This is a genomic window from Bradyrhizobium sp. AZCC 1693, assembly GCF_036924745.1.
In the GTDB taxonomy this organism is placed as follows: Bacteria; Pseudomonadota; Alphaproteobacteria; order Rhizobiales; family Xanthobacteraceae; genus Bradyrhizobium.
The window spans coordinates 7,554,201-7,609,345 of record NZ_JAZHSD010000001.1; the positions used below are offsets into that span (position 1 = coordinate 7,554,201).

At 63.2% G+C, this 55,145-nt stretch carries 48 protein-coding genes (1 of these 48 only partly in view); 26 read left to right on the forward strand and 22 right to left on the reverse strand.

Going from position 1 to position 55,145, the window contains the following annotated elements; all coding sequences use genetic code 11:
* Positions 1-354 carry the 5' portion of a PaaI family thioesterase gene (locus tag V1293_RS35830; RefSeq protein WP_334516494.1) on the reverse strand. It extends 135 nt beyond the left edge of the window, so only the first 354 of its 489 coding nucleotides appear in the window; its start codon is at positions 352-354; its stop codon lies off the left edge, out of view.
* 162 nt (positions 355-516) lie between these two features.
* On the opposite strand from V1293_RS35830, the gene purL reads away from it, so the two are divergent.
* The gene (gene purL / locus V1293_RS35835) at positions 517-2,724 is read left to right on the forward strand and encodes a phosphoribosylformylglycinamidine synthase subunit PurL (RefSeq protein ID WP_334516496.1); all 2,208 of its coding nucleotides are present in this window, start codon (positions 517-519) and stop codon (positions 2,722-2,724) included.
* 136 nt (positions 2,725-2,860) lie between these two features.
* Here purL and V1293_RS35840 read toward each other — a convergent pair whose 3' ends face one another.
* Positions 2,861-4,045: an acyltransferase family protein gene (locus tag V1293_RS35840; protein WP_334516497.1), complete on the reverse strand. Its 1,185-nt coding sequence runs from the start codon at positions 4,043-4,045 to the stop codon at positions 2,861-2,863.
* A 190-nt stretch (positions 4,046-4,235) separates the two neighbouring features.
* Here V1293_RS35840 and V1293_RS35845 point away from each other — a divergent pair, with 190 nt between their 5' ends.
* Positions 4,236-4,409 carry a DUF1328 domain-containing protein gene (locus tag V1293_RS35845; protein ID WP_025590829.1) on the forward strand — a complete coding sequence of 58 codons (174 nt, stop codon included), beginning with the start codon at positions 4,236-4,238 and terminating at the stop codon, positions 4,407-4,409.
* A gap of 57 nt (positions 4,410-4,466) precedes the next feature.
* Here the strand turns inward: V1293_RS35845 and V1293_RS35850 are convergent, their stop codons facing one another.
* Positions 4,467-4,826 carry a DUF427 domain-containing protein gene (locus tag V1293_RS35850; RefSeq protein ID WP_334516498.1) on the reverse strand — a complete coding sequence of 120 codons (360 nt, stop codon included), beginning with the start codon at positions 4,824-4,826 and terminating at the stop codon, positions 4,467-4,469.
* A 186-nt stretch (positions 4,827-5,012) separates the two neighbouring features.
* Here V1293_RS35850 and V1293_RS35855 point away from each other — a divergent pair, with 186 nt between their 5' ends.
* The 3 genes from V1293_RS35855 to V1293_RS35865 all read left to right on the forward strand — a co-directional run bounded on the left by V1293_RS35855 (position 5,013) and on the right by V1293_RS35865 (position 7,291).
* The gene (locus tag V1293_RS35855) at positions 5,013-5,267 is read left to right on the forward strand and encodes a BolA family protein (RefSeq protein WP_334516500.1); all 255 of its coding nucleotides are present in this window, start codon (positions 5,013-5,015) and stop codon (positions 5,265-5,267) included.
* 27 nt (positions 5,268-5,294) lie between these two features.
* Positions 5,295-6,473, forward strand: a complete 1,179-nt coding sequence (locus V1293_RS35860) for a low temperature requirement protein A (protein ID WP_334516502.1) — start codon at positions 5,295-5,297, stop codon at positions 6,471-6,473.
* 518 nt (positions 6,474-6,991) lie between these two features.
* Positions 6,992-7,291, forward strand: a complete 300-nt coding sequence (locus V1293_RS35865; protein WP_334516504.1) for a hypothetical protein — start codon at positions 6,992-6,994, stop codon at positions 7,289-7,291.
* Between the two features lie 48 nt (positions 7,292-7,339).
* On the opposite strand, the gene egtD is transcribed toward V1293_RS35865, so the two are convergent.
* A complete protein-coding gene (gene egtD / locus V1293_RS35870; protein WP_334516505.1) occupies positions 7,340-8,311 on the reverse strand; it encodes an L-histidine N(alpha)-methyltransferase in 972 nt (323 codons plus the stop codon).
* 48 nt (positions 8,312-8,359) lie between these two features.
* The gene (gene egtB / locus V1293_RS35875) at positions 8,360-9,610 is read right to left on the reverse strand and encodes an ergothioneine biosynthesis protein EgtB (protein ID WP_334516507.1); all 1,251 of its coding nucleotides are present in this window, start codon (positions 9,608-9,610) and stop codon (positions 8,360-8,362) included.
* Positions 9,611-9,901: 291 nt separating this feature from the next.
* Between egtB and grxD the strand changes: the two genes are divergently transcribed.
* Both grxD and V1293_RS35885 read left to right on the forward strand, forming a co-directional pair.
* Positions 9,902-10,240: a Grx4 family monothiol glutaredoxin gene (gene grxD, locus V1293_RS35880; RefSeq protein WP_108516906.1), complete on the forward strand. Its 339-nt coding sequence runs from the start codon at positions 9,902-9,904 to the stop codon at positions 10,238-10,240.
* Complete coding sequence (locus V1293_RS35885; RefSeq protein ID WP_334517063.1) at positions 10,237-10,794, forward strand: O-acetyl-ADP-ribose deacetylase; 558 nt, start codon at positions 10,237-10,239, stop codon at positions 10,792-10,794. The genes grxD and V1293_RS35885 overlap by 4 nt, the downstream gene beginning before the upstream one ends.
* Before the next feature lie 90 nt (positions 10,795-10,884).
* On the opposite strand, the gene V1293_RS35890 is transcribed toward V1293_RS35885, so the two are convergent.
* Positions 10,885-12,201, reverse strand: coding sequence for an ISNCY family transposase (locus V1293_RS35890; protein ID WP_334506553.1), 1,317 nt, complete (start codon positions 12,199-12,201; stop codon positions 10,885-10,887).
* A gap of 197 nt (positions 12,202-12,398) precedes the next feature.
* Here V1293_RS35890 and V1293_RS35895 point away from each other — a divergent pair, with 197 nt between their 5' ends.
* Together V1293_RS35895 and V1293_RS35900 are read left to right on the forward strand one after the other, a co-directional pair.
* Positions 12,399-13,682: a serine hydrolase domain-containing protein gene (locus V1293_RS35895; protein WP_334516509.1), complete on the forward strand. Its 1,284-nt coding sequence runs from the start codon at positions 12,399-12,401 to the stop codon at positions 13,680-13,682.
* A complete protein-coding gene (locus V1293_RS35900) occupies positions 13,663-14,967 on the forward strand; it encodes a serine hydrolase domain-containing protein (protein ID WP_334516510.1) in 1,305 nt (434 codons plus the stop codon). The genes V1293_RS35895 and V1293_RS35900 overlap by 20 nt, the downstream gene beginning before the upstream one ends.
* A gap of 23 nt (positions 14,968-14,990) precedes the next feature.
* Here V1293_RS35900 and V1293_RS35905 read toward each other — a convergent pair whose 3' ends face one another.
* Positions 14,991-16,409, reverse strand: a complete 1,419-nt coding sequence (locus V1293_RS35905) for a GH1 family beta-glucosidase (protein ID WP_442894324.1) — start codon at positions 16,407-16,409, stop codon at positions 14,991-14,993.
* Between the two features lie 227 nt (positions 16,410-16,636).
* Here V1293_RS35905 and V1293_RS35910 point away from each other — a divergent pair, with 227 nt between their 5' ends.
* The gene (locus V1293_RS35910; RefSeq protein WP_442894391.1) at positions 16,637-18,280 is read left to right on the forward strand and encodes a glycoside hydrolase family 17 protein; all 1,644 of its coding nucleotides are present in this window, start codon (positions 16,637-16,639) and stop codon (positions 18,278-18,280) included.
* Between the two features lie 6 nt (positions 18,281-18,286).
* On the opposite strand, the gene V1293_RS35915 is transcribed toward V1293_RS35910, so the two are convergent.
* Positions 18,287-19,354, reverse strand: coding sequence for a threonine aldolase family protein (locus V1293_RS35915; protein ID WP_334516514.1), 1,068 nt, complete (start codon positions 19,352-19,354; stop codon positions 18,287-18,289).
* Between the two features lie 128 nt (positions 19,355-19,482).
* On the opposite strand from V1293_RS35915, the gene V1293_RS35920 reads away from it, so the two are divergent.
* Positions 19,483-19,671 (forward strand): type II toxin-antitoxin system HicA family toxin, encoded by a 189-nt coding sequence (locus V1293_RS35920; RefSeq protein WP_334516515.1) that lies wholly within the window; start codon positions 19,483-19,485, stop codon positions 19,669-19,671.
* Positions 19,672-19,728: 57 nt separating this feature from the next.
* Complete coding sequence (locus V1293_RS35925) at positions 19,729-20,121, forward strand: type II toxin-antitoxin system HicB family antitoxin (protein ID WP_334516517.1); 393 nt, start codon at positions 19,729-19,731, stop codon at positions 20,119-20,121.
* 79 nt (positions 20,122-20,200) lie between these two features.
* Here V1293_RS35925 and rpsD read toward each other — a convergent pair whose 3' ends face one another.
* The 4 genes from rpsD to V1293_RS35945 form a co-directional block, all read right to left on the reverse strand.
* Positions 20,201-20,818 (reverse strand): 30S ribosomal protein S4, encoded by a 618-nt coding sequence (gene rpsD, locus V1293_RS35930; protein ID WP_247779621.1) that lies wholly within the window; start codon positions 20,816-20,818, stop codon positions 20,201-20,203.
* Positions 20,819-21,124: 306 nt separating this feature from the next.
* Positions 21,125-21,904 (reverse strand): acyltransferase, encoded by a 780-nt coding sequence (locus tag V1293_RS35935; RefSeq protein ID WP_334516520.1) that lies wholly within the window; start codon positions 21,902-21,904, stop codon positions 21,125-21,127.
* Between the two features lie 110 nt (positions 21,905-22,014).
* Positions 22,015-22,401, reverse strand: a complete 387-nt coding sequence (locus V1293_RS35940; RefSeq protein ID WP_334516521.1) for a cupin domain-containing protein — start codon at positions 22,399-22,401, stop codon at positions 22,015-22,017.
* Between the two features lie 72 nt (positions 22,402-22,473).
* Complete coding sequence (locus V1293_RS35945) at positions 22,474-23,253, reverse strand: HpcH/HpaI aldolase family protein (protein WP_334516522.1); 780 nt, start codon at positions 23,251-23,253, stop codon at positions 22,474-22,476.
* Between the two features lie 173 nt (positions 23,254-23,426).
* On the opposite strand from V1293_RS35945, the gene V1293_RS35950 reads away from it, so the two are divergent.
* Positions 23,427-23,720, forward strand: a complete 294-nt coding sequence (locus V1293_RS35950) for a serine hydrolase (protein ID WP_334516523.1) — start codon at positions 23,427-23,429, stop codon at positions 23,718-23,720.
* A gap of 205 nt (positions 23,721-23,925) precedes the next feature.
* Positions 23,926-25,173 (forward strand): serine hydrolase domain-containing protein, encoded by a 1,248-nt coding sequence (locus V1293_RS35955; RefSeq protein WP_334516525.1) that lies wholly within the window; start codon positions 23,926-23,928, stop codon positions 25,171-25,173.
* Between the two features lie 45 nt (positions 25,174-25,218).
* On the opposite strand, the gene murI is transcribed toward V1293_RS35955, so the two are convergent.
* Positions 25,219-26,007 (reverse strand): glutamate racemase, encoded by a 789-nt coding sequence (gene murI / locus V1293_RS35960; RefSeq protein ID WP_334516526.1) that lies wholly within the window; start codon positions 26,005-26,007, stop codon positions 25,219-25,221.
* A 336-nt stretch (positions 26,008-26,343) separates the two neighbouring features.
* Between murI and V1293_RS35965 the strand changes: the two genes are divergently transcribed.
* Both V1293_RS35965 and V1293_RS35970 read left to right on the forward strand, forming a co-directional pair.
* The gene (locus V1293_RS35965) at positions 26,344-26,700 is read left to right on the forward strand and encodes a cupredoxin domain-containing protein (RefSeq protein WP_334516528.1); all 357 of its coding nucleotides are present in this window, start codon (positions 26,344-26,346) and stop codon (positions 26,698-26,700) included.
* 9 nt (positions 26,701-26,709) lie between these two features.
* Positions 26,710-27,543: an FTR1 family iron permease gene (locus V1293_RS35970; RefSeq protein ID WP_334516530.1), complete on the forward strand. Its 834-nt coding sequence runs from the start codon at positions 26,710-26,712 to the stop codon at positions 27,541-27,543.
* Here V1293_RS35970 and purB read toward each other — a convergent pair whose 3' ends face one another.
* From purB to V1293_RS35985, 3 genes are all read right to left on the reverse strand, one after another.
* Positions 27,544-28,851: an adenylosuccinate lyase gene (gene purB / locus V1293_RS35975; RefSeq protein WP_334516531.1), complete on the reverse strand. Its 1,308-nt coding sequence runs from the start codon at positions 28,849-28,851 to the stop codon at positions 27,544-27,546.
* Positions 28,852-29,021: 170 nt separating this feature from the next.
* Complete coding sequence (locus V1293_RS35980; protein ID WP_334516532.1) at positions 29,022-29,675, reverse strand: response regulator transcription factor; 654 nt, start codon at positions 29,673-29,675, stop codon at positions 29,022-29,024.
* The gene (locus tag V1293_RS35985; RefSeq protein WP_334516534.1) at positions 29,675-31,051 is read right to left on the reverse strand and encodes a sensor histidine kinase; all 1,377 of its coding nucleotides are present in this window, start codon (positions 31,049-31,051) and stop codon (positions 29,675-29,677) included. Before V1293_RS35985 ends, V1293_RS35980 begins: the two co-directional genes overlap by 1 nt.
* Before the next feature lie 214 nt (positions 31,052-31,265).
* Here V1293_RS35985 and V1293_RS35990 point away from each other — a divergent pair, with 214 nt between their 5' ends.
* The 8 genes from V1293_RS35990 (at position 31,266) to V1293_RS36025 (ending at position 40,139) form a co-directional block, all read left to right on the forward strand.
* On the forward strand, positions 31,266-32,030 hold the full coding sequence (locus tag V1293_RS35990; RefSeq protein WP_334516536.1) for a MotA/TolQ/ExbB proton channel family protein: 765 nt from the start codon (positions 31,266-31,268) through the stop codon (positions 32,028-32,030).
* The gene (locus V1293_RS35995) at positions 32,027-32,701 is read left to right on the forward strand and encodes a hypothetical protein (RefSeq protein WP_334516538.1); all 675 of its coding nucleotides are present in this window, start codon (positions 32,027-32,029) and stop codon (positions 32,699-32,701) included. Before V1293_RS35990 ends, V1293_RS35995 begins: the two co-directional genes overlap by 4 nt.
* Positions 32,694-33,302 carry a hypothetical protein gene (locus V1293_RS36000; protein ID WP_334516540.1) on the forward strand — a complete coding sequence of 203 codons (609 nt, stop codon included), beginning with the start codon at positions 32,694-32,696 and terminating at the stop codon, positions 33,300-33,302. Before V1293_RS35995 ends, V1293_RS36000 begins: the two co-directional genes overlap by 8 nt.
* Positions 33,303-33,658: 356 nt before the next feature.
* On the forward strand, positions 33,659-34,255 hold the full coding sequence (locus V1293_RS36005) for a TetR family transcriptional regulator (RefSeq protein WP_334516542.1): 597 nt from the start codon (positions 33,659-33,661) through the stop codon (positions 34,253-34,255).
* Positions 34,256-34,555: 300 nt separating this feature from the next.
* A complete protein-coding gene (locus V1293_RS36010; protein WP_334516544.1) occupies positions 34,556-36,124 on the forward strand; it encodes a serine hydrolase domain-containing protein in 1,569 nt (522 codons plus the stop codon).
* Positions 36,125-36,487: 363 nt separating this feature from the next.
* A complete protein-coding gene (locus V1293_RS36015; RefSeq protein ID WP_334516546.1) occupies positions 36,488-37,537 on the forward strand; it encodes an acyltransferase family protein in 1,050 nt (349 codons plus the stop codon).
* Between the two features lie 433 nt (positions 37,538-37,970).
* Positions 37,971-38,711, forward strand: coding sequence for a metallophosphoesterase family protein (locus V1293_RS36020; protein ID WP_334516548.1), 741 nt, complete (start codon positions 37,971-37,973; stop codon positions 38,709-38,711).
* A 3-nt stretch (positions 38,712-38,714) separates the two neighbouring features.
* Positions 38,715-40,139 (forward strand): bifunctional serine/threonine-protein kinase/universal stress protein, encoded by a 1,425-nt coding sequence (locus tag V1293_RS36025; RefSeq protein WP_334516550.1) that lies wholly within the window; start codon positions 38,715-38,717, stop codon positions 40,137-40,139.
* Between the two features lie 23 nt (positions 40,140-40,162).
* On the opposite strand, the gene V1293_RS36030 is transcribed toward V1293_RS36025, so the two are convergent.
* Positions 40,163-40,651, reverse strand: a complete 489-nt coding sequence (locus V1293_RS36030; protein WP_442894325.1) for a hypothetical protein — start codon at positions 40,649-40,651, stop codon at positions 40,163-40,165.
* Positions 40,652-40,841: 190 nt separating this feature from the next.
* The gene (gene rpe, locus V1293_RS36035; RefSeq protein ID WP_334516552.1) at positions 40,842-41,543 is read right to left on the reverse strand and encodes a ribulose-phosphate 3-epimerase; all 702 of its coding nucleotides are present in this window, start codon (positions 41,541-41,543) and stop codon (positions 40,842-40,844) included.
* Positions 41,544-41,804: 261 nt separating this feature from the next.
* Here rpe and V1293_RS36040 point away from each other — a divergent pair, with 261 nt between their 5' ends.
* Complete coding sequence (locus V1293_RS36040) at positions 41,805-42,563, forward strand: EF-hand domain-containing protein (RefSeq protein ID WP_334516554.1); 759 nt, start codon at positions 41,805-41,807, stop codon at positions 42,561-42,563.
* A gap of 35 nt (positions 42,564-42,598) precedes the next feature.
* On the opposite strand, the gene V1293_RS36045 is transcribed toward V1293_RS36040, so the two are convergent.
* The gene (locus V1293_RS36045) at positions 42,599-43,594 is read right to left on the reverse strand and encodes a P1 family peptidase (protein WP_334516556.1); all 996 of its coding nucleotides are present in this window, start codon (positions 43,592-43,594) and stop codon (positions 42,599-42,601) included.
* 67 nt (positions 43,595-43,661) lie between these two features.
* Positions 43,662-46,436, reverse strand: coding sequence for a PAS domain S-box protein (locus V1293_RS36050; protein WP_334516557.1), 2,775 nt, complete (start codon positions 46,434-46,436; stop codon positions 43,662-43,664).
* Positions 46,437-46,751: 315 nt separating this feature from the next.
* On the opposite strand from V1293_RS36050, the gene V1293_RS36055 reads away from it, so the two are divergent.
* Positions 46,752-47,138: a response regulator gene (locus tag V1293_RS36055; protein ID WP_334516558.1), complete on the forward strand. Its 387-nt coding sequence runs from the start codon at positions 46,752-46,754 to the stop codon at positions 47,136-47,138.
* A gap of 54 nt (positions 47,139-47,192) precedes the next feature.
* On the opposite strand, the gene V1293_RS36060 is transcribed toward V1293_RS36055, so the two are convergent.
* Together V1293_RS36060 and V1293_RS36065 are read right to left on the reverse strand one after the other, a co-directional pair.
* On the reverse strand, positions 47,193-48,683 hold the full coding sequence (locus V1293_RS36060; RefSeq protein ID WP_334517067.1) for an HWE histidine kinase domain-containing protein: 1,491 nt from the start codon (positions 48,681-48,683) through the stop codon (positions 47,193-47,195).
* A 16-nt stretch (positions 48,684-48,699) separates the two neighbouring features.
* A complete protein-coding gene (locus tag V1293_RS36065; RefSeq protein ID WP_334516560.1) occupies positions 48,700-54,990 on the reverse strand; it encodes a HAMP domain-containing protein in 6,291 nt (2,096 codons plus the stop codon).
* Positions 54,991-55,145: the final 155 nt, after the last annotated feature.

The following is a 55,145-nucleotide window of genomic DNA, read 5'->3' on the forward strand; positions in this document are numbered from 1 at the left end:
GATTTCGCCCTCGCATTCGACCAGTTCGCCCTCGCGCGCGGCATCGAGAAACTCGCAGGAAAACGAGACCGTCACGCCTGGCCCCTCCAGCACGGAGGAGGCGATCGCAAACAGGCAATAGTCGGCGAACGACATGAAGCAGCCGCCATGGACGTTGAGCTGGCCGTTGAGGTGCTTCTTCTCGACCCGGAACGCGCATTGCACGCGGCCGTTTTCGTCCATCCGGTGCCAGAACGGGCCGTTATGGGTCTCAAAACTGTCGCGGGTCCAGGTCCGCCAGCCCGCAAATTCGCCCTCGGTTTCGACATGCAGGTCGGGGCGCTGGTCGAATGCATTTTTGGGGAGTTCGTTCACTAAAAATGGCCCTTCAATTGGGTGTTTCCGCCCTTAAATCCGTTTCCGGAACGATGTGCAAACGCCGATCCCGCAAAGCTCCCCCCGTAAAGCTCTGGACAGGGCGGAAATGCGCCATAAAAGGCCTTTTCGCACCCCCTCGATCTTCCTATTAAGGCACCCATGAACGAGCCCCAGATCACCCCCGAACTCGTCGCCAGCCATGGCCTGAAGCCCGACGAGTATGAGCGCATCCTCAAGCTGATCGGGCGGGTGCCGAGTTTCACCGAACTGGGGATTTTCTCGGCGATGTGGAACGAGCACTGCTCGTACAAATCCTCCCGCATCCATCTGCGGGGCCTGCCGACCAAGGCGCCGTGGGTGATCCAGGGCCCGGGGGAGAACGCCGGCGTCATCGACATCGGCGACGGCCAGGCGGTCGTGTTCAAGATGGAGAGCCACAACCACCCGAGCTATATCGAGCCCTATCAGGGAGCGACCACCGGCGTCGGCGGCATTTTGCGCGACGTGTTCACGATGGGCGCGCGGCCGATCGCCTGCCTCAATGCGCTCTCGTTCGGTGCGCCGGAGCACCCCAAGACGCGGCATCTGGTGTCCGGCGTGGTCGCCGGCGTCGGCGGCTACGGCAATTCCTTCGGCGTGCCGACAGTGGGCGGGCAGGTGCGTTTCCACACCCGCTACGACGGCAACATCCTGGTCAACGCGATGGCGGTTGGGCTGGCCGAGACCGACAAGATTTTCTATGCGGCGGCCTCCGGCGTGAACATGCCGATCGTCTATCTCGGCTCCAAGACCGGCCGCGACGGCATTCACGGCGCCTCGATGGCCTCGGCCGAGTTCGACGACGATTCGGCCGAGAAGCGGCCGACGGTGCAGGTTGGCGATCCCTTTGCGGAAAAGCTGCTGCTGGAAGCCTGCCTCGAAATCATGGAAAAGGGTTGCGTGATCGCGATCCAGGACATGGGCGCGGCGGGGTTGACGTGCTCGGCGGTCGAGATGGGCGCCAAGGGCGACCTCGGCGTCGATCTCAATCTCGATGCGGTGCCGACGCGCGAAACCGGCATGAGCGCCTATGAGATGATGCTCTCGGAAAGCCAGGAGCGCATGCTCATGGTGCTGAAGCCTGAGAAGGAAGAAGAGGCTGAAGCGATCTTCAAAAAGTGGGGGCTCGATTTCGCCGTCGTCGGCTACACCACGCCGAGCAAGCGTTTTGTGGTCAAGCATGGCGGCGACGTCATGGCCGATCTGCCGATCAAGGAATTGGGCGACGAGGCGCCGGTCTATGACCGCCCGCATATTGCATCCGCGGCGCTGCCGGTGGTGCACGCGCGCGAGGTGGATCCACCGCTCGGCGTTTCGACGGCGCTGGAGAAGCTGATCGCGACGCCCGAACTGTGCTCGAAGCGCTGGGTGTGGGAGCAATATGACCACGTCATTCTCGGCAATACCGTGCAGCGTCCGGGTGGCGATGCTGCGGTGGTCCGCGTGCAGGATGGGCCGAAGGGGCTCGCACTCACCGTCGACGTGACGCCGCGCTACTGCGAGGCGGATCCGTTCGAAGGCGGCAAGCAGGCGGTGGCAGAAGCCTGGCGCAACATCACCGCGGTCGGCGGCCGTCCGCTCGCGATCACGGATAACCTCAATTTCGGCAATCCGGAGCGGCCCGAGATCATGGGCCAGTTCGTAGGCTGCCTGAAGGGTATTTCGGAAGCCTGCAGTGCGCTGGACTTCCCGGTGGTGTCGGGCAACGTCTCGCTCTACAATGAAACCAATGGCCGCGGCATTTTGCCGACGCCCTCGATCGGCGGCGTCGGCCTGCTCGACGATTTCACGAAATCCGCCACGCTGGCCTTCAAGGCCGCCGGTGAAGCGATCCTCTTGATTGGCGACACCCAGGGCTGGCTCGGACAGTCCGTTTACCTGCGCGATATCTGCGGCCGCGAAGAGGGCGCGCCGCCGCCGGTCGATCTCGCGGCCGAAAAGCGCAATGGCGACGTGGTGCGCGGCATGATCCACGCCGGCACCGCGACCGCGGTGCACGACATCTCCGACGGCGGCTTGCTGATCGCGCTCGCCGAGATGGCGATCGCCAGCGGCATCGGCGCGCAGCTATTGGCGGCGCCAGCCTCGATCGTGCCGCACGCCTACTGGTTCGGCGAGGATCAGGCGCGCTACATCGTGACGGTATCAGCGGCGGATGCCGGTCTGGTGCTGGCCAAGATGAAGGGCGCGGGCGTGCCGTGTGCGCGGATCGGCACCACGGGCGGCGATGCGATTGCGGTTGCGGGCGAGGGGCAAGTCGTGGTGAGTACGCTCAAATCGGCATTCGAGCGCTGGCTGCCCGCCTACATGAGCGGCAAGGCGTCGTAGGCTTGTCGTCATTCCGGGATGGTCCGAAGGACCAGACCTCAGGTGCGCAATTGCGCACCAGGGAATCTCGAGATTCTCCGATGCGCAATTGCGCATCGTAGTTCGATGCTTCGCATCGCCCCGGAATGACGGTTGTCTACAGCACCCTCGTCGCGCCCGGGATCTGCCGCAACGCTCGCGTCAAAGCCCAACTGAACGCGACGGTCAGAACGAATCCAATCGTGGCCTTGACGATCGCCGGCAGGTCGTAATCGAACAGCCAGTATTGCAGCCACAGCGCGATCGGGTAGTGCACCAGGAACATGCCGTAGGCGTCCGCCTGCATCGGATCGAGTAGCTTGGCTGAGCCTGATTGCCTGAACCTCTGGAAAAAGGCCAGGATCAGAAACATGATGGCCACGCTGAAGACAGCGAAGCAGATGGCATAGAGCCCCTCATACCAGTTCGGCAGCGGCGACGGATTTCCCAGTATTTCGCGCTTGATGAAGATCAGCACCCAGAGCAGGCAATACGGAACGATCGCCAGCACCATCCAGTCCCAGCTAACCTTCGCCATCCGGCCGTCTGCCGAGAGCAGACCGCGATCGATTTGCGCAACGCCGATGCCGGCACCGAAAAAGAAGTAGCTAGCATAGAGCATCACGCGCCCGTGCTGCACCGAGAACGGCCCGAACTCGAACCAGCTGCTTGGTCCATAACGCATCAGCCCGGGAACGTAGAACGCCGCTGTGACAGCAAGCATGACCGCGAAGAACACCGCGGGCCGGCGGCGGCCGTGCAGCGAGAGGCGATTGATCGGATCGAGCAGATTCGGCGACAGCGGGTACAGCAGGCAGGCAACCAGATCGAAGGCGAACAAGACCCAGAGAAACCAGATCGGCCCGCTCGGCCACGGTCCCTTCGTGATCATGTTCCACCAGTATTCCGAAAAGCCGATTTCGGGATGGTGCCGCAGGGAAATCGCGTAATAGGCGAGCGGAATGACCGTGAACGCGCAGATCACGAACGGCAGGCCAAGCCGAAGCAGGCGATCTGCCAAATAGCTCAGCGGTCCCTTGCGGGCAATACCGGACCAGGCGAACAGTCCCGACAGGAAAAAGAACATCGCCATGAAGAAACTGTCGGTGGCGAGCACGATCATATCGAAGCCGAAGAACGACTTCGGATCGGTATGACCGAAATAAGTATAGGGGATGACGGCGTGATGCAGCAGCACCACCAGCGTCAGGAAGGTGCGGGCGCGATCAAGCGAAAGGTTTCGCGATTTGGCCTTGGGCACCGCGCTCACGTCGGCATGCCCCACGGCGGAAATCGATGTCATGCGCGCCTCCCAGCCAGGCTGTTCGTGTCAAATGTTGCAGCCGGGAACCCGATTCAGCAAGGGCAAATCGGGCACTGACGAGCCGCTCTTCCGCTACCAGGCTGCTTCGGAACCGGCAGCGCAACCCCCCGTTAGAACTGGTGAATTGATGGGCCGCCATGGGCGTGCCCCAGAGGCCCCGGAGCACGCAATGACAATTCTCAAATGGGCGCTGATCTTCTTTCTGGTGTCGATCGTTGCCGGCCTTCTCGGCTTCACCGGCATTTCGGCGGCCTCCGCCGACATCGCCCGCTTCCTGTTCTATGTCTTCGTCGTGATCTTCCTGGTGCTGCTGATCCTCGGGCTCACGATATTCAGGGCGTAGCTACGTGCCCGTCATTCCGGGGTTTCAATCCTGTCGCATCGCCCCGGAATGACGTCGCTACGCCACTTCCTCGATCGTCACCTTGTCTGGATAGAATGCCAGATGGCCTGATATCTCGGCCATCGCCGGGAAGGGCGTCTCATAGGTCCAGATCGAATTTTCGATGCTCTTGCCGTTGGCATTGATGCTGAAGTAGTTCGCATCCCCCTTGTAGGGGCAGTGCGTGGTCCGCTCGGTGCGGGCCAGGAGCGCCATATTGGCATCCTCGCGCGGCACATATTGCACTGCCGGATAGCTGGCTTCCTTCAGGGTCAGCGCGTGGGTGGTATCGGCGATGACCACGCCGCCGGCCGAGACCCGGACGCGCTTGGGGTTTGCCGTAATCGTGATCGGATGGTCGGGACCGGGCAATTTCATGATTTTGAGCCTCTTTTTCGGTCAGCCCGAAATGATCGGGCGCGACCGCATCTCACAGTGTCAAACGATCGGACCGGGAATATAGTGCCGCCAGGCGTGACCTAGAAGAGCGCACGCGCTAGGTTCGGCCGTCACGGTCGCGCGAGCCGGCCGTGATTCGAAACACCTGACGGAGACATCCTGGAAATGCCGATGGACGCCCACGATATCGAATCGATGATCAAGGCAGCTATCCCCGATGCCGAGGTGACGATCCGCGATCTCGCAGGCGACGGCGACCACTACGCCGCGACCGTGATCTCGGAATCCTTCCGTGGCAAGTCGCGCGTGCAGCAGCACCAGATCGTCTACCAGTCGCTCAAGGGGCAGATGGGTGGCTTGCTGCATGCGCTGGCGCTGCAGACCGGGGTACCTGACGGACCCGGAGTGCCGAAGGGCTAGGCCCCGACGAACCACGCAGGGGCACCGATGACGGACAATCCGCACGGCGCTATGTTTCGCGCGATCGTGCCGCACCAGCACAGCCGCGTCACCTACGCGGAGCTGTTCTTTGATCTCGTCTTCGTGTTTGCGGTTACGCAGATCTCGCACACGCTGCTCGCGCACTTTACGCCGTTAGGCGTATTGCAGGTCACGCTGCTGTTTCTCGCGGTGTGGTGGGTGTGGGTCTTCACCTCCTGGATCACCAACTGGCTCAATCCCGAAAAGACCCCGGTCCGGCTCCTGCTGTTTGCGATGATGCTGGGCGGGCTGGTGCTGTCGACCTCGATCCCGGCCGCGTTTGAAGCGCGAGGATTGTGGTTCGCCATCGCCTATGCGGCGATGCAGGTCGGCAAGACGATATTTCTGTGGGTGTCCACGCCGCCGTCGCGCCCGCGGGCACGCATGAATGCCATCCGGATCGCCGCCTGGCTTTCGGTGTCGGCAATCTTCTGGATCGCCGGCGGGGTGATGGAAGGTCAGTCGCGGCTGTTGCTGTGGGCGATCGCGCTCGTCATCGAATATATTTCGCCGGCGGTGCGGTTCTGGATACCTCGATATGGCGCGTCTTCCGTCGCAGACTGGGTGATCGAAGGCGGCCATATGGCCGAGCGCTGCGCGCTCTTCGTCATCATCGCGCTTGGCGAATCCGTTGTCGTGACGGGCGCAACATTTGCCGAGCTTGTCTGGTCGGCCGAAAGCCTTGCCGCCTTCGCCTCGGTGTTGGCCGGCAGCATCGCCATGTGGTGGATCTATTTCCACATCGGTGCGGAAGCCGGCTCCGAGCAGATATCAAGATCGAGCGAACCGGGAAGGCTGGCGCGTCTCGCCTATACCTATCTGCACATGCCGATCGTGGCCGGCATCATCGTCGCCGCGGTGGCCGATGAACTGGTGCTGAAGCACCCGGGCGGGCATTCCGATCCCAAGACAGTGATGAGCGCGATCGGAGGTCCCTTGCTGTTTCTGTTCGGGACCATCCTGTTCAAGCACAGCTTTCGCGGCTTCCTTCAGCTCTCGCACGGGGTCGGCATTATTGCGCTCGGCGTGCTGGCCTGGTTCGCAAGCGAGCTGTCGCCGCTGATGCTGTCGATCCTGACCACCGCGATCATGATCGCGGTCGCGGTGTGGGAATCGATCTCGCTGCAATCCGATCCGGCAGAGTAGCGCCTTTAATCAGGCAGCGATCGCCTGACCGGCACGATTGGCGAGGTGTTGTGCTGATCGACGACGTTTCGAAGAACGAGAGTTGACAATTGCACGACAAGCGCCCGCAGCCTGGCGTTCTCCTCGATGAGGGACGCCCGTTCGGCGTCCGCCTCTTGATCCCAAGCCGAGTCCGCGGAAACGGACGACGAGCTGGAAAATTCCCTCCGTTGGCCGGACGTTGGATACGCATTTCCCATGACTGATATCCCCTGGCACGAACTGACCCCTAGCCGAGCCTGCCGCAGAAACTCGACTGAGTCCGCGTCAAAAGTTGGACGTTTCGAAGGGCAAACGGGAGCACAGATGGAGCGTTTTGCGGGCGGCTCGATAAAGATGAAGATTTGTTAAGAAGTTTGTCTATAGTGGGCGCGGCAAAGGTGTGGGGACGCGCGGCGGCGTAGCACCTTTCCATCCGACCTTGACCAGCGCGATTCACTCAGTGCCCACGGACGTGCTGTGGGTGGGAATACGCGCCTATGAAACAAAGTGAAGCAAGAGTACGCATTATTCAGGAGTGGGATCGCTGGATCTTGACGCAGTCGATCGAGCAGGACAGGCCCACTGGAAAAGACTCATTGAAGTTCTTCCACGAACTGCAGGACACCGGATCGCCGCTGTTGGACTTCCAGTCTCGCGGACAGGACAAGTGGCGGATCATTCACGCGTGGCTGCTGGGTGCGGACCGACTATTCGATGACTGGATATCCGCCGCGCCCCGGATCGCTCCTTCGCGAAGGATGCGACCGGAGCGCAGGAGATCGGACTGCAAGACGTGAATTGGAAAGACCTGCAAAGACGTGAGCTGCAAAGCTTGCGCCCGCACCTCAGGCTGACGCCGCCAGCGCGTGAACCGAGAACATCCGGTCGCGGTCGGTCCAGGATTCCCGTACCGACCAGCCGGAGTCGCCCGCCAGTACGGTGAAGCGGTCAAGGCTGTATTTGTAGCTCGACTCGGTGTGGATGCTTTCGCCGGGACGGAATGAAAAATTCCGCCCGAGGATGCGCACGGTCTGCGCCTTCTTGGCGATCAGGTGCATCTCGATGCGATGCCGCTCGCGGTTATAGACCGAGCGGTGCATGAAGGCGGAAACGTCGAAATTGCCGCCAAGCTCGCGGTTGATGCGGACCAGAACGTTGAGATTGAAGCGCGCGGTGACGCCGGCGGCATCGTTATAGGCATCGTAAAGCACCCGCTCGTTCTTCTCGAGGTCAACGCCGATGATCATCTGCGCGCCTTCGCCCAGAATCTCGCGCGCGCTGCGCAGGAAGCCGAGCGCTTCGTGCGGCTCGAAATTGCCGAGCGTCGATCCCGGAAAGAAGCCAACCTTGGGCATCCCTTCGATTTCGGCCGGCAGGGCAAACGGCGCGGTGAAATCGGCGGCAACCGGATAGACGCCGAGCTCGGGAAAATCGTTGCGCAAGCCGCCGGCTTGCGCATTCAGGAAGTCGCCGGAAATGTCGACCGGGACATAAGCGCCGAAATCGCAGCGCTCCAGCAGCAGGCGGACCTTGGTGGTGGCGCCGGCGCCGAATTCCACCAGCGCGGCGCCCTTGGGGATGATGGAAGCGATCTCGTCGCCGCGGCTGCGCAGAATGCCGAGCTCGGTGCGGGTCGGATAATATTCCGGCAGCACCGTGATCTGCTCGAACAGCTCGGAGCCTGCGGCGTCGTAGAAATATTTCGGCGACAGGCGCTTGGGGAATTGCGAGAGATCGCCGATCACGTCGCCGGCAAAGGCGGATGTCTGCTCATCAAACGGGTAGCTTTGGGCCAAAGCGGCGGCGTGCACATTCATGATACTCTCCTGAACGCGCTTTCCGGCGCGCTTCGATGATCGGAAATTTCAGGCGTAATCGGCGAGGCGTAACCCCGTGAATTGCCAGCGATGGAAGGGATAGAAGAAGTTGCGATAGGTGATACGGCTGTGGCCGGGTGGAGTTGCAAGCGAGGAGCCGCGCAGCACCAACTGGTTGACCATGAACTTGCCGTTATATTCCCCCAGCGCCCCCTCGATGGCGCGGTAGCCGGGGTAGGGCGAATAGGCGCTGCGGGTCCACTGCCAGACGATGCCGAAGGCGTCGTTGAGCTGGCCCGCGCGGGCGGCGACTTCCCACTCCATCTCGGTCGGCAGATGCCGGCCGGCCCAGCGCGCAAAGGCGTCCGCCTCGTAATAGCTGACATGGCTGACCGGGGCTGAAGGGTCGATCGGCTGCAATCCGCCGAGCGTCATGATCCGCCATTCATCATCGACCTGCCGCCAGTGGCCAGGCGCCTGCCAGCCCTCGTTGGTGGCGACAGCAAAGCCGTCCATCAGCCACAGCGTGGCCGTGCCGTAGCCGCCGTCCTTCATGAAGGCCAGCCATTCGGCATTGGTGACGAGGTTACGGGCGAGCCTGACCGGGCCGACGAGGGCGCGGTGCGCGGGCTTTTCATTGTCGAAATGGAAGCTGTCGTCGCTGTGGCCTACGGTGTGGATGCCCTCGTTGAGGGTGACCCATTCCTCGGCCGAACGGTGCGAAGCCGGGAAGCGCCACGATGGATCGTAGGCCGGCGGGATCGGGTTCTGCGCAAAGGCGTGCAGGATATCGGTCAGCATCAATTCCTGATGCTGCTGCTCGTGGTTGAGGCCGACCTCGACCAGGGGGGCGAGCTTGGCGAGGCGCTCTTCGCCGGCGTTCTGGAAGAACTTGACCACGGCGGCGTCGACATGCCGGCGATAGGCGGTGACCTCGTCCGCGCTCGGGCGGGTCAAATGGCCGCGCTGGTGACGGGCGTGCCGCGGTCCTGCGCTGACATAATAGGAATTGAATAGAAACGCGTAGTCCGGGTGGAAGGGCTGGTAACCCTCGCAGTGCTCGCCGAGCAGGAATTGCTCGAAGAACCAGGTGGTATGGGCGCGATGCCATTTGGCCGGGCTGGCGTCCGGCATCGATTGGATGAGCTGGTCCTCCGGGCTCAAGGGTGCGGCCCGGCGCTCGGTCTCGCCGCGGACGGCCAGATAGGCCTCCACCAGATTCTGGGCGAGGGTGCCTGAATCGGAAAAAAGTGACGGGGCTGATGTCGCGAACTCGGCGGCGGCTACTGGTTTCGTCACTGGTGTCTCCGGTCAAGGGAGAGAACGTTGGTCCGGGAAACTGGTTCCCGGCGGGCAGTCCGTCCTAAATAGGGGCTCCGTTCCGGGAAAAAAGCCTTCCCCCGGCATGATATTGATGCCGTCAGACTATGAGCGCGGGCCGTCCCGGGGGGCCTCAAGCGGGCCGGGGCATGCCCGATGCCCCCCATTTTACTTTGGATGCACAACGGTTTGGGCTACATATATGGCAAGTAAACGGGTTACACGGGACGAGCCGGGCCCGTGGGCGCTGTGCCCCAAAAGGAAGCGAATATGAGCATCGAACAATTCATCGCCAACGAAGTGAAGTCGAACGACGTCGTGCTGTTCATGAAGGGCACGCCGCAGTTTCCGCAGTGCGGTTTCTCGGGCCAGGTGGTGCAGATCCTCGACCACGTCGGCGTCGGCTACAAGGGCCTGAACGTCCTGGAATCCGCCGAGCTTCGCAACGGCATCAAGGAATATTCGAACTGGCCGACGATCCCGCAGCTCTACGTCAAGGGTGAGTTCATCGGCGGCTGCGACATCATCCGCGAGATGTTCCAGGCCGGCGAATTGCAGCAGCTGTTCGCCGACAAGGGCGTCACCGTCAGCGCGGCGGCCTCGGCCTGAGCGGGCTCGCGCGCCAGATCGGCAAGGCGCGGCTGGAAGTCAGGGTTGCCGACATTACCACGCTGCGCGTTGACGCCATCGTCAACGCGGCGAATTCGTCGCTCCTTGGCGGGGGCGGCGTCGATGGCGCGATCCATCGTGCCGCGGGGCCGGAACTCGTGGCCGAGTGCCGGATGCTCCACGGCTGCAAGACCGGCGACGCCAAGATCACCCAAGGTTACCGCCTGCCGGCCAAGCATGTGATCCACACGGTTGGGCCGGTGTGGAATGGCGGCACGCTCGGCGAGGACGATCTGCTTGCCTCCTGCTATCGTCGCTCGATCGAATTGTGCCAGAAGGACGGCCTTGTTTCCGTCGCCTTTCCCGCGATCTCAACGGGCGTCTATCGCTTCCCCGCCGAACGCGCGGCCGGCATCGCAGTCCAGACCGTCGTCGACGCGCTCGCGGCTGCACCCACAGTGACGCAAGTCATCTTCTGCTGCTTCTCCGATGCCAGCGCCCAGTTGCATCAGGCGGCATTGGACACCTTCGGCAGCCCTGTCCGTAGCGGGTGAAGTTGTCGTATTTTTGTAGCTCGTGATCTGTCGCCTTCGTTGTTGAGTTTCGGAGGAGCCGGAAGGCGTGGACGGTTTCCTCCGGGTTGGTCATGCCACGGATATTGCTGCCGGGTTAGCCCTCCTGGTCGGTTTCTTTGTTCGACTTGAAGCCCGTTTCTCCGCCCCGACCCGCGCTATCTCGACGGCGGCGCGCGCAGGGGCGGTCAAGGACGCGCGCTTGCGCGCCCGCAAGGGCTTGTCCTTGACGGCTCCGAGCACGCTGCCAGGCTGAGGCGCGTCGGGGCTGATCTGGTGTCCGTCGGCGGCAAACGTCGCCAATCGGTGCGGGCCAAGGAACACGCTCGCGGTGCCATCGGGATACTCATGGACCCGCACCAGGGCTTTGACGAAGTGGGGCCTGAGCCGGCTCTCCGGCAGCTGCAGCCGCCGACCGTTCCATGCGATCGTATTGTCGTTGGCGACGGTTCGGTCTTCGATCACGCACAGCGCTTCGCGCCAAGCCTCGTGGCGATCGGCGACGAACGCCGTGCCCGGCTGTTCGGCCTTGATCGCAAACGCCGCGTTATGCTCGGCCATGTAATGCGCCCTCAGCCACGCATTGGCGGCTTCGACCGTCCTGATCCCGGCGAGCCGCAGGTCCTTCGGCAGCCGGCCCTGCAGCGTGCCGAACATCCGCTCGGAGCGCCCGCGCGCCTCCGGCGAATAGGCTGCGATATGCTCGATCCCAAGATGCGATAAAGCCCGTCCCACCTGGGTTTGTTGCGTCTTCGAGACCTTCTCGCCAGCCTTCGGGGTGTAGAAATAATGGCTGCCGCGATCGGTGTAGAGCGCGCAGAACAGGCCGCGCCCGCCAATCACTTCGCCCAAGGCCTGGAACGTCGACGCCGTGCCTTCTTCCTCGACCAGAAACATCGAGTAGATCTCGCTCGTCGCATCGTCCAGCGTGACGATCAGGTCCATCGCCGGCAGACCTTCGATCCAGGCGTGGCGCGACCCGTCCTGATGCAGCAGCATGCCCGGAAGCGGCCGGCGCGGACGCTTCTTGCGGTGCGCCGAACGCTTCGGCGCCTTCCGCACCAAGCCCGCCGCGTGCAAGGCCAGCTTCGTCACCGTGTAGCCAAGCACATAGCCATGCCGCTTTTGCAGCTGCTCGTGGAAGTGCTTCACCGTGAAGTCCGCGTACCTGTCCCGGAACAGCCCCAGCATCCGCTCAAGCTCTTCCTCCGGCGCGCGCCGCGGCGATCGCCGCCCCATACGGAGGTCGACAAGCCCGTCATCGCCCTCCGCCTCATAGCGTTCCGCCCAACGTTGAAACGTCCGCACGTTGATCCCGAGAAGCTCAGCCGCGGCCACCTGCGTCAGTTCCTTCGCCTCCGTCCGATCCAGCAAATCCGAAAACCGCATCCGTCGTACACCCTCGTGAATGGATGCCGTGCCCATCGTGCCCCCTTTGTTCCAGGGCACCAAAAACACGACACTTCACGAGCTACAAACACACGACAGATCACGCGCTACTGACAGACACCTTCGGCAGCCCTTGTGTCGACTGACAAGCCGCCGCTACACTCTCCGGCGAATTCCGGGGAGAGGGGTGGGGTCCAATGAATTCATCAGGAATGCTGCGTGTGCTGGGTTTCGGCGCGCTCGTGCTCGCCACGCTGTCGTCCGCCCGCGCCGAAGGCACGTTCGATATTCCCGCAGGCGCGCGTTTCAACAAGGACAAGCTTGCGAAGATCACCGAGTTCTTTGGGAACGAGGTGGCGACCGGCAAGATCGCCGGCGCCAATGTCCTGATCCAGCAGCACGGCAAGCCGGTCTATCACGAAACCTTCGGCGTGCAGGACGTGGTGTCCAAGACGCCGATTACTGACAAGACCATCTTCCGCCTGTCTTCGCTGACCAAGGCGATCACTTCCGTTGTGGCGATGCAGCTGATCCAGGACGGCAAGATCAAGCTCGACGATCCCGTCTCGAAGTACATTCCCTCCTTCGCCAATATGAAGGTCGGCGTGGAGAAAAAGGCCGAGGACGGCACCAGGACGCTCGAACTGGTGCCGTTGACCCGGCCTATTACCATTCTCGACCTGATGCGTCATACCTCCGGCATCACCTACGGCTTCTACGGCGACAGTCTGGTGCGCAAAGCCTACAAGGAGGCCAACCTCTACGCGGGCGAATTCGACCTCGCTGAATTCGCCGAGCGGATCGCCAGGCTGCCGCTGCACAACCAGCCGGGCGCGCTCTGGCAATACGGCCATTCCACCGACATCCTGGCGCGGATCATGGAGATCGTGTCCGGCAAATCATTGCTCGAGATCGAAAAGGAAAAGCTGCTCGATCCGCTCGGCATGACCGACACCGGCTTCTTCGTTACCGAACCGGAGCGGCTGCAGCGGCTCGCCCAGCCGGTGCCGAACGACAGTGATTTCCGCGTCGGCCGCCTGTACAGGACCGAGGTTCGCCAGAAGTGGGAATCCGCCAGCGGCGGCATGGTTTCAACCATGTCGGATTTTTCGAAATTTGCGCAGATGCTGCTCAATGGCGGCACGTTCGAGGGCAAGACCTATCTCAGCCCGAAGACGTTCGAACTGATGGCATCGGACCATGCCGGCAAGGACTCTGGTGTTGCGCGGGATCACTATTATTTTCCGGGCGACGGTTTCGGCATGGGGCTTGGGCTTGCCGTGCGCACCGATCCCGGCAACGCCAAGCCGCCGCCGCCGGGATCGCTGGGCGAACTGAAATGGGACGGCGCCGCCGGCTGCTATATGGTGGTCGACCGTAAGCAGGATATGTTTTTCGTGGTGCTGGAGCAGACGCCGACAGAACGCCAGCGCGTCCAGCGGACGCTGAAACAGTTGGTCTATGAAGCGCTGGAGAATTAACGGCGCCGCAGGGCGCTGCCTCGTTGTGGCGGCGCTCGCGGTTTCCTTGGTCGGCAGCCGGCCGCACGAAGTGCGGGCCGAGCCGAAAGCGCCGCACGCGCCCACTTTTTCACGCGCGGCCCTTGACCAGTTTGGCGACTACGTTCGCAACGAGATCACGACCACCAAGATTCCCGGCGCAGTCCTGCTGATCCAGCAGCACGGCAAGCCGGTCTGTCTCGAAAGTTTCGGCGTGCGAGACCCCGCGTCCAGCCAGCCGATGTCGCCGGACACCATCTTCCAGATCTATTCGATGTCGAAGGCCGTCACCTCGGTTGCCGCGATGATGCTGGTCGACGACGGCAAGCTCTCCCTCGATGATCCCGTGTCGAAATACATTCACGCCTTTGCGGATGCAAAAGTCGGCGTCGATCTTTCCGATGAAGCCGGACAGTATCCGCTCAAGCTCGAGCCGTTGAAACGCCCGATCACGATCAGGGATTTGTTGCGGCACACGTCGGGTATCACTTACGGCTTCTTCGGCGAAACTGCGGTGCAGAAGCTCTACGCCAACCCCCAACTGTACGCCGGCGATTTCGACAATGCCGAATTCGCCGACCGGATCGCGACACTGCCGCTCGCCGACCAGCCCGGAACGCGCTGGAACTACAGCCATTCGACCGACGTGCTCGGCCGTGTCGTCGAAGTGGTTTCGGGGCAGACGCTATTTCAATTCGAAAAGCAAAGATTGTTCGATCCGCTCGGCATGTCTGAAACCGCGTATTACGTCGCGGATCAGGCGAAGTGGCCGCGCGTCGCCCAGCCATTTCCCGTCGATCGTCTTCGGGTGGCCGGAATCAAGGAGCCGACAGTGGCGCGGCGCTGGGAATCCGGCGGCGCGGGTCTGGTCTCGACGGCTGGCGACTACGCCCGCTTCCTGCAAATGCTGCTGAACGGCGGCGAACTGGACGGCAAGCGCTACCTCAAGCCCGAGACAGTCGCGCTGATGACGTCGGATCAGATCGGGCCTGAGACCGGGATCATTCACGATCCCTTCTATTTCCCGGGTCCGAGCAGCGGCTTTGGTCTTGGCTTTGCCGTGCGTACATCGCCGCCGCCGAATACGACATGGCCGCTCGGCGAATACCGCTGGGACGGTGCGGGCGGCAGTTTCTATTTCGTCGACCCCCAGGACGATATGCTCGTTGTCTTCATGGTGCAGGCGCCTACGCAAGGCGGGCGGATCCAACTGGCGCTGAAGACCATGATGTTTGAGGCGCTGGGCAAGGGCCTGCGCAAGGATTGATAAAGGATTTGACGATCGCCTGATTACGCCACCGCGTTTCGCGCGATCGTTTCGCGAAAGAAAGCCGCGCTCAGCTTGGGCGTCCGGCGTTTGGTCTCGAAGTCGACGTGGTAGAGGCCGAAGCGCTGTTCATATCCATCCGACCATTCGAAATTGTCCATCAGGCTCCACAGGAAATATCCGAGCACGGGCACGCCCTCCGATGTCGCGCGCTGCAACTGCGTCAGATAATTGCGCAGGTACATGATGCGATCGACGTCGTAGATGGTGCCGTCCGCGGTCGGCGGGTCGCTGCCCGACGTTCCGTTCTCGGTGATGTAGATCGACTTCACGTTCCACAGTTTTGCAACATGGCGCGGCACCCAGTACATGACCTCGGGGGCGGGCCTGAGCCAGGCCGCCTTCATGTGCGGGAACGATTTGGGAAATGGCGCCAGAGTGAAGCCGCGTTCGTTGTCGGCAGCAACGACGTAATGGTCAGGCATGTAGACATTCAGCCCGACAAAATCGATCGGGGAGGAGATGATGCGCAGATCTTCGGCGGTGTATTTTGGAGCATCTTTGCCGGCCTGCGCGAGATATGCATCGGTGTATTTTCCCTCGAACATCACGGTGAGATAGCCGGCGTTGAGCTCGCGCGTCGCGATCTCGGCTGCGCGGATGTTCGCAGGCGTTTCGATGGCCGGGATGCAGCTCACGGCATTCTCCGCCGGACCGACCCTGATTCCGGCCTGTCCATTGGCCCGGATCGCCTGAACCGCGAGACCGTGCCCCAGCGCGACGTTGTGCCGGACCTGCTTCACGTCCGATGGGGATAGTTTGAGCCCCGGCGCATCAGCGCCAAACTCATGACCGAGATGGACGAGCCTGGAGCATTCGTTGATGGTGAAGAAGTGCTTCACGCGGTCGCTCAGGCGCCCCGTGACATGGGCTGCGTAATCCGCAAATGCCTTTGACGTATCGCGCGAGGTCCAGCCGCCGAACCGGTCTTGCAGCGCCTGCGGCAGGTCCCAATGATACAGCGTCGCGAACGGCTGGATGCCGTTCGCCAACAACTCGTCGACAAGGCGGTTGTAGAAATCGAGACCCTTTGGATTTGGCGAGCCGGCTCCTTCCGGGTAGACGCGAGGCCATGCAATCGAGAATCGATAGGCCTTTGTGCCCAGCGCCTTCATTAGCCGGATGTCTTCCTTGTAGAGATGGTAGTGGTCGGTCGCGGTATCGCCGTTGCTGTTGTCAGAGATGGTCCCGGGCGTTTGGGCGAAGCGGTCCCAGATCGACGGACCGCGGCCGTCTTCGTTCACGGCTCCCTCGATCTGATAGGCCGAGGTCGCCGTACCCCACAGAAAGCCGTTCGGAAAACCGGAAGAGGTTGTTCGATTGCGCGTTCCGTTGTCAGTGTCCGATTGGGCCAGTCCGGACCCGCCCGACAGCATCGACATTCCAAGCGCCGACCAGCCTGCAATCCTGCCAAATTGGCGCCGGGAAAATCTCTTGAATGGCATCATTTCACTCGCCGAGTCGTGATCAATCTTGAGCAAAATAAGGCTCAGTCTTGATGCTTCTTGTTTGCAGCAAGCCTAATATCACTGCTTCCGTGTCTCGGTGCAATTGTGCAACAGGTGCATCGGCGGGTCGACAGGTCTGCCGCTCGCCGTTAAATTGGCTTATCCATTCACTGATTTGGGGGAGCAGGACGATCGGCTTTCGCACGCCGCTGGCGCTTTTATTCGTATCGCTGGGTATCATTGCCGCGGTCTGGTGGTGGCTGGCCACGCCGGTGGCGCTGGCGCGCGCGCCGATCGATGGCGCGGCGAAGCTGGAGTGCGTTTCGTATGCGCCGTTCAGGGGCGATCAGACGCCGCATGATCCGACGCTGATCGTCCGCCCGGAGCAGATCGCGGAGGATCTGGCTGAACTGGCCAAGGTCTCCAAGTGTATCCGCACCTATTCCATCGACAACGGGCTCGACAAGGTGCCCGAGCTTGCGTCGAAGGTCGGATTGAAGGTTTTGCTCGGCGTCTGGATCGGACGCGATCGCGTCAAGAACGCCCAGCTCGCCGACATCGCGGTTTCGCTGGTGAAGGATCATCCCGGCACGGTCGCGGCGATCATCGTCGGCAGCGAAGTGCTGCTGCGCGGAGAGATGACCGCCTCCGACCTGCGGCAAATCATCCGCTCGGTCAAACCGCGCGTGAACGTGCCGGTGACCTACGCCGATGTCTGGGAATTCTGGCTGCGCTACCGCGAAGTAGCCGAGGATGTCGATTTCGTCACCGCCCATTTCCTGCCCTATTGGGAGGACGTTCCGCCGCGCGCCGAAGAGGCGGCCGCGCATGTCGATGACATGCGCAAGCAGGTGGTGGCAGCGTTTCCCGGCAAGGAGATCCTGATCGGCGAGACCGGCTGGCCGAGCCACGGGCGGATGCGCGACGGCGCGCTGGCTTCCCGCGTCAATCAGGCGCGTTTCATTTCCGAGATTCTCGAGCGGGCCAGACAGAACAATTTTCGCGTCAATTTTTTCGAGGCCTATGACGAGCCGTGGAAGCGCCGCTGGGAAGGAACGGTGGGTGGCTATTGGGGATTGTTCGACGGGACCGAACGCAAGCTGAAATATCCGGCCGGGGTGGCCATCAGCAACTATCCGTTCTGGAAGCTGCAAATGGCAAGCGGGCTAATTCTTTGCGTCGGGGTATTCGGAGTAGCCCTGTTCACCCTCAAGCGCCGGCCGTCGCCGACGCCATTGGCATCGTGGCTCGCGGTCGCCATGTCCGCGACCACTGGCGGAATCCTGCTGGGCGTAAGTGCCGACAAGATGCTCCACGAAAGCTACGGGCTCGGCGGTTGGCTGATTCAGGGCTTTCTGCTGGCGGCGGCAGTGACAGCGCCGCTGCTGTCAACTTACGCGCTGACGTCGGGGCGCTGGCTTCCGTCGTTTCTTGAAGTGTTGGGGCCGCCCAAGGGCCTGACCCCATTCTTTATGGCCAACATGCTGGGCATCACGCTGATCGTGACGACGCTCATTGCCGTGCAAACCGCGCTCAGCCTGATATTCGACGCGCGCTGGCGCGATTTCCCATTCGCGGCCCTGACCATGGCCGTGGTGCCGTTCTGGACATTGGCGTTCCTCAACGGTTCGAAATCGGGCGAGCGGCCGCTGTCTGAGGCCGTGTTTGCCGGACTATTCGCCATGGCGGCGGTCTATGTCGTCTTCAACGAAGGGTTCGAGAACTGGCAGGCGATGTGGACCGGGGCGATCTATTTGCTGCTCGGCAGTGCGCTGTGGCGGGCGCGCACTGTTGCTATCGCCTGAGCAGGCTCACGCCCCGCGCACGATCTCGCGCACGATGCCGACCGTCTCCTCGATCATCGCAGCGCTGACGTCGAGATGCGTGCAGGCGCGAATGCGGCCATCCATCATCGCGAGCAGCACGCCGCGCTTGCGCAACGCCTCGACCATTTTGTCGCCGGCGACGCCGGCGCCGTCAGGCCTGAAGAACACCAGATTGGTTTCGGGCTGCTGCACCTCGACACCGTTGATCTGGGACAGCCCGCGCGCCAGCGCCCGCGCATTGGCGTGATCGTCGGCGAGGCGGTCGACGTGATGGTCGAGCGCGTAAATACAGGCCGCAGCGCAAATGCCGGCCTGCCGCATCGATCCGCCGAGCCGCTGCTTCCAGCGCCAGACATCGTCGATGAAGGCGCGCGAACCCGCAATCACGCCGCCGATCGGAGCGCCCAGGCCTTTTGAGAAATCGATCCAGGCGGAATCCCAGCCCGCGGCCATATCGCGCGCCGATATTTTTGTCGCGATGCAGGCGTTCAACAGCCGCGCGCCATCCATGTGGGTGATGAGCCCATTGGCCTTTGCGATCTCGACCACTTCATCCAGCGCCTTCTTCTTCCAGATGGTGCCGCCGCCGATATTGGCGGTCTGCTCGACGCTGACGACGGTCTGTGGTGGCTGGTAACGCGAGCGCGGATGAAGGGCTGCGCGAAAGACCTCCGGCGTGAACTGCCCGTCGTCGCCCGGCAGCGGCGTGATCTGGAAGCCGCCAAGGGCTGCATGCGCGCCGCCTTCGCGGGCAATGATATGCGCGCTGGCATGGGCCAGAATTTCATCGCCCGGCCGGCAATGGGCCAGCGTCGCCGCGACGTTGCACATGGTACCCGACGGCATGAACACGGCCGCCTCCTTGCCGAGCAGGTCGGCGACACGCTCGCAGAGCAGGTTCACCGTCGGGTCGTCGCCGATCTGCTCGTCGCCGACCTCGGCCCGCGCCATCGCTTCGCGCATCGCTTGTGTGGGGCGCGTCTGCGTATCCGACAGCAGGTTGATGCGGATGGGATCGGCCTTGGGATCGCGCGGGGCAGGGGTGTAGTGCATGGAGGATTCTCTTTCACTCACATTGTTATTGGCCGGCAAAAGCGCGTGTCTGGCGTCCGTCGTCAAGGGAGCGCTCTGGTGTGTATTTATACGCTTGAAGTCACAAACAAAAGTGTGTATAAATACTCATGAATTCAAAGGGCATAATCTCCGCGTTGGAGGCGGATGGCTGGGTGCAGGTCGCCCAAAAAGGAAGTCATGTCCAGTTCAAGCATCCGACCAAACCGGGGCGGGTGACGGTACCTCACCCGCGGAGAGATATCCCGACCGGAACATTCAGAAGCATCGAAAAGCAAGCCGGTCTGAAGCTGAAGTAGACGAATAGGAAATGGGGCCAGCGGCCCGCCCTGCCAGCAGCAGAGGATGAATAGAAAATGCGACAGTACATCGCCTTGATCCATAAAGAGCCGGGCAGCGACTACGGCGTTTCGTTTCCGGACCTTCCCGGTGTGATCAGCGCCGGCAAGACTCTCGATGAAGCCCGCGATATGGGCGCAGAAGCTTTGGCACTGCATCTTGAAGGTTTGGCGGCGGACGGTGAAGCGGCGCCAGAACCGAGCTCTCTCGAAGAGATCATGAAGGATGCGCAGAACAAGGATGGCGTTGCCGTGCTCATCGCGGCGCCCGCCGCGGACGTAAAGAGCGTCCGAATCAACGTGACGATGCCGGCCGACGTGCTCGATCAAATCGATCGCTACGCCGAGCGGGAAGGATTCACGCGCTCAGGCTTTCTCGCCCAGGCGGCGAAGAAGGCAATGGCGATCTGACACGGCGATCGACCTTTGAATCTCAAAAAAGGCCCCGGTAAAACCGGGGCCTTTGATATCTCGGAACCAAAAAAGCCGATCAGCGCGAATAGAATTCGACGATCAGATGCGGCTCCATCTGCACCGCGAACGGCACGTCCGACAGCGCGGGGATGCGGGTGAACTTCGCGGTCATCTTGCCGTGATCGGCTTCGATGAAATCGGGCACGTCGCGCTCGCCGAGCTGGCTCGCTTCCAGGACCGGGGTGAGCTGCTTGGAGGATTCCTTGATCTCGATGAGGTCGCCGGGCTTGAGCTTGTAGCTCGAAATGTTGACGCGGCGGCCGTTCACCTTGATGTGGCCGTGGTTGATGAACTGGCGGGCGGCGAACATCGTGGCGACGAACTTGGCGCGATAGACCACGGTGTCGAGACGGCGCTCCAGGAGGCCGATCAGGTTTTCACCGGTGTCGCCCTTCATCCGGCCGGCCTCGACATAGATGCCGTGGAACTGGCGCTCGGAAATGTTGGCGTAATAGCCCTTGAGCTTCTGCTTGGCGCGGAGCTGTACGCCGAAGTCGGACAGCTTGCCCTTGCGGCGCTGGCCGTGCTGGCCGGGGCCGTATTCACGGCGGTTCACGGGGCTCTTGGGGCGGCCCCAGATATTCTGGCCCATACGGCGATCGATCTTGTATTTCGCCTCACTGCGCTTTGTCATCGCGTCCTCTGGTTTAAGAGTTTGAGTGTTGAGGAAACGCGCCCTCCTGTGCACCGGCATGGCCGGGGCCGACAGGTCCGCCTCGAAAGCTCGGGGAAGACCACGGGTCGCGAAACGCAACGCGGGCCGAAACCGGCCCGCGAGCAAGCGGGTTCTTAAGGAGAAACCGTCGTTCTGTCAACGAAGGGGTGTCATTCCGGGATGGTGCGTTAGCACCAGACCTCAGGTGTGCAATTGCACACCGGGGAATCCCGAGATTCCGGGTTCGATGCTGCGCATCGCCCCGGAATGACGGCCAAGAGGCTGTCAGGTCGCGACCGCCCGGACCGGTTTTGGCTCGGTTTGCTGCCGGTTTGCCCGCAATTCGGCGGCAATTTCACCGTTCAGCACCTGTTCCAGCCGGTTCAACGCCTTGGCCATCGGGGCGGCGTCGGTAACCCTGTGATCCCAGCGCAGCACGACGTCGATGGTCTGGTCAGGCTTTTCCGCCCCATAGCTCAGGACAAACGGCCCGGGGCTGATGGCATGGAGCTGACCGGCGCCATAGGCGGCCACCGAGGTGACGCCAAAACTGCCGAAATAATTGGCCCGCTGGCGACCGAAATTCAGCCCGATCGCCCAGAACAGGCGGCGCAGCGGCAGCGGCAGCCGGGTGGTTCGCAAAATCTTCCGGAACGCCGGCACCTCGTCGATCGGCGCCTCCTTGGCGTGCCGGATCAGGGCTTCGACCTCGGCAAGCGGCATTTCATCCGGGGCGGCGACCTTTTGCGGCAGCACGCAATCCTGGCCATCCTCGATCCGGGCGATCGCCACCATCGCGACGCTGCGCGGCAGCTCGTAAAACGCAGGCATCGGCCATTTGACGTAGAGCGTGCGCAGCACCGGCTGCTCCTTCGCCACCAGCGCGAAGGCCTTGACGAAGATCGCGGCCCAGCCGGGCCGCTGGGCGGCCTGCGCGCGGGCTTCCTGCAGGGCGCGGATATGAAGCGGCCGCGTGAGCGAAACAAAGGGCACGCGAATCGATGCGTGCATCAGGTCGGCGACCAGGCGGCGCGGTAGTGTGATTTTTCGAACCGTTCCGCGCATCGCTCCGCTCAGGGTTTCCGCAACAAGCAAATCAGAAAAGCCGGCAGACTGCCCCGGCGGCCTGCCAGCATCTAGCACGAACCCGGCAATTTGACGCCAGCGAGATCGCGTTATGGCGCAGGCTTGGCCAGCGGTTCACCAGCCTTTACCACGTAAACCCCGAGCACTTTGAAGGGCTTGTCGCCGGCTTTTGCGTCGTGAATTGCGCCTTCGGGGATTTGGTAGGATTCGCCTGCCTTGATTTTCATCGGCGGCTTGCCGTCGATCAAAAGTTCGAGCTCACCCTCGAGGACATAGCCGGTTTCGGCGCCCGGATGGGTATGGCGGCCCGCGGCCCCGCCGGCGGGAACTTCCGCAATCGCGGTGACGGTGTTGTAGCCGGCCGGGAAATCGAGCTTTTGCAGCGGCGTGCGCTTGATGCCGGTTTGTTGGGCGATGGCGACACCGGCGCCGGCGAATGCGACGACGATCAGTCCGAGCAGAATTTTCTTGATCATGCATTTTCTCCCTGTGGTGAAAGTCTAGCAGCGCCCGCGCAGCACAGGAAGCGGCCGCACGGGCGACGAGGTCTATCGCTTGATCCCGTCAAGGCTCGCCGCGATGCCGCGCTGGAACAGCGACCAGTCGAAGCCGAGCGCCAGCGCCACGTAATCGCGCTCGATCATCCGGTTGGCCTGCTCGGCGGTGCGGGCGACGCCGCCGATCGGCACGCCGCTCCTGAGGATCCCTTCCTCCGCGCGCTTCATCAGCGCCACGACTTCCGGATCGTCGGGCAGGCCGCGCTTGTTGATCGACGTGGCGAGGTCGCCGGGGCCGATCACCGCGAGGTCGATGCCGGGGGTTGCCATGATCTCGTCGATGCGCTCGACCGCCTCGACATGCTCGATGGTGATCATGCAGATCATGTCGTCATCGGCGGTCGCCATGTAATCGGCCATCGAAACGCCCCAGCGGAACGGCGCGTGGAACGGGCCCCACAGCCGGTCGCCCTTCGGCGGGTAGCGCACGCTGCGCACGGCCTTTTCGGCGTCGGCGCGGCTGCAGATCATCGGAAAGTTGATGCCGAGCGCGCCGAGGTCCATCGGTGCTTTCGCCAGCCACGGCTCATTGGCGGCAATCCGCACCATCGGCACGCAGGGCGTGCCTGCGGTGGCAGTGATCATCGCGTGCGCCGAGCCGAGATCGATCGGTCCGTGTTCGAGATCGACGATGATCCAGTCGATCCCCGAACGCGCCATGATCTGCACGGTCTGGATCGATGGAATGGTCGCGATCGCGCCGAAGGTCGGGCGTCCCTCCCGCCAGAGCTGGCGCAGGCGGTTGAGCGGCGCAGGTTTTGCGGAGGTCAAGGCGGAAACTCCTTAAATCAAAGACCGATAGATAACCCGGCGGGCGATAGCTTATGGACGAATTCGTGGCGTATCGAGACACATTGTTTTTAGCGTACCGCGATCGTCGCGTCATGATTCCGGCGCAAGCGGCCAGCAACGCAATCCGAAGCTTCAGTTCGAAGGATACTTCCATGATGCTCGGCGATGTGCTGTCGCCGGGCTCGCGTCAACATCTCACGGAATGGATGGTGGGCTGCAAGACCGGCAACAATCGCCTGCGCGGAGGCCTGCCGAAGGATTGGAAGATCGGCGACAAGACCGGCAACAACGGCAAGGACGCCTCCGGCGACATCGCGATCGCATGGCCAAAGGCTGGCGGGCCAGTCCTGATTTGCGCCTATGCGCAAGGTGGCTCGCCCACACCGCCGCAGTTCGAAGCCATCTTTGCGGAAGTTGGACGGATGGTGGGCCGGCAAATGGGCTAGTGCCCACAAGCAGAGCGAGCAGTCCGCCGTTGCTCTCGCTGACGCAACGCGTAATTGAGCGCACGCGGGACTCGGCGCATGGCCAGTGCTAATGTCACGGCGCGACAGGTCGAGGCAGCGGCGTGCCCATCGCCGTCATAGCAAAGAATAGCCTCGGCAGAAGAGCGCGGGAGAAACCCGGGCTCCGCGCAACAGGGAGGCTTCCATGAATCGAAAGGCTGCCGGAATGGTCTTTACGTTAAGTGCTGCCGTTGTCGCATTGGCCGGCACCGCGAACGCACAAAATTCACGCGCGAGTGCGGCTCTCGACACCAGCCTGCGCGGCGCGGTCGAGAGCAAGGATGTGCCGGGCGTGGTCGCGCTGATCACCGATCGCGAGCGGGTGCTCTATCAGAGCGCATTCGGCGTCGCCGACGTCGAGACCGGGCGGCCGCTCACATCAGACGCGCTGTTTCGTATCGCCTCGATGACCAAGCCGGTCACTTCTGTCGCATTGATGCAACTGATCGAGCAGGGCCGCCTTGGGCTCGATGACCCGGCCGAAAAATACCTGCCGGAGCTTGCAGGACTGAAAGTTATTGAATCGTTCGATAAGGCGACCGGCGCCTACCAGGTTCGCCCGGCATCGCGACCGCCGACCGTCAGGCACTTCCTGACGCACACGTCCGGATTGGCCTATCCGTTCACCAGCGAGATCTGGCGCGATTTGAAGCCGCGTGCCGGCGAAACCTATCCATTCGGCGGACCGCTGCTGTTCGATCCCGGCGAGCGCTGGCACTACAGCACCAGCACCGATGTCGTCGGCAGACTGGTCGAAGTGGTGTCCGGCCAAAAGCTCGAGGATTATTTCCGCCAGCACATCTTTGCCCCGCTCAAGATGGATGACACCTCCTACAACGTGCCGGAGGCAAAGGGTACGCGCCTCGTTGCTCAGCAGCAGCGCGCCGGTGCGCGCATGGATGGCGCGATAGAATTGCAAAAGCCGCAGCTCGGGCTCACCATCGCGGCGCCGATCGGTGGCGGCGGGCTCGCCTCGACCGCTGATGACTACGGGCGCTTCGTGCGCATGCTGCTCAATGGTGGCGCGCTTGACGGGGTGCGTGTGCTCAAGGCCGAGACGGTGGCGCTGATGGGCCAGAACCACATCGGCGCGGTCTCGGTCCCTGCACTCAAGAGCGCGCTGCCGCGGAGCGCCGATTTCACCTTCATCGCTGACGGACGCGACAAATGGGGGCTCGGCTTCCTCATCACGGCCGATCAGGTCGCCGGCAAGCGCTCGCCCGGCAGCCTGAGCTGGGGCGGCATCAACAACACGTTCTTCTGGATCGATCCGACGCGCGGCATCGCCGGCGTGATCATGATGCAGTATTTGCCATTCGCAGACGCCAAGGCGCTGGCCGTCTGCGACGCGTTCGAGCGCGGCGCCTATCAGCTTGTCACTGCCGAGCGGTAGAAAGCTTGCAATGCCGGGTCGGCTTTATGCCGGCCACGGCCTTCGTTACGCCAGCACGCGCCCGCCGAAAAACGGCATCAGCGCCCGGCTCAGCGTGTGCGGCCGCCGCGACGTGAAGATGATCTTGGCCCCGGCCTGATCGTTTTCCCGGCCCGGAGACCCGAGCAGGTCGGACACGCGCCGGGCGATGGCGGGTGCCGGATCGATCCAGTCGACCGGCCAGGGCGCGAGCCTCGTCAGCCAGTCGAGCAGCAGCGGATAGTGGGTGCAGGCCAGTACGACGGTGTCGGTGCGATCCTCGCCATTTCCGACAAAGCAGGGGGCAAGCTCGGCTGCGATATCCTCGTCGCGCACGTCGTTGCCGCTGAGGGCGGATTCGGCGAGCGAGGCGAGTTCCGCCGATCCCACCAGCGTCACTTCGCAGCCTTGCGCGAAATCATCGATCAGGCGCCTGGTGTATTCGCGCTTGACGGTGCCCTTGGTGCCGAGCACCGAGACGCGTTTGGTCTTCGAACTGGCGCAGGCCGGCTTGATCGCAGGCACGGTGCCGACGAACGGCACGCTATAGGCGCTGCGCAGGTGCGACATCACCAGCGTGGAAGCGGTGTTGCAGGCAATCACCACCAGAGCCGGGGCGTGGCGGGCGATCAACTCGCCGACCAGCGGCACCACGCGGGCGATGATTTCCTCCTCGCCGTGATGACCATAGGGAAAGAACGCATCGTCGGCGACATAGACGTAATGCGCATCGGGCCGGGCGCGGACGATCTCGCGCAACACCGTGAGGCCGCCAAGGCCGGAGTCGAAGACGAGGATGGTGGGCGGGGCTGACACGCTGCGACCTTAGCCGATCTGCGGTTACCGTTGGGTTGCTTTACGGGCTGCCGGCGGGGTCACGGACGTTGTCGACGGCGTGTGTGACAATTTGGAACGATTTAAATCGGCTTGGCAAGGCCGGTAAACTGCTGGGGTGGCCGCGCATGGCACCGCCCAAGATACCACCCAAGATACCCTGGGCGTAGGGGCGGTCGAAATCCGAAACGGAAGTCCCGCCAAGCGGTTGCACCGTTTAGAACATCTCCAATTTGAAACGGCGTTTTGCCCCTTCACGGCGGGGCTTGGGGCAGCGTATGCCATCGGCGGACAATTTCAGCCATTGGAAAAGCCAGCATGCCTTTCTCGCGTACGCTCCCGAAGCTCACAATGTTCGCCGCCATCGCGCTTGTTTCGATTGCCGCCACCGGCACAGCCAGCGCGCAGAGCGCGACCGAGATTCAGCTGAGCTACAAGGACAAGAAATTCGACCCGGCCGAAATCAGTGCACCCGCCAACACGCCGATCGTGATCAAGCTGAAGAACCTCGATGCCAAGGCGATGGAGTTCGAAAGCAAGACGTTGAAGGTGGAGAAAGTGGTCGCCGGCTCCAGCGACGCCACCATCAATGTCCGCGCGCAGAAGCCGGGCCGCTACGAGTTCTTCGACGAATATAACGAGAAGGTTGCCCGCGGCGCGCTGGTCGTAAAATAAGAAGTAATCGTGATCGCTGCACTGATCATCGTATTCCGTGAAGTCTTCGAGGCCGGCCTGATCATCGGCATCGTGCTGGCGGTCACGCGCACGGTTAAGCACCGCAACCAGTGGATCGCCGGCGGCGTACTCGCGGGCGTTCTCGCGGCGTGCGTGGTCGCGGCCTTTGCCGGGGTTCTGTCGAACCTGTTCGCCGGCATGGGGCAGGAGGTCTTCAACGCCGCAATCCTCGCGCTCGCCGTCGTGATGCTGACTTGGCACAATGTCTGGATGGCGCGCCACGGCAAGGAGCTTGCCGGTGAATTGTGGGCGGCCGGGAAGGCGGTAGTGGAGGGCTCCAAATCGCTGCTGGCGCTCGCAATCGTGGTCGGCGTCGCGGTGCTGCGCGAGGGCAGCGAGGTTGTGCTGTTTCTCTACGGCGTTCTGGCCGGCGGCAGCGACAGCGGATTGAGCGTGGCGCTCGGCGGCCTTGCCGGGCTCATCCTTGGCGCGCTCGTCTGCATGTTGACCTATTTCGGCCTGGTGAAGATTCCAACGCGGGCGCTGTTTGCTACCACCACGATCCTGATCGCGCTATTGGCGGCCGGCATGGCGGCGCAGGCGGCGGCGTTTCTCGAGAAGGCCAATTGGCTGACTGCGCTCGATAACGTGGTCTGGGATTCCGGCTGGCTGCTTTCCGATTCAAGCCTCCCCGGCAAGGCGCTGCATACCTTGATCGGCTACACCGACCAGCCGACCGCTATGCAGCTCGCGGTCTATGTGGCGGTCCTGGCTACGACCTTCATATTGATGCGGTTCTACGGTGCGCCTCCGAAGGCGGCCGCTCCCGCGCCGGCGGAATAATCAGCTCTCGCCGAACACGCGCCTGAAGATCGTGTCGACGTGCTTGAAGTGATAGCCGAGGTCGAACTGCTCCTCGATGTCGGCATCCGTCAGGTGCTTCTTCACGTCGGGATCTTTCTTTAGCAGCGTCTGAAAATCGCCTTCGCCGCGCCAGACCGGCATGGCGTTGCGCTGGACGTATTTGTAGGCGTCCTCGCGGCTGGCGCCCTTTTGCGTCAGCGCGATCAGCAGCCGCTGTGAATGCACGAGACCGCCGAGGCGGTCGAGGTTCTTCTGCATGTTGGCGGGATAGACCAGTAGCTTTTCGACCAACCCGGCGAGGCGCATCAGCGCGAAGTCGAGCGTTACGGTGGCGTCGGGCCCGATCATGCGTTCGGCCGAGGAGTGCGAGATGTCGCGCTCGTGCCAGAGGGCGACGTTTTCCATCGCCGGCATCGCATAGGCGCGCACCATGCGCGACAGACCGGTGAGGTTTTCCGACAGCACCGGGTTGCGCTTGTGCGGCATCGCCGACGAGCCCTTCTGGCCCTCGGAGAAGAATTCTTCCGCTTCCAGCACCTCGGTGCGCTGCAGATGGCGGATTTCGATCGACAGCCGCTCGACGGAAGAGGCGATCACGCCGAGCGTCGCAAAATACATCGCGTGGCGGTCGCGCGGGATCACCTGGGTCGAGATCGGCTCCGGCACCAGCCCCATCGCCTTGGCGACATGTTCTTCGACGCGCGGGTCGATCTGGGCAAAGGTGCCGACGGCGCCCGAAATCGCGCAGGTCGCGACCTCCTTGCGGGCGGTGACCAGGCGCTCGCGGGCGCGGGAAAATTCCGCGTAGGCATAGGCGAGCTTGAGCCCGAACGTCACCGGCTCGGCATGGATGCCGTGGGAGCGCCCGATGGTCGGCGTCATCTTGTGCTCGAAGGCGCGCTTTTTCAGCGCGGCCAGAACCTTGTCGATGTCCGATATCAGGAGGTCCGCGGCGCGGGTGAGCTGCACGTTGAGGCAGGTGTCGAGCACGTCGGAGGAGGTCATGCCCTGGTGGACGAAGCGCGCCTCGGGGCCGACGATTTCGGCCAGATGGGTCAGGAAGGCGATGACGTCGTGCTTGGTCTCGCGCTCGATCTCGTCGATCCGCGCCACGTCGAAGGTCGCACCCTTGGCCTTGGCCCAGATCGTCTTCGCCGCTTCCTTCGGGATTGTGCCGATTTCCGCCAGCGCATCAGCCGCATGCGCCTCGATCTCGAACCAGATCTTGAAGCGGGTCTGGGGCTCCCAGATGGAGGCCATTTCCGGGCGGGTATAGCGGGGGATCATCGAAAACTCCGGACGAGCAGGGCGGGATGCGAGGCGGTCCCCGCCGATTTGTTTTTACGCTGCGCTTTAGCAAATCGTGTCAGGGGAGGCCACCCATACGGGGGCGCAGAGACGGGAAAACCGACCTGCGCTGGCACGGCAGAAACCCGCTCGGGACGGGGGGCCCGCCGCTAAAGGCTGGCCAGCCCGCACTCCACGGCCAGGCGGACAAGCTGCGCATCCGTTCGCATGCCGGTCTTGGTCTTGATCAGATAGTGGTAGTTTTGCACGGTCTTGATGCTGAGATTGAGGTTTGAGGCGATCTGCTCCGTGGTCGCGCCGGCGGCCAGTTGCCTGAGGATCTCGATTTCCCGTTCGCCGAGCTGGTCGAGCACCGATCCCGAAGGAGAGAGGCTTTCCATCGCCAGAACGCGGGCAATGTCGTCGCTGATCGCCGGCTCGCCGCGGACAAGCGAACGGATCGCCCGGATCAGTTCGGATGGAGCGGAGCCCTTCGTCACATAGCCGTTCGCCCCGGCGTTGAAGGCCGCCTTCACCTGCGCCGCCTCGCAGTGCATGCTGAAGACCAGAATGCGCGCGCCGGAACTGCGGGAGCGGATGTTCCGGACGGCCTCGAGGCCGCTGGCGCCCGGCATCAGGATGTCCATCACCACGACGTCGGGGGCGTGCGCCTTGAATGCGCGGTAGGCGTCGGCCGCGTTGTCGGCTTCGGCCACCACCTGGAAATCGTCCTGATGTTCGAGGACGCGCCGGTAGCCTTGCCGGACGACGGGATGGTCGTCGACGAGCAAGATCGAAATGCCTGGGGTCTGCGACGCGGTCATCAGGCCGCAAGCGGGATCGTGGCGGCCACGCTCACCCCGCGATTGGCATCCGCGATCGACAGCGAACCGCCAAGGGCGGCGACCCTCTCGCGAATGCCCGTCAGCCCGAAGCCGGTGGACGCCGCCACCTTGGCCGCATCGCCGCCGCCGTCGTCCTCGACGTGGACCAGCAGCGCGTTTTCCACTCCCGTGCGCCGCTCGATCCGCAGCACGATCCCGCGCGCAGAGCTGTGCCGCAGCGAGTTGGTCAGGCATTCCTGAACCATCCGGTAGGCGGTCGCGGCGACGGCGCCGCGGACGTCGGCAAGATCGCCCTTGAGATCGAGCTGGATCATGGGCTGCGTCGCATTCCCCGACCGCCAGCTATCGACGAGGTCGACAAGGCAGGCCTCCAGCCCGAGTTCCTCGGCGGGCGGATGGCGCAATCGCTTCAGGGTATCCCGGAGGCAGGCCATAATGCGATGGGTGGCTTGCGAGATCATCCGCGCGTCCTGCGCGACCTCGCATCTGCCCTGGTCCTGCGCCTGCGTGCTGGCGACCTCGATCGTGTTGGCAAAGGCAAGGATCGCGGCCAGGTTCTGTCCGAACTCGTCGTGCAATTCGCGGGCAAGCACGCGCCGCTCGTCGCTGCGGATTTCCAATAGACGCCTTGTCAGCGCGGCACGTTCTTCCATGGCCTGCGCGAGGCGGTCGCCGAGTTCACCGACCGCTTGCCCGATCATGGCAAGGTCCATCGAGCGGAAGCGCGGCAGCGAGGTCCGGTATTGGCCGCGCGCCATGCGCTGCAGGGCGGCAACGATTTGCTGCGCGGGCGCCAGCGTATGCGCAATCGCCAGCGATGCGAGCAGCGCGATCGCCACCGCCATCAGCAGAGCGAGGTGGATGTTGTCGAGGATGTGCTGCCAGGCCAGCGCGATGGCGGCGTTCGGATCGGGGGTGGCCGAGACACTGCCCGCGTTGGCTGCGCGCGCGCTGATTGGCCGGATGACCGGTGCGTGATTTCCAAGCAACGTCTGCACCGTGGCCGCGAACCAGCGCGGCGGAACTTGGCCGATCCCCTTGCTCTGGCCGCAGAGCGGGTTTTCGAACGCGCCGGCGGGCTCGATCTGGACGCAGATGCCGGGCGAGATCAGCCCCATCGTTTCAATGGTGCGCCATTGCGGCACCGGCAGCAGTTGCTCGCGCATTCTGTTGCTGCGCAACAGCAATTCGCGCCAGTACAGCGCTTCCAGCGCGACCGAGACACGTTCGGCGGAAGCGGCGGTGGCGCGATCGACGCTGCGATGGGCATCGATCGTCGCCCAGACGGTGGCCGCCCCCAGGCACAGGATGACGATGACGAACAGGCGGCCGACAAGCTGAAGGACGAGGCGCATGCGATCACTCCCCAACGTGCGGATGAGCGCAACAGCACCGCTAATTCGCGCCAAATGCAAGCCGGCGAGGCGCACCTTGGGAAATTTTCCCAACCAACCTTGGGCATATGTCTTTGGACGCGGCTGCGGCCCGCTGATCTAACCAAACGCACGGATTTCGTGGCGGGCCGGCCTTGGGCGGAACCGCTTTTCCCAGCCAGGGAGCTGACGCAGCATGAGTGCCATGGCCAGCGCCGAGACCGCGCCCTCCGGCGCCGACACGTCCGAGCGCAGCGTCCTGCTGTTATGGATGATCTTCACCGGGCTGTCGGTGTTCGCGGTCGTGCTGTTGTGGCGGTACGGACTGCTCCATCTGATGGTCAGTTCCGACCGTACCTACATTTCGAGCGTCATCGCCGTCCTCTATTTCGTCACCTGCTTCCATTGCTTCTGGCGGACGCGGGCGATCGCGCGTGAGGGCGAGATCACGCGCCGCTGCCGCGCCATCCTGTCGGCGCCCGGCGGCGCGAGGGGGCTTGATGACGCGCGTGCGCTGCCGGGCGGCCTGGTGCCGGATCACATCCGCAACCTGGTACAGAAGGCCAAGGCGCAAGCCGCGGGGCGTATCGACCAGGCGCTGCTGTTGCGGTCGCTCGCCGACCGCTTGCGCGGCTCCAACGGGTTTGGCGCATTCGTGTCCGACACGCTGATGAAGCTCGGGCTGCTCGGCACCATCGTCGGCTTCATCATCATGCTGGCGCCGATCGCCACCCTCGATGCGGCCGACAAGGCCGCGATGAAATCCTCGATGGGCCTGATGAGCGACGGCATGGCGGTGGCCATGTACACGACGCTGGCCGGCCTGGTCGGCTCTATCCTCGTCCGCATTCAATACTACATGCTGGATGCCGCGACCCAGCGGGTGTTTTCCGATGCCGTTATGCTGACCGAGACGCACGTCACGCCGGCCTTGGAACGCCATCTTGGAACGCCACCATGATGGATGATTTCGGGCTCTATCCGCGCGAGGAGGCGTTCGACCCGCTCGGCGTGATGCTGTTCAAGGCGCTGCAGGTGATTGCGTTCCTGTTCTTCCTGGCGCTGCTCGCGGTCTCGCCGGACGCCAAGGACGGCAAGATCGATTCCAAGGCCGAATTCCTCATCACGATGGACTGGCCGGACAACCACCCTGATGATTTCGATCTGTTCGTGCAGGACCCTGCCGGCAACATCGCCTGGTACCGCCGGCGCGAGGCCGGTTTCCTCACCCTCGACCGCGACGATCGTGGCGGCGCCAACGATTTCATCGTCGTCAACGGCAAGAAGATTCTATCGCCGATCCGCGAGGAAATCGTCACCGTGCGCGGCATCGTCCCCGGCGAATACACGGTCAACGTCTCGCACTTTCAGGCCACGACGGGCCAGCCCGTCGCGGTGAGCGTGAAGGTCCAGAAGCTCAATCCGGCCGCGCAGGTGATCTTCGACAACAAGCTGACGCTCGACCACACTGGCGAGGAAAAGACCGCGGTGCGCTTCTGGCTCGACGCCGCAGGCAAGGTGGTCGACGTCCAGCAGCGGCAGAAGTCGCTGATGGAGACGTTCCGCAACGTCCGCGCCAACGGTGCGGATCTCGATCCGAAAACCGGCGTCAGGATGCCGCGCCGTGAATAACCTGCAATCGGTCGTTCTCACGCTCTCCGTCAGCTACGCCTTGATCGGCGCGCTGCTGCTGATCGTTCTGGTCTATGCGCGCCTGCCGTGGTCGGCCAAGGCGGTCGCCGTGGTGGTGACCAGCGCGTTCTACATCGCAAGCTTTGTCGGCGTGCGCGGATTGCTGGGCTGGGCCAGCGTCGACCGGCTGCCCGCCACCTTCAAGCTGTTGCAGGCCCGTATCGTGGAACCGCACTCGCTGGAGGGCGATCCGGGCTCGATCTATCTGTGGGTCGAGGCGCTCGACGACGGCAATCGCCCGAGCGGCGTCCCGCGGGCGTTTCGTATTCCCTACAGCGACAGGCTTGCGGAAAAGACCGACAAGGCGGCGGGCGAGATCGCCGCCGGCCGCCCGCAGGGCGGTCGCGCTGCCGATTTTGGCGATGGCGGCGGCAGCGTGCTCCAGGCCGCCCGGGAATACATCACGCCCGGCATGATCCTGGACACGTCAGGCGGCGATCCCTCGACGGGCGGGGGATTGGTTGCGGCACCCCGCGATGGCGACGGGGTGGCGTTTACCCCGCTGCTCCCGCCGCGGATGCCGCCGAAGGACGAGCAATAGGCTTCCGGTTGTGTGGGAGGGCGCCGGCCGGCCCCGACGATCACGGATTATTGACTGACAGATATTGAAATCTGTCAGCGAGATATGCTATATCCATTGCCGACGCCGGTATTCGGGCGTCACCCGGCTCTTGAGGTTTGAGCCCGGGTACTTGCAAAGGACTACGCTAATGACTGCCCATCTCATTCATCTGACCGCCCAAATCCAGCGCTGGCTCAACCAGAGCGTTGCCCGTCATCTGGCCGCCCAGGCCGAGCGGCTGGAACCGATGGTGAAACATTAACCCGCCAAGGGATTACACGGAATTACAAGGGGGATTAAATGACCACCCGTCCCGTCGTTTCGCAGGTGTGCGCATGAACGAAGTCGTGGTTCTGACCCCCGAACGGATTCTGGAGGTGACCGAGGACGTTTTGCGCCGCTACGGGCTCGCCAAGGCCACCGTGGTGGATGTCGCCCGCGCCCTCGATGTCAGCCACGGCAGCGTCTACCGCCATTTCCCCAGCAAGGCCTCGTTGCGTGAGGCCGTGGCCAAGCGCTGGCTCGACCGTCTCAGCGCGCCACTCTTGAAGATCGCGGAAGCTTCCGGCCCGGCGCCGGCGCGGCTGGAGAAGTGGCTGCGCACGATGTTCTCGATCAAGCACAAGCGGCTCAGCGACGATCCCGAGATGTTTGCGACCTACCTGGCGCTGGCCCGCGAGGCCTGCAAGTCCGTAAGCTGCCACAAGGACTGCCTGGTCGATCAGATTGCCCTGATCCTGTCCGATGGCGTGAAGCAGGGCGCGTTCGAGGTCGCCGACGTCAAGATGACGGCGCGCGCCATGTTCGACGCCACCAGCCGCTTCCATCATCCCGCGCATGCCGAGGAATGGAACGAGCCGGGCGCTCCGGCGCGGATCGATGCGCTGCTGGCGCTCCTGCTCAAGGGGCTCGAAGCGCCGCGCAAGCACTGACGATCCTTCCGAACCGAGTTGTAAGGTCAAGCCCGTTCTCTCCGGGGCAGCGATGTCGTGTTTTGGGTAGACGCGGCCACGCCAAGATCGGGTGCCCAAGATCAGGTGTCGACGTCTCACGTTGACCCGAAACCGAAGTCGCTGGCCGTAGCCGGTGGCCGAGCGGTTGTGCCGCCGATCTGATATCCTGCGTCGCGAGGGCTGGTCCATACTCTCACTCAGAATGTTGCATGCGCAGCAACTGAACCAAACGGATTATTGTTCGTTTTCGCGGGAGCGATCATGAATAAGTGTCTTCTGGTGGCGATTCTTGCGGTTCTCACCGGTACGGCGGCGGCTGTGCAGGCTCGCACCAAAGACGCGCTTATCGCACGCGCGAAATCATTCGAACTCGATACGCCCTACGTGCCGCCGCCAGGCGACCCCTTGACGCATCATGCCGCAGGATTTGCGAAGGTCATGTGCTCAGCTGTATTCATGACCGGCCTTGCGCCCGATTTCGCGGCCGGAAATGTTGGGTTTTTCACGGCGCCCTACGGACAGCGCGCGAAGCTCGGCAAACCGGTCATCGATCGCGCCAACAAGGCGGTCCACGTCACGCTCCCTAATGGCGTGACCCGGACGGCCAAATATCTCGGGAGCCAGGGTTGCGTCACGTTCCCGATCGGCCAGAGCGCCATGAATTTCAAGCCGGTCGCCGTCAAGAGCCGATTGCCCGATCCCGCGACCCAACTTTGGCCCATGGGCGACATGCTGCCGCAGGATCCGTTGCCGACAGAGATCGACGCCGAGAAACTCAAGGCTGCCGTGAATGCCGCGTTCCAGCCAGCCGAAGGATTGACCGCGGCGTTCGTTGTGACGTGGAAAGGCCGCCTCATTGCCGAGCGCTACGCGGAAGGTGTTACGGCACAGACGCCCCTCGAAAGCTGGTCCATGGGCAAGAGCATTACGGCAACGCTCTTTGGCATTCTGGTCAAGGACGGCGTCTATGATTTGGATCAGCCGGCACCGATCCCTGAATGGCAAACGCCCGGCGACCCGCGCGCCAAAATACGAATTGCGGATCTCCTTCACATGTCGAGCGGGCTTCGGAGCAAGGCGCCCCAAGACCCGGATTATGACCCAACTGGGCCTTACCCGGATCACGTCTATCTTTACACCGGCGGCATCGATTCCTTTCACTACGCAGCAACACGGCCATTGCAATGGCCTCCCAACACGGTCGGACGCTATCGCAACACCGATCCGGTCCTGATCAACTATCTGATCCGGCTCGGTGTCGAAAAAAGCGGCGACGAATATCTCTCATTTCCTCAGCGGGTGCTGTTCGACAAGCTCGGCATCCGTACGATGGTGATCGAAACTGATCCGTTCGGAAACTTTCTGGGACAAGGCTATGAGGTGGGCTCCGGGCGCGATTGGGCGCGGCTTGGCAATCTCTATCTTCAGGGAGGCGTTTGGAACGGTGAGCGCATTCTCCCACAAGGCTACACCACATTCGTCAGCACGCTTGCGCCCGCCTGGGCCGCGGACAATCGGCCGATCTATGGAGCTTTTTTCTGGCTCAACGGCGACGGGCAATATCCAGTCCCGCGCGATGCCTATTACATGGCGGGCGCCGGCGGGCAGACTACGCTGATCATTCCCTCGCACGATCTCGTCGTCGTGCGTCTCGGGCACTATCGGGGCGAATCTTACGCCGCTTCTGGCTTCAGCAAGGCGCTCGCGCTGTTGATCGAGGCGGTGCCAAAAGCACAAAAGGCCCGGGCTCAAGAGTTTGACAACAGAGGGCACAACGGGCCAGGCGAGCAAAGTAAAAATATTGAAAATCGCGTCAACGAGGCTATCGGTTCACCTGTTGGGAAATGAAGCATGCCAATCATGCTGACCAGTCCGCTCGGGTTTTTGGCGCGTTTCGGACCTCTGCCTTGATCCTCCCGGATGTCTGCAATGGGGTAAGGCTGACGTCTGGACGGCAGCCCTCAGCTCAGGATAGCGAGGGGACTACCCGGCTCACTAGCGCCACCGGCTGGATCTGATCAACCTAACGATCTCCAGGCGCGCTCGGCCTGGGGGCTCACGTTGACGCGAAGCAGTTACGGCAAAATGCTGCTCCGTCCGAATCCATTCAATGCACCCTAACGTAGAGATTGTTGGGTTAGAACAACCTTCCGTTAATGTTTTTCCGCGCAGATAGGAATACAATTTTTAATTGAGCGTGCCAGGGGCGTTTTGCGGATCTTCGCGGGTGTACAGGCAATGCGCGGCGCTGCTGCGCTGTCGGTGGTCTGCGGACACGCAGTCAGCGCGCGACCCGATATGGTCGGGCCGGGTCTTGCCGAAGGCGCGCTCACGATTCTTGCAAGCGGCGTCGACATCTTCTTCGTTATCTCCGGCTTCATCATCGCAAGCACGGCGGCGGCGCAACGCGACCCGTTGAATTTCGTCTTCAGACGAGCGGTTCGAATTTATCCGGTTTACTGGCTCGTGTTGCTGGCGGCGTTTGTCAGCTCATCCTGGATCGCTCTGTCGCCGGAGGAGCGTCCCGCGCTCGACTTCGGCCTCATCTTCGCGTGGACATATCCGAACTGGTACATCGGGCCGGCCTGGTCGATTGCTTTCGAGCTGCACTTCTATGCCGCAGTTGCCGCCATCCTCGCGATCGCGCCGAACCGGCTGTTCGAGCTGCTGTTCGCGGGGCTCGGCATGGTTGTTGTCGCTATCGTCTTCCGCCTGCAGCTTGGCATCTATTCCCATCCGCTGGTCCTGGAATTCGGTGCCGGCGTCGGCATCGCCTATCTCCAGATGAACGGCGGATTGCGCTTTTCGCGCCGCATTCTGGCAGTTTCCGCAGGCCTGTTCGCGGTCGGCTGGTACTGGATCTTCGTGCACGGATCGGCCGATCCGCAATTCGCACGCGTGGCGACCTATGGCCTTGGTGCGGGATTGCTCATCCATGCCGTGGTGTCTGCCGAGATCGAAGGGCAGTCCTTCTCGCCGATCCTGCAATGGTTCGGCAAGATTTCGTACTCGCTGTATATCGTCCACTACCTGGTGATGAAATGGATCGTCAACTTTACCGGGCTGTGGCTACTCTCTACGGCCGGGACAATCATCGCCAGCATCCTGCTCTCCATCGGTCTTGCCTCTGCCCTTCACATCATCATTGAGGCGCCGCTCATCAGTTGGGGCCGCAAATGGAGTCTGATGCGCCGCGACCAACAGACCTCGGATGTCCCGAGCCGGGAGGGCACCGTGCGTATTCCAGCACAGGCCGAATAGACAAATTCCGCGCGGGTTCCAGCGATGTCACGGGAATGCTCGACCGAGATGGTCTCGGTGCAAGTCGAGGATGGGAGCAAGCAAACTACCCGCTGCTACCGAGATCGACCTTAGCCCCTGCGTTACTTTCAGGGTAGGACCGGCAGCTTAGCTCGATTACCTTGCTTGAGCTCAGTCCCGAGTGCGGCGGTATCTTCTCGTTTGCAGTATTTGGTAAAGAGCGGCGATTTCCTCTGGGGTAAACTGAGAAATGATGTCTGGATGGCCAGCCCTCAGCACAGGATAGCGAGAGGCTCGAATCGCCGGCTAGATCTGATCAGCCTAACGGCCAGCAGGCGTGCCCGGACCGGTTGCACGCCACAAGCGGCCTGTTGTTTGATATTCCTCAAGACACGCGCAAGCACGAGCGCGATGATGGATGGGGAGGAGACGCGTGCGGCTGGCCATCTTTGCCGATATCCACGCCAACCGGCAGGCGTTTAGCACCTGCCTCGATTTCGCGCGCGCCCGTGGTGCGGAGCGGATCGTCTGCCTCGGCGATATCGTCGGCTATGGCGCCGATCCGGAATGGGCGGTCGATACGATGATGGACCTTGTTGCGGACGGCGCCGTTGCCGTCATGGGTAACCACGATCACGCGATCAGCACCCCGTCAGAAAGCATGAACGCCGTGGCCCAGGCCGCGATCGAGTGGACGCGCGGCAGGCTAAGCCGGCCGCAGCGGCGTTTTCTCGCCGAGTTGCCGCTGACGCGGCGGGAAGACGATCGCCTCTACGTGCATTCCGAAGCCTCGCATCCGGCGCGATGGCACTATGTGCGCGATACGCCGGACGCCGCGCGCAGCATTGCGGCGACCGATGCCCATGTCACCTTCTGTGGCCACATTCACCGGCCGGCGCTTTATTCGATGTCATCGGCGGCCAAGATGACGAGCTTCATCCCCATATCCGATGTGCCGGTGCAATTGCTCGGCGGCCGGCGCTGGCTCGCCGTGCTCGGCTCGGTCGGGCAGCCGCGGGACGGCGACCCGGCGGCTTCGTTTGCGATGCTCGATACCACTTCCCGCGAGATCATCTATTGCCGCGTGCCTTACGATGTCGAGGCGGCGGCGGACCGAATCCGCGCCAACGGCCTGCCGCACTGGTTGGCCGATCGCTTGCTCATAGGGAAGTAAGGGATGGCGAAGCCTGCAATCGCACCCGGCGCGGAACTTGACGGCTTCACCATCGGGGAGCGCGTTCACCACGGCGGCATGGCGACGCTGTGGACGGTGACCCATCCCGGCATCAATGTGCCGCTGTTGATGAAGGTCCCGCAGGTTGCCGAGGGCGAAGACCCGGCAGCCATCGTTAGCTTCGAGATGGAGCAGATGATCGTGCCGCGGCTGGCGGGTGTGCACGTGCCGGGCTGTTTCGGCACCGGCGATTTCGACTGGCAGCCTTACGTCGTCATGGAGCGCATTCCCGGCAAGACGCTCTATAGCCGGATCGACGAGTTGCCGCTTCCTTACGAAGAGGCGAGGGTGATCGGGGGAAAGATCGCGACCGTGCTGGCCGATCTGCACCGGCAGAACGTCATTCACCACGACATCAAGCCGTCCAGCATCATGTTCCGGCTATCGGGCGAATGCGTGCTGATCGATTTCGGCCTGTCGCATCACAACCAGTTGCCGGACCTGCTGCAGGAGGAATTTCGTCTGCCCTATGGCACCGCGCCCTATATGGCGCCGGAGCGCCTGCTCGGCGTCCGCGACGATCCGCGCAGCGACCTGTTTTCACTCGGCGTGCTCTTGTATTTCTTCACCACCGGCGAGCGGCCGTTCGGCGAGAGCGAAACACTGCGCGGCATGCGCCGGAGGCTGTGGCGCGATCCCTATCCGCCGCGCAAGCTAAGAGCCGATTATCCGCCGTGGCTGCAGGAAATCGTGCTGCGGTGCCTCGAGATCGAGCCGGTGTGGCGGCATCCGACGGCGTCGCAACTGGCGTTCGAACTGGCCCATCCCGAACAGGTCAAGCTGACGGCGCGCGCAGAACGACTGCAGCGCGATCCGCTCTCTACGGTGTGGCGCCGCCGCTTCAATCGCGGCGTGACGCTGCCGCAGCCGAAATCCGACGTCGCGGTCCAACTGGCGTCGGGACCGATCGTGGTCGTTGCGATCGACACCGAGGAGGCGTCGGGAACGCTCAACGAATGCCTGCGCCGCACCGCCGCACTGCTACTTTCGACACTGCCGTCGGCGCGGCTCGCCTGCCTCAACGTGCTCAAGCTCGGGCGCATCACCATCGACAGGACGCTCGACGAGCAGGGCAACAACAAGCATATCGATCGCATGGTCGCGCTGCGGCACTGGGCGCAGCCGCTGGAACTGGATGAAAGCCGGTTCACGGTGCACGTGCTGGAGGCCATCGATCCCGCCGCCGCGATCCTGGAATTCACCAGGGTCAATCATGTCGATCACATCGTAATCGGCGCGCGGCAGAATTCGATGATGCGTACGTTGCTGGGCAGCGTGTCAGCCAAGGTCGCGGCCGAGGCCGCCTGCACCGTGACGGTGGTGCGGCCGCCGCGGTCGGCGACTGTGCCGGTGCAGGAAGGTGGCTAGGGCCGGATCAGCAGCGCGTGCGCTCAGTCGAGGGTCTGGACGGGCGGCAGCTTGCTGGCTGAACGCGGCGGGTTCGGCACAGGATAGCTGGTGGCGCGGCCGCTCCGTTCTGCCTGACCGGCGGAGTTGGCTGCAGGGCTTACGGCTTCCGCCCGGGCGCCGCGCACGCTGTCCCTTGAGGACTGCCTGCGGTGCCGCGACGAGCGCGAGCCTTCCAGTCCCCACGACCGCGATATCGAAGGCCCCGCCGTATAGCCGACGAAGGCGCCGGCGACGGCCCCGACTGGGCCAAGCACGACCGCACCGGCTACCGCGCCCAGTGCGGCATCGCCAGCGCGCTGCGCGAGCGCGGCGGAGGGCGCGAGTACCAGGAGCATGGCGGCTGCGGTGTAGGCCTTGATCATATTTTCGTCCCATCCGTGAAAGGCGGGATGCTGGTCTGCCTTTATGGCGAGATGCGTGAAGCTTTGTGGCCGGAGCGTGGACTTTCGGGTTCCGTGGCCCGCAGGCACGCCTGCTGTGGCTTTCCTGCTCGCTACTCGCTGCGACGCACGCGCTCGCCGGGTTGAAGTGCTTCGGTCAATAGCCGGCGTAAGCCCAAGGAAAATATCGCGGAAAATATCGTGTATCGGAGTTCATTCATGCCTGGTTGGTCGTGCCGGCATAAGGAGTGGTTCGGCGCGCGGGACACGCTTGTGCGCGTCAGACCGCTTCGCCGCGCGCCAGCGCCGCCGCGTGACGGATGGCGGAAATGTTGGTCTTGTAGGCCTCCAATGTGCCGCCCTTGAACACCGCGGAGCCCGCGACCAGCGCGTTCGCGCCGGCGGCGGCCAACTGTCCCGCGACATCCGGCGCCACGCCGCCATCGACCTCGATGTCGATCGGACGTCCCGCGGTCATCGCCCTGATGTCGCTGACCTTGCCGAGCGCGGATTTGATGAAGGCCTGGCCGCCGAAGCCGGGATTGACCGACATGACAAGCACCAGATCGATCAGGTCGATGACATATTCGATCGCGCTCGCCGGCGTGCCCGGATTGAGCGAGACGCCGGCCTTCTTGCCGAGCGCGCGGATCGCCTGCAGCGAGCGATGCAGATGCGGGCCTGCCTCGGCATGCACGGTGATATGATCGCAGCCGGCTTTTGCAAACGCTTCGAGATAGGGGTCGCAAGGCGAGATCATCAGGTGGGCGTCAAAAATCTTCTTGGTGTGCGGGCGCATCGCCTTGATGACGTCGGGGCCGTAGGAAATGTTGGGCACGAAATGCCCGTCCATCACGTCGAGATGGATCCAGTCGGCGCCCGCCGCGTCCACGGCGCGGACTTCTTCGCCCAGTTTGGCGAAATCCGCCGCCAGGATCGATGGCGCGATGACCAGGGGACGCGACGCAAATTGCTGAGACATGTGCGCTTTCCCAAATCTCTTCGAGGGGCGGAATGGCCCCGCGTAACATGGGGGGAGGGCCGGGGGCAATGCGGCGGGTCTCGCTCTCCTGTGGGCGGGAAAAATCTGCCGCGGCGGGCAGCTATTGCCGGGTTGCCGGACGGAATCGGATGCAGGAAAGCCTGGTTTTATTGGGTTTTTCTGAATGGCACGGCGCTTGCTGAGAAAGGGCCACGTACGAACTGTCGGCCGCCATGCATTCGGCCTTGTTGGAGTTCTGCCATGTTCTTTGCTCTGGGCGCTGCGTCATCGGCCCTCGATGCCCTCAAGGCGCTGACATCGTCGAAATCGTCTGCGAAAACCACCGGCGTCAGCCAGGACGCTGCAAGCACGTTCGGTCTGTCATCCTCGAATGGTTCGGCTTCGATCGGCACGGGAACTGGCTCGGGCGGCAGCGGCTGTTCGCAGATTTCGCCGGAAACCATGAGCGCGCTGCTCGACGCACAGAGCCAGTCCTCGGCAGGATCGACAACGGCGTCCAAGAGCCGCTCCGCCGCGCTGAAGGACCTGTTCGGCCAGATCGATGGCGACGGCGACGGCAAGATCAGCAAGGAAGAATTCGAAACTGCGCTCGGCGCCGGGGGTACCAATCTCACGCAGGCCGACAGCGTGTTCGGCAAGCTTGACAAGGACGGCGACGGTTCGGTCAGTCTCAAGGAGCTGGCGTCGGCGCTGAAGGGCGGCAAGAAGCACCACCACGATCAGGCGAGCAACGCTGCCGGCAACGACGACGGATCAAATTCCGATCCGTTGTCGCAGGCGCTGCAGGGCGCTTCCACCACCTCCGTCACCAACAGCGACGGTTCGGTGACGACATCGCTGACCTATGCGGACGGATCGAAGGTGACGATGACGTCGGCCGCGGGAAAAAGCTCATCCACATCAGCGGCATCGTCCTACAATTTCATCGAGCAGATGATCCAGCGGCAGGCCCAGCAGATTTCATCGGCCGCCACTTCATCGCTCTCGGTGAGCGTCTGAACACAAGACCCGGCGAGATCCCTTCGGACTGCGACCTAGCCGAAGCGATCGCTCCACGCCGGTAGCGCACCCAGAAAGGGTAGCGCGGTCGCGCTATGGACGCCGCGCGCGATCGCACGCGCGACCGTGTTGGCGGCCACCATGCCGAGTTCGGTGAGGCCGGACAGCGGATCGATCGGCTTCTTGCCGGTCGCGGCGGCATAGACCACGTCGCCATCCGTCGTGGCATGGACGGGATAGATGGCGCGCGCCATGCCGGTGTGCGCGATCATCGCCAGCCGCTTGGCCTGCGCTTTTGTCAGCACGGCGTCTGTGACCACGACCACCAGCGTGGTGTTTTCCGAAGACGCCGCAGCCGGGCCGCCCTTGAGGCGTGCGCTCAGCATGTCCGGCGTGAACGCGGGCGGCAGTCCGCGCCCGCCAAATTCGTTGGCGGTTTCGAACGGCGCCGCCCAGAACCATGGCCCGTCGCCGACCGTCACGCTGCCGACGGCGTTGACGACGGCGAGGGCCCCGACGGTGACGCCGCCTTCGGTTTGCGCGGAAGCCGAGCCAAGGCCGCCCTTCAAATTGGCAGTCGTCGCGCCGAGGCCGGCACCGACGCTGCCCAGCGCGAAATCGCCGCTCGCCGCACATGCCGCGGCGTAGCCGAGATCGCGATAGGGCGGGAAGCGTCCCCATGCCTTGTTGCCGCCGTTGAGCAGATCGAAGCAGATCGCGCCCGGAACGATCGGAATAACCGCCTCGCGGATTCTTAGCCCGCGGCCCTGTTCGGCAAGCCAGGCTTGTACGCCGCCGGCGGCATCCAGTCCGAGCGCCGAGCCGCCGGAAAGCGCGATGGCGTCGATCGCCTCGACCGTACTCTCGGGTTTGAGCATCGCGTCATCACGGGTGCCGGGGCCGCCGCCGCGCACGTCAATGGATGCCACCGCGGGAGTGTCGAAAATGATCGCGGTGACGCCGGAGGCGATGGCCGCGTCGTGGGCGTGGCCGACGCTAACGCCGGCAATATCGGTGAGCAGGTTTTTCAAGGCGCCGGTCCGTGGGGGGCTGCATCGATCTGGGTGTCCCACGGATATATCAGCCGCCGGGAATGCTTCAACTGGCAAGCGCCAGCCTGATCATCCTGGCAAGCTCGGACTTGCGATAGGGCTTTGCCAGCAGCAGCACGCCTGAATCCAGCCGGCCGTGATGGACGATGGCATTTTCGGTATAGCCCGAGGTGAACAGCGTCTTGAGGCCCGGCTGCCGCTTCAGGGCCTCGTCGACCAGTTGGCGGCCGTTCATGTTGCCGGGCATGATCACGTCGGTGAAAAGCAGGTCGATGGTGGCGACATTGTCGACGATCTGCAGGGCGTCGGAAGCGTTGGCCGCCTCGAGCGTGGTGTAGCCCAGGCTCTCGATCTGGGTCATCACGTAGCGGCGCACCAGCGAATCGTCCTCGACGACGAGGACGGTTTCGATGCCGCCTTCGATGTCAGCCGAGACCTGCGCTTCCGCGGCGGTCTGGTGCAGTCCCGTGGCCCGCGGCAGGTAGATCTTGACGGACGTGCCGTGGCCTTCCTCGCTGTAGATATTGACGTGTCCGCCCGACTGCTTGACGAAGCCGAACACCATGCTGAGGCCAAGGCCGGTGCCTCGGCCGACCTCCTTGGTCGTGAAAAAGGGTTCGAATACCCGTTCGAGCAGCGCGGGCGGGATTCCGGAGCCGGTGTCGCTGACCGCGATCATCACATAATTGCCGGGCGCGACCTCGCTGTGCAGGCTCGCGTAGTTTTCGTCGAGAAAGACGTTGCTGGTCTCGAGCGCGAGCTTGCCGCCATTGGGCATGGCGTCGCGCGCGTTGATTGCCAGATTGAGCACGGCCGCGGCGAGCTGGTTCGGATCGGCCAGCGCGGTCCATGCATCCTCGGCCAGAAGCGGCGTGATTTCGATGTTTTCGCCAAGCGTCGGGTGCAGCAGCTTCGCGGACTCCAGCACCAGCGCGTTGACGTCGACTTCAACAGGCTGCAGCGGCTGCTTGCGGGCAAAGGCAAGGAGATGCCTGGTCAGGTTGGCGCCGCGTTCGGCGGCTTCGTCGATCAGCTTGGCGACGGCGGCGAGCTGGGGCTGATCGGCGACGGCTTCTTCCAGAATGCCGATGGTGCCTGTGATCACCGTCAGGATGTTGTTGAAGTCGTGCGCGACGCCACCCGTGAGCTGGCCGACCGCATCCATCTTCTGCGCATGCCGCAACTGCGCTTCCGCGGCCTGCTTTTCGGTCAGGTCTCTCCCGATGAAGAAGTGGCGGCGGACCGGCTCCGACCAGTTTCCGGTCCAGTTCAGCGCGACGGCCTTGCCCTCCTTGTTGACATAGCGCGTCTCGAAATTGCGCTTGCTTTGCCCACGTCGTCCCGCCCGCATCTCTCTGCGGGTGTGTTCGAGATCGTCGGGGTGAATGAATTCGATCGCGCTGCGTCCGACCATGTCCGACGGCTGATAGCCGAGAATGGCGGTGACGCTCGGGCTGACCTGGATGAAGTTGCCGGCGGAGTCGGTGACGAAGATCAGGTCGTTCGAGGATTCGAAGATGCGCCGCCGCTCCTCGATTTCCTGGTTGAGCGCATCCTCCGTCCGCTTGCTTTCGGTGATGTCGCGCGCGGTCTTGGAGATGCCGATGATCTTGCCGGAGGCCGAGCGGATCGGGGAGATGCTCAGCGAAACGTCGAGGGTGCGGCCGTCCTTGTGCACGCGCGACGTCTCGAAAGGTTCAACCGGCTCGCCCCGGCGGGTCCGTTCGATGATATTGCGTACATCGTCCTGCCGGTCCGGGGGGACGATGATGTTGATGCTCTTGCCGATCGCCTCCGCCGCCGTGAAGCCGAACAGGCGTTCGGCGGCGCCGTTCCAGCCGGTAATGGTGCCATCAAGCAATTTGGTGATGATGGCGTCGTTGGACGATTCCACGACCGCGCTGAACAGGCTTTCGCGTTCGGTGCGCAGACGTCGCTCGGAGGCGGCTTCCCGGCGGACCATTCCGAGCAGGCGAGCCAGCTTGGCCTGCAGGCCGACATTGTCGACCAGCAGGACGGCGAGCACGAAGCTCGCGGCGGAAAGGCCGTAGATGCGGCCGAGATAGAAGCCGACGTCGAATCGCGCCACGTTCAGGATCGCCGACAGGGCGATGTCGAACAGCCAGGCGCACATCACCACCATCAGCCAGACGTCGAGGACGAAGTGCGGCCTGCGAAGCCACAGCACCACCAACGCAGCGAAGCTGAGGCACCATACGGTCGAGACCACGGCGAGCATGACGGGCGTGTAATGGCCGCCGCTCAGCAGAATCGGTAGCCGGTCGTGTTGCCCGGTGACGATCCAGGTGAACGCGGCCATCGCGACACTGACCGCAATGATACTTGTAACGACTGCCGCGCCGGTCGAGCCCTGTACCTTCGGCTCGTTGGCCCTTGCCTTCAGCAAGGCATAGCCGAGGACGAGCAGCGGAAATACGCCGTGCCAGATCATGTAGAGCCAGACGGTGGTCTGCGTTCCCGCGCCGAGCAGCCCGCCGGGCGCGAACAGGCCGGGAAAGGTCAGGGCGTGGACGATGGCCGCCATGGCCGTAAACAAATATCCGCTGGCGAGCAGCAGCAGCGCCCGCGAGCGGGAAACCGCGAACTGCGAAAACAGCAGGACGGCGGTGATCAGGTCGTTGATGGCCAGCGCGGACTGATAGCTCGCAATGAATGCCGGGATCGGAGTAAGCGCCACGCCGGCAAACGGCACGGCGCAGACGAACAGCACGGCCGAGACAACGACGACGGCGAGTGCGGGCATGCGATCGCGGCGGGTCGCCGGCATGTTCGAAAGAAAGATGTTGCGCTCGTCACCCATTGTCGTCTCCGGCAAACTGGCAGCGAACGCGCCATGGCGAAAGCTTCAACGCGCGAAAACAATTCATCCGGCGCGGCCGGACGTCCAGCCGATACTTGGAGCTGCTGGTATCGACGCCGCTGGAAGCCCGAAGGGTAAGCTAACGACGCCTCGAGAGGAATCAACCCAAGGTTATATATTACCTGATGATGCCGGGAGGGAAACGCGGCGACAGGGTAACCGCCTCTTTACCGACCGGCTGAATAAACCCTGCGGAACCGCCGAAATCGACGAATTTAAACGTAGGCTGCCACTCGATCGATCCGGGGGGCTTCGATGCCCCGCGTGCTTATTGTTGACGACCAGGCCGACGTTCGTACGATGATTTCCATCGTGCTGCGCATCCATCGTTTCGAAATCGTCGAGGCAGAGAACGCCGCAGCCGCGCTGAAGCTGTTCGAGGAATCAAGCTTCGACCTTGCGATCGTCGATATCTTTCTGCAGGGCACCAACGGTTCCGAACTGATTACAACACTGCGCGGGCGCGTGCCGGGCCTGCCCGTCGTCGCGATTTCAGGAATGACCGCGCTGGACTTTCTGTCTGAAGCGCCTGAGCTCTCCGGCGTCGTCTGTCTGCAGAAGCCGTTTCGTCCGCCGGATCTGATGCGCGCGATCGAGGCGGCGCAGGGATCGCACCGGCAATCGGCCGGTGCTGCGCGATAGGTTTCGTCCGGCATAGCGCAACGGCTTTCATCGCTGCTCCGTCAGGCGCCGCGGTTACCGCTCGGCGCGTCGCCGGCCATTGCCGTCGGCAGCCTCGGGCAGCGAAACCGGATCGGCGGCAAACTGCCGTTGCGGCAGGGGGACCGAGAGGCAACAAACGAGACCTTCCGGGCGCCAATCGAATGCCGCCTGGCCACCGAGCTGCGACTCGATGCTGGCGATCACGCTTCTGGTCCCGAACCCTCGCGACACCGGTCTCACGACCGGCGGCCCGCCGGTCTCCACCCATAGGATCTTGAGAACGCCTGCCTGGTCTTCCCAGCTCACCGACAGCCGGCCCGCCAGCGCCGACAGGGCGCCGTACTTCGCCGAATTGGTGACGAGTTCGTGCAGCGCCAGCGCGACGGTCTGGGCTGTTGCCGGCTCGAGTTGGACCTCCGGACCGGACAAGTCGATCTGTTCGCCGGTGGAATAGGGCGCCAGCTCCTCGACGATCAGCTTCCTTATTTCGGCGCCCTGCCAGCTCGACAGCGAAAGCACGGTGTGCACCCGCGCCAGCGCGTTGATCCGTCCTTCGACCGAGCGGATGTAGGTCTTCACGTTCTCGCCGCGCGTCAGGCGGACAATGGATTGCGCCAGCGCCAGCGCGTTCTTGGCGCGGTGATCGACCTCCCGCGCCAGCAGGTTCTGCCGCTCCTCGGCCTGTTTGCGCTCGGTGATATCGACGGTGACGCCGCTGACGCGGATCACGCGGCCGCCCTTGTCGGTGCTCGCCGCCGCCGTTCCCGCGCACCAGCGCACCTCGCCGTTCGGCCGCCTGATACGGAATTCCGCCTCGTAGGATTTCGCACCTCTGGCAAAACCGGCCCACGCCTCATGCAGCATCTGAACGTCGTCGGGGTGAAACAGCGCCTGGATATTGGCCGGAGTCAGTTCGAATTTGCCGGGTTCGATGCCGAGAATCTGATACTGGCCTTCGTCCCACATCCAGTCGCCGTTGACCCAGTCCCAGTCCCAGGACCCCATTTTGCCCGCGGCGATCGCGAGGCTGCGGCGCTGTTCGCTTTCCAGCAGCCTTGTGTGAGACTCCTCCAGTTCGGCGGTACGGGCGCGAACGCGGTCTTCGAGCTCGACGTTGAGGCGCTCGAGCTGGCGCGTCTTGCGATAGAGCTCCGCAAACACCTTGATCTTGGCGCGCAACACCTCCGGCACGACGGGCACCGGAACATAGTCGACCGCGCCCATTTCGTAGCCGCGCAACCGGTCGATGTCGCTGACCTGTATGGCGGAAATGAATATCATCGCCGTCTTCTGGAAGCGGGGATGTTCGCGGATCATCGCGGCCAGTTCGAACCCGTCCAGTTCCGGCATGCAGACGTCGACCAGGATGATCGCGACGTCGTTCTTGAGCAGGAACTCAAGCGCTTCGCGCCCGGACGAAGCCTTGACCAGGTTCTCGCCGAGTTCCTTCAGGATAACCTCATAGGCGAGCAGCTTCGCCGGCTGGTCGTCCACCAGAAGAATGTTTACCTTTTCCTGGTCCATCATCTGCTTACGCCGGTCAGCGGTGGAGCCACATTCGAATGGCGAGCAGCAACTGCTCGGTATTGACGGGTTTGGCGAGATAGTCCGAAGCGCCGGCTTCGAGGCATTTCTCGCGGTCGCCCTTCATCGCCTTGGCGGTCAGCGCGATGATCGGAAGGCGGCCAAAGGACGGGTTTTGCCGGATAACGCCGATGGTCTGATATCCGTCCATCTGCGGCATCATGATATCCATCAGCACGATTGCGATATTCGGATTGGACTCGACCAGCGTAATGGCTTCATTGCCGGTCGTCGCGGTCAGCACCTTCATTCCGCGCCGTTCTAATACGCTCGACAGCGCAAAGATGTTCCGGGCGTCATCGTCCACCAGAAGTGCGGTTTTGCCAACGAGATCCTCATCGGAGCTATTGAGCTTTTCGAGCATTCTCTGCTTTTCAGCCGGCAATTCCGTGATCACACGGTGCAAAAACAGCGACGTTTCGTCGAGCAGGCGTTCCGGCGACTCGACGCCTTTCACCACGATGCTTCGCGCCATGGTATGAAGTTCCGCATCCTCCTCGGCGGAAAGTTCCCGGCCCGTAAACACCACGACCGGCACGTTCGATAATGTCTCGTCGTTGCGAAGCCGGTCGAGCACCTCGAAGCCGCTCATATCCGGCAGCCGCAGGTCCAGCACAACGCAGTCGCACGGCTGGTTCCGCAGCGTCGACAATGCATCGGCGCCGGTGTCGGCGGTGAGAATCTCGATGTCGTCGTGTCCGAGCAATTCGGTGATGCTCGTCTGTTCGGCGGCGTTATCTTCCACGATCAGAAGGCGCTTGCGGCGAGGTTTTGCGTATTCCTTGATCTGCGACAGCGCCGCGCTGACGCCCTCGGTCGTCGTCGGCTTGTTGACGAAGGAGAATGCGCCACGCGCCAGCGCATGCTGGCGGTCTTCGTCGAGCGTGATGATCTGCACCGGAATGTGCCGAGTCAGCGGATTGTGCTTGAGCTGGCTCAGCACGGTCCAGCCCAGCATGTCCGGCAGGAACACGTCGAGCGAAACCGCGGCCGGCTGGAACTGCTTGGCGAGTTCAAGCGCCTCCGCGCCGCGACTGGCGACCAGCACCTTGAAACCATTGTCGTGCGCGAGATCGATCAGCACCCGCGCATAATGCGGATCGTCTTCGACGATCAGGAGGATGGTATCTCCGGGGGCGAGGTCGAGGCGGTCGTCCGGCAACTGCTCGACGACCCGCTCCTGGGTCGCTGCGGCCTGCAGCGCCGGTGCCTGGGTGAAGGATGACGGGGCAGGGGAGCGCGGTGCAACGGTCGGACCGGAATATTTCAGCGGCAGATAAAGCACGAAGGTAGAGCCCTTGCCGGGCGCGCTGCGCAGATGAATTTCGCCGCCAAGCAGGCTTGCGAGTTCGCGGCTGATGGCAAGGCCGAGGCCGGTGCCGCCGTATTTGCGGCTGGTGCCGGCGTCCGCCTGCTGGAACGCCTCGAAGATCAGTTTCTGTTTCTCCAAGGGAATGCCGATGCCGGTGTCGGTCACCTCGAAGGCGACCACGGCGGGCGCGTGATTGAGGATCGGGTGCTCGGCGCTCCAGCCGCCGACGGCGGCCGACACGTTCAGCTTCACGCCGCCCTCCGCGGTGAACTTGAACGCGTTCGAAAGCAGGTTTTTCAAAACCTGCTGCAGACGTTTCGAGTCGGTGACCATGCTGCGGGCGAGATTCTCGTCGACCTCGACGCTGAACGAAAGTTGGCGGTTCTCGGCTTCGTGGCGGAACGGGCGTCCAACCGTCTCCAGCAGGCTCGACGTCAGGATCTCCTCGGCATCGACCGTCACCGTGCCGGATTCGATCTTCGACAGGTCGAGAATGTCGCTGATCAGGTTGAGCAGGTCGGTGCCGGCGCCGTGGATGGTGCGGGCGAATTCGACCTGCTTGGCGGAAAGATTGCCGTCCGGATTTTCGGTGAGCTGCTGGCCGAGGATCAGGATGCTGTTGAGCGGCGTACGCAGCTCATGCGACATGTTGGCGAGGAATTCGGACTTGTACTTCGAGGTCAGCGAAAGCTCGGTCGCCTTTTCTTCGAGCGCGCGGCGGGCCTGTTCGATTTCCTGGTTCTTTCTTTCCACCTCGACGTTGCGCTCGGCGAGCTGCTGGGCCTTCTGTTCAAGCTGTTCGTTGGTCTGCTGCAGTTCCTTCTGCTGCGTCTGCAGTTCGCCGGCCAGCTGCTGGGATTGCTTCAACAGGCCCTCGGTCTGCATCGTGGCCTCGATCGAGTTGAGCACGATACCGATAGAGTCGGTGAGCTGTTCGAGGAAGGTCATCTGCGAGGTCGTGAACGAACTGATCGAAGACAGTTCGATCACCGCCTTGACCTGGTTTTCGAACAATACCGGAAGCACGACGAGATTCTTCGGAATGACGCGCAGCAGCGCCGAATTGATCGGCGCCGTATCGGTCGGGATGTCCGCCACCAGCCGCTGGCGCTTATCCATCGCGCACTGGCCGATCAGCCCCTCGCCGAATTGAACGACCAGCGGGTGGGGATTGGCGCTATCGCCCGCATAGGCGGAGAGCAGGCGCAACTGCGGGCTATCGGCATTCTCGGTCTGATAGATCGCGCCCATATGCGCGTTGACCAGCGGCGCCAGCTCGGTCAGCAGCAGCCGGCCGACGGTCGTGAGGTCGCGCTGACCCTGCAGCATGTTGGTGAAGCTCGCGAGGTTGGTCTTCAGCCAGTCCTGTTCGGTATTCACCTGCGTCGTCAGACGAAGGTTGCCGATCATGGTGTTGATGTTGTCCTTGAGTTCGGCCACTTCGCCGCGGGCGTCGACCTGGATCGAGCGGGTCAGGTCGCCCTTGGTCACCGCGGTCGCGACCTCGGCGATCGCGCGCACCTGCGAAGTCAGGTTGGCGGCGAGCAGGTTGACGTTGCCGGTGAGGTCCTTCCAGGTGCCGGCGGCGCCGGGCACATTGGCCTGGCCGCCGAGGCGTCCCTCGACGCCGACCTCGCGCGCCACGCTGGTGACCTGGTCGGCGAAGGTCGCGAGTGTCTCGGTCATGTTGTTGATGGTGTCGGCGAGCGCTGCGACTTCGCCCTTCGATTTCACCGTCAGGTTCTGCTTCAGGTCGCCGTCAGCAACTGCGGTCACCACTTTCACGATGCCGCGCACCTGTTCGGTCAGATTGGCGGCCATGAAGTTGACGGTGTCGGTGAGGTCCTTCCAGGTGCCGGCGACGCCCGGGACCTGCGCCTGACCACCGAGCTTGCCCTCGGTGCCGACTTCGCGCGCCACGCGCGTCACTTCGCCGGCAAAGGCGTTGAGCTGGTCGACCATCGTGTTGATGGTGTTTTTCAACTCGAGGATTTCGCCCTTCACATCCACCGTGATCTTGCGCGACAGGTCGCCACGGGCCACGGCGGTGGTGACTTCGGCGATGTTGCGGACTTGCGTGGTGAGGTTGGCCGCCAGCAGGTTGACGTTGTCGGTCAGATCCTTCCAGGTGCCGCCGACGCCGGGCACCACGGCCTGACCGCCGAGCCGTCCCTCGGTGCCGACCTCGCGCGCCACGCGCGTTACTTCGGCGGCGAACGAGCGAAGCTGCTCGACCATCGTATTCAGGGTGTCCTTGAGCAGCAGGATTTCGCCGCGGACGTCGACCGTGATCTTCTTCGACAGGTCGCCGCCGGCGATGGCCGTGGCCACTTCGGCGATGTTGCGCACCTGTGCGGTCAGGTTCGAGGCCATGAAGTTGACGTTGTCGGTCAGGTCCTTCCAGGTGCCGGCCACTTCAGGCACCTGGGCCTGGCCGCCGAGCTTGCCTTCGGTGCCGACCTCGCGCGCCACGCGGGTGACTTCCGAGGCGAAGGCGTTGAGCTGGTCCACCATCGTGTTGACGGTGTTCTTCAGCTCGAGAATTTCGCCCTTGACGTCGACCGTGATCTTCTTCGACAGGTCGCCCTTCGCCACCGCGGTGGTCACTTCGGCGATGTTGCGGACCTGGCCGGTGAGGTTGCCGGCCATCGAGTTGACGTTGTCGGTGAGGTCCTTCCAGGTGCCGGCGACGCCGGGCACGTTGGCCTGGCCGCCGAGCCGGCCCTCGGTGCCGACCTCGCGCGCCACGCGCGTCACTTCGCCGGCAAAGCGGTTGAGCTGGTCGACCATCGTGTTGAGCGTTTCCTTGAGCTGCAGGATCTCGCCACGCACGTCGACCGTGATCTTGCGCGACAGGTCGCCGCCGGCGATCGCGGTCGCGACCTCGGCGATGTTGCGGACCTGGGCGGTGAGGTTGCCGGCCATCGAGTTCACGCTGTCGGTGAGATCCTTCCAGGTGCCGGCGACGCCGGTCACCTGAGCCTGGCCGCCGAGCTTGCCGTCGGTGCCGACTTCGCGCGCCACGCGCGTCACTTCCGATGCAAAGGCGTTGAGCTGATCGACCATCGTGTTGAGCGTTTCCTTCAACTGAAGGATTTCGCCTGACACGTTGACCGTGATCTTCTTCGACAGGTCGCCCTTCGCCACCGCGGTCGCGACTTCGGCGATGTTGCGGACCTGAGCCGTGAGGTTGCCAGCCATCGAATTGACGTTGTCGGTGAGATCCTTCCATGTGCCGGCGACGCCGCGCACGTTGGCCTGGCCGCCGAGCTTGCCTTCGGTGCCGACCTCGCGCGCGACGCGGGTCACTTCGCCGGCAAAGGCGTTGAGCTGGTCGACCATCGTATTGATGGTGTCCTTCAGTTCGAGAATTTCACCGCGCACGTCGACCGTGATCTTCTTCGACAGGTCGCCATTGGCGACCGCGGTCGTGACTTCCGCGATGTTGCGGACCTGCGCCGTCAGGTTGGAAGCCATCGAGTTGACGCTTTCGGTGAGGTCCTTCCAGGTGCCGGCGACGCCGAGCACGTTGGCCTGACCGCCAAGCCGTCCTTCGGTGCCGACCTCGCGCGCGACGCGGGTCACTTCGCCGGCGAAGGCGTTGAGCTGGTCGACCATCGTGTTGAGCGTTTCCTTCAATTGCAGGATTTCGCCCGACACGTTGACGGTGATCTTCTTGGAGAGGTCGCCGCCCGCGATGGCAGTGGCGACGTCGGCGATGTTGCGGACCTGCGCCGTCAGGTTGGAAGCCATGAAGTTGACATTGTCGGTGAGGTCCTTCCAGGTGCCGGCGACGCCGGGGACCTGGGCCTGACCGCCGAGCTTGCCTTCGGTGCCGACCTCGCGGGCGACGCGCGTCACTTCCGAGGCGAACGAGTTGAGCTGGTCGACCATCGTGTTGATGGTGTCCTTCAGCTCCAGGATTTCGCCGCGGACGTCGACCGTGATCTTGCGCGAGAGGTCGCCGCGGGCGACCGCGGTGGTGACGTTGGCGATGTTGCGGACCTGTGCGGTGAGGTTGCCGCACATCGCGTTGACGGAGTCGGTCAGATCCTTCCAGGTGCCGGCGACGCCGGGGACGATGGCCTGGCCGCCGAGCTTGCCGTCGGTGCCGACCTCGCGCGCGACGCGGGTCACTTCGGAGGCAAACGATCGAAGCTGGTCCACCATCGTGTTGATGGCTTCCTTGAGCTGCAGGATCTCGCCGCGGACGTCGACCGTGATCTTCTTCGACAAGTCGCCATTGGCCACCGCGATGGTGACCTCGGCGATGTTGCGGACCTGGCCGGTGAGGTTGTTGGCCATCGAGTTGACGCTCTCGGTCAGGTCCTTCCAGACGCCGGTCACTTCCGGAACCTGGGCCTGGCCGCCGAGCTTGCCCTCGGTGCCGACCTCGCGCGCCACGCGCGTCACTTCCGAGGTGAACACCGAAAGCTGCTTGATCATCGTGTTGACGATGTTGGCCGACTGCAGGAATTCGCCGCCAAGTGGGCGGCCGTCGACATCGAGCTGCACGGTCTGTAGCAGATTGCCCTGGGCGACGGCGGCGACCGCGCGCGTGACTTCGCGGGTCGGCCATAGCAGGTCGTCGATCAGCGTGTTGACGGACCCCTCCATGTCCGCCCACGATCCGCTCGACAGGTCGAACTTGACGCGCTGCCGCGTCTTGCCTTCGCGCCCGACCACCTGGCCGACGTGCTCCAGTTGCTGCGCCATTCGCTGGTTGGCGGCGACGATTTCGTTGAAGGTGTCGGCGATCTTGCCCTCGATGCCGAGGTGATCGCCGGTCATCCGTACCGAGAAATCGCCCGCGCGCATCGCCTGCAGGGCGTGCAGCAGGTCCTGTAAAGGATCGGACGCGCCGTTGGGGCTGGCTGGTTTGGGACTGGCGACCCGGCGAACGGAGGGGGATGCCCCAGGGGAAAGATCACTCATGTGTTTCCTCGGCCAGTTCGCGCAAATCACTTCGGCTGAAATGCGATTTCACAAATAGAACCGCCGCCCCGGCGGCAGATCAAGTTGGAACAAGGGTTAAGGTCGTGAAATCAATGACATGGAACTCAGCCCAACGTTGCTCAATGCGGCGGGAA

Bases quoted from the DNA above. Each gene is read 5' to 3' on its own strand.
- V1293_RS35950 (WP_334516523.1), top strand. From the start codon at position 23,427: ATGATGCTCGGCGATGTGCTGTCGCCGGGCTCGCGTCAACATCTCACG.
- V1293_RS35900 (WP_334516510.1), top strand. From the start codon at position 13,663: ATGAAGCGCTGGAGAATTAACGGCGCCGCAGGGCGCTGCCTCGTTGTG.
- V1293_RS35965 (WP_334516528.1), top strand. From the start codon at position 26,344: ATGCCTTTCTCGCGTACGCTCCCGAAGCTCACAATGTTCGCCGCCATC.
- V1293_RS35995 (WP_334516538.1), top strand. From the start codon at position 32,027: ATGATGGATGATTTCGGGCTCTATCCGCGCGAGGAGGCGTTCGACCCG.
- V1293_RS35990 (WP_334516536.1), top strand. From the start codon at position 31,266: ATGAGTGCCATGGCCAGCGCCGAGACCGCGCCCTCCGGCGCCGACACG.
- V1293_RS35935 (WP_334516520.1), bottom strand. From the start codon at position 21,904: ATGCGCGGAACGGTTCGAAAAATCACACTACCGCGCCGCCTGGTCGCC.
- rpsD (WP_247779621.1), bottom strand. From the start codon at position 20,818: ATGACAAAGCGCAGTGAGGCGAAATACAAGATCGATCGCCGTATGGGC.
- V1293_RS35850 (WP_334516498.1), bottom strand. From the start codon at position 4,826: ATGAAATTGCCCGGTCCCGACCATCCGATCACGATTACGGCAAACCCC.
- V1293_RS35905 (WP_442894324.1), bottom strand. From the start codon at position 16,409: ATGTCGATGCTGTCGGGCGGGTCCGGACTGGCCCAATCGGACACTGAC.
- V1293_RS36055 (WP_334516558.1), top strand. From the start codon at position 46,752: ATGCCCCGCGTGCTTATTGTTGACGACCAGGCCGACGTTCGTACGATG.
- V1293_RS35860 (WP_334516502.1), top strand. From the start codon at position 5,295: ATGACGGACAATCCGCACGGCGCTATGTTTCGCGCGATCGTGCCGCAC.
- V1293_RS35920 (WP_334516515.1), top strand. From the start codon at position 19,483: ATGAATTCAAAGGGCATAATCTCCGCGTTGGAGGCGGATGGCTGGGTG.
- V1293_RS35855 (WP_334516500.1), top strand. From the start codon at position 5,013: ATGCCGATGGACGCCCACGATATCGAATCGATGATCAAGGCAGCTATC.
- V1293_RS36025 (WP_334516550.1), top strand. From the start codon at position 38,715: ATGGCGAAGCCTGCAATCGCACCCGGCGCGGAACTTGACGGCTTCACC.
- V1293_RS36050 (WP_334516557.1), bottom strand. From the start codon at position 46,436: ATGGGTGACGAGCGCAACATCTTTCTTTCGAACATGCCGGCGACCCGC.
- V1293_RS35915 (WP_334516514.1), bottom strand. From the start codon at position 19,354: ATGCACTACACCCCTGCCCCGCGCGATCCCAAGGCCGATCCCATCCGC.
- V1293_RS35845 (WP_025590829.1), top strand. From the start codon at position 4,236: ATGACAATTCTCAAATGGGCGCTGATCTTCTTTCTGGTGTCGATCGTT.
- V1293_RS35980 (WP_334516532.1), bottom strand. From the start codon at position 29,675: ATGACCGCGTCGCAGACCCCAGGCATTTCGATCTTGCTCGTCGACGAC.
- grxD (WP_108516906.1), top strand. From the start codon at position 9,902: ATGAGCATCGAACAATTCATCGCCAACGAAGTGAAGTCGAACGACGTC.
- V1293_RS35895 (WP_334516509.1), top strand. From the start codon at position 12,399: ATGAATTCATCAGGAATGCTGCGTGTGCTGGGTTTCGGCGCGCTCGTG.
- V1293_RS36040 (WP_334516554.1), top strand. From the start codon at position 41,805: ATGTTCTTTGCTCTGGGCGCTGCGTCATCGGCCCTCGATGCCCTCAAG.
- V1293_RS35955 (WP_334516525.1), top strand. From the start codon at position 23,926: ATGAATCGAAAGGCTGCCGGAATGGTCTTTACGTTAAGTGCTGCCGTT.
- V1293_RS35890 (WP_334506553.1), bottom strand. From the start codon at position 12,201: ATGCGGTTTTCGGATTTGCTGGATCGGACGGAGGCGAAGGAACTGACG.
- V1293_RS36060 (WP_334517067.1), bottom strand. From the start codon at position 48,683: ATGGACCAGGAAAAGGTAAACATTCTTCTGGTGGACGACCAGCCGGCG.
- V1293_RS35985 (WP_334516534.1), bottom strand. From the start codon at position 31,051: ATGCGCCTCGTCCTTCAGCTTGTCGGCCGCCTGTTCGTCATCGTCATC.
- purL (WP_334516496.1), top strand. From the start codon at position 517: ATGAACGAGCCCCAGATCACCCCCGAACTCGTCGCCAGCCATGGCCTG.
- V1293_RS35940 (WP_334516521.1), bottom strand. From the start codon at position 22,401: ATGATCAAGAAAATTCTGCTCGGACTGATCGTCGTCGCATTCGCCGGC.
- V1293_RS35925 (WP_334516517.1), top strand. From the start codon at position 19,729: ATGCGACAGTACATCGCCTTGATCCATAAAGAGCCGGGCAGCGACTAC.
- egtD (WP_334516505.1), bottom strand. From the start codon at position 8,311: ATGAATGTGCACGCCGCCGCTTTGGCCCAAAGCTACCCGTTTGATGAG.
- rpe (WP_334516552.1), bottom strand. From the start codon at position 41,543: ATGTCTCAGCAATTTGCGTCGCGTCCCCTGGTCATCGCGCCATCGATC.
- purB (WP_334516531.1), bottom strand. From the start codon at position 28,851: ATGATCCCCCGCTATACCCGCCCGGAAATGGCCTCCATCTGGGAGCCC.
- V1293_RS36065 (WP_334516560.1), bottom strand. From the start codon at position 54,990: ATGAGTGATCTTTCCCCTGGGGCATCCCCCTCCGTTCGCCGGGTCGCC.
- V1293_RS36005 (WP_334516542.1), top strand. From the start codon at position 33,659: ATGAACGAAGTCGTGGTTCTGACCCCCGAACGGATTCTGGAGGTGACC.
- V1293_RS35840 (WP_334516497.1), bottom strand. From the start codon at position 4,045: ATGACATCGATTTCCGCCGTGGGGCATGCCGACGTGAGCGCGGTGCCC.
- V1293_RS35865 (WP_334516504.1), top strand. From the start codon at position 6,992: ATGAAACAAAGTGAAGCAAGAGTACGCATTATTCAGGAGTGGGATCGC.